The sequence below is a fragment of the Myxococcus sp. SDU36 genome (assembly GCF_030168875.1).
Taxonomy (GTDB): Bacteria; Myxococcota; Myxococcia; order Myxococcales; family Myxococcaceae; genus Myxococcus; species Myxococcus vastator.
The window spans coordinates 6,601,377-6,657,315 of sequence record NZ_CP077414.1 but is presented as its reverse complement, the minus strand read 5'-3'; the positions used below and the strand labels follow the sequence as shown (position 1 = coordinate 6,657,315).

General features: G+C 69.2%; 50 protein-coding genes and 1 pseudogene (2 of these 51 only partly in view). 24 read left to right on the top strand and 27 right to left on the bottom strand.

The genetic code is table 11. The annotated features are described in order from the left end of the window. Positions 1-323 carry the 5' portion of a glutathione S-transferase family protein gene (locus tag KGD87_RS27065; protein ID WP_284663699.1) on the bottom strand. Its footprint begins 322 nt before the window's first position, so 323 of the gene's 645 nt are visible here — the first part of the coding sequence; the start codon lies at positions 321-323; the stop codon falls past the left edge of the window. 87 nt (positions 324-410) lie between these two features. After that, positions 411-1,445 (bottom strand): isopenicillin N synthase family dioxygenase, encoded by a 1,035-nt coding sequence (locus KGD87_RS27060; RefSeq protein ID WP_284663697.1) that lies wholly within the window; start codon positions 1,443-1,445, stop codon positions 411-413. 62 nt (positions 1,446-1,507) lie between these two features. On the opposite strand from KGD87_RS27060, the gene KGD87_RS27055 reads away from it, so the two are divergent. Then, positions 1,508-2,719 (top strand): MFS transporter, encoded by a 1,212-nt coding sequence (locus tag KGD87_RS27055; RefSeq protein ID WP_284663695.1) that lies wholly within the window; start codon positions 1,508-1,510, stop codon positions 2,717-2,719. Positions 2,720-2,734: 15 nt separating this feature from the next. Here the strand turns inward: KGD87_RS27055 and KGD87_RS27050 are convergent, their stop codons facing one another. From KGD87_RS27050 to KGD87_RS27015, 8 genes are all read right to left on the bottom strand, one after another. After that, on the bottom strand, positions 2,735-3,472 hold the full coding sequence (locus tag KGD87_RS27050; protein ID WP_284663693.1) for an Imm49 family immunity protein: 738 nt from the start codon (positions 3,470-3,472) through the stop codon (positions 2,735-2,737). A gap of 14 nt (positions 3,473-3,486) precedes the next feature. Continuing rightward, complete coding sequence (locus KGD87_RS27045) at positions 3,487-4,068, bottom strand: imm11 family protein (RefSeq protein ID WP_284663691.1); 582 nt, start codon at positions 4,066-4,068, stop codon at positions 3,487-3,489. Positions 4,069-4,075: 7 nt separating this feature from the next. Further along, positions 4,076-4,663, bottom strand: coding sequence for an imm11 family protein (locus KGD87_RS27040; protein WP_284663690.1), 588 nt, complete (start codon positions 4,661-4,663; stop codon positions 4,076-4,078). A gap of 9 nt (positions 4,664-4,672) precedes the next feature. Next, positions 4,673-5,590 carry a hypothetical protein gene (locus KGD87_RS27035; RefSeq protein ID WP_284663689.1) on the bottom strand — a complete coding sequence of 306 codons (918 nt, stop codon included), beginning with the start codon at positions 5,588-5,590 and terminating at the stop codon, positions 4,673-4,675. Positions 5,591-5,602: 12 nt separating this feature from the next. After that, the gene (locus KGD87_RS27030; protein WP_284663688.1) at positions 5,603-6,655 is read right to left on the bottom strand and encodes a hypothetical protein; all 1,053 of its coding nucleotides are present in this window, start codon (positions 6,653-6,655) and stop codon (positions 5,603-5,605) included. A 120-nt stretch (positions 6,656-6,775) separates the two neighbouring features. Then, positions 6,776-8,770, bottom strand: coding sequence for an acetyl-CoA carboxylase biotin carboxylase subunit (locus KGD87_RS27025; protein WP_284663687.1), 1,995 nt, complete (start codon positions 8,768-8,770; stop codon positions 6,776-6,778). Between the two features lie 14 nt (positions 8,771-8,784). Then, positions 8,785-10,401: an acyl-CoA carboxylase subunit beta gene (locus KGD87_RS27020; RefSeq protein WP_284663686.1), complete on the bottom strand. Its 1,617-nt coding sequence runs from the start codon at positions 10,399-10,401 to the stop codon at positions 8,785-8,787. Positions 10,402-10,405: 4 nt separating this feature from the next. Then, positions 10,406-12,115, bottom strand: a complete 1,710-nt coding sequence (locus KGD87_RS27015) for an acyclic terpene utilization AtuA family protein (protein WP_284663685.1) — start codon at positions 12,113-12,115, stop codon at positions 10,406-10,408. A 65-nt stretch (positions 12,116-12,180) separates the two neighbouring features. On the opposite strand from KGD87_RS27015, the gene KGD87_RS27010 reads away from it, so the two are divergent. Then, positions 12,181-12,849, top strand: coding sequence for a TetR/AcrR family transcriptional regulator (locus KGD87_RS27010; protein ID WP_350099953.1), 669 nt, complete (start codon positions 12,181-12,183; stop codon positions 12,847-12,849). 43 nt (positions 12,850-12,892) lie between these two features. Then, positions 12,893-13,771 (top strand): SDR family oxidoreductase, encoded by an 879-nt coding sequence (locus tag KGD87_RS27005; protein ID WP_284663683.1) that lies wholly within the window; start codon positions 12,893-12,895, stop codon positions 13,769-13,771. A gap of 36 nt (positions 13,772-13,807) precedes the next feature. Here the strand turns inward: KGD87_RS27005 and KGD87_RS27000 are convergent, their stop codons facing one another. From KGD87_RS27000 to KGD87_RS26990, 3 genes are all read right to left on the bottom strand, one after another. After that, complete coding sequence (locus tag KGD87_RS27000) at positions 13,808-14,272, bottom strand: macro domain-containing protein (RefSeq protein ID WP_284663681.1); 465 nt, start codon at positions 14,270-14,272, stop codon at positions 13,808-13,810. A 176-nt stretch (positions 14,273-14,448) separates the two neighbouring features. Beyond that, positions 14,449-15,924, bottom strand: coding sequence for an ATP-binding protein (locus tag KGD87_RS26995; protein WP_284663680.1), 1,476 nt, complete (start codon positions 15,922-15,924; stop codon positions 14,449-14,451). A 159-nt stretch (positions 15,925-16,083) separates the two neighbouring features. Further along, positions 16,084-19,494: an amidohydrolase family protein gene (locus tag KGD87_RS26990; protein ID WP_284663678.1), complete on the bottom strand. Its 3,411-nt coding sequence runs from the start codon at positions 19,492-19,494 to the stop codon at positions 16,084-16,086. A 163-nt stretch (positions 19,495-19,657) separates the two neighbouring features. Between KGD87_RS26990 and KGD87_RS26985 the strand changes: the two genes are divergently transcribed. The 4 genes from KGD87_RS26985 (at position 19,658) to KGD87_RS26970 (ending at position 22,203) form a co-directional block, all read left to right on the top strand. Beyond that, entirely contained in the window at positions 19,658-20,659 is a 1,002-nt protein-coding gene (locus tag KGD87_RS26985) for a hypothetical protein (protein ID WP_284663676.1), read from the top strand. A 69-nt stretch (positions 20,660-20,728) separates the two neighbouring features. Beyond that, entirely contained in the window at positions 20,729-21,181 is a 453-nt protein-coding gene (locus KGD87_RS26980) for a PaaI family thioesterase (protein WP_284663674.1), read from the top strand. Beyond that, entirely contained in the window at positions 21,178-21,642 is a 465-nt protein-coding gene (locus KGD87_RS26975) for a PaaI family thioesterase (protein WP_350099947.1), read from the top strand. The genes KGD87_RS26980 and KGD87_RS26975 overlap by 4 nt, the downstream gene beginning before the upstream one ends. A gap of 225 nt (positions 21,643-21,867) precedes the next feature. Beyond that, positions 21,868-22,203, top strand: a complete 336-nt coding sequence (locus KGD87_RS26970; RefSeq protein ID WP_284663671.1) for a DUF4142 domain-containing protein — start codon at positions 21,868-21,870, stop codon at positions 22,201-22,203. Here KGD87_RS26970 and KGD87_RS26965 read toward each other — a convergent pair. Continuing rightward, positions 22,190-22,291, bottom strand: coding sequence for a hypothetical protein (locus tag KGD87_RS26965; RefSeq protein WP_284668696.1), 102 nt, complete (start codon positions 22,289-22,291; stop codon positions 22,190-22,192). The genes KGD87_RS26970 and KGD87_RS26965 overlap by 14 nt on opposite strands. Then, on the bottom strand, positions 22,279-22,764 hold the full coding sequence (locus tag KGD87_RS26960) for a protein kinase domain-containing protein (RefSeq protein WP_284663669.1): 486 nt from the start codon (positions 22,762-22,764) through the stop codon (positions 22,279-22,281). Before KGD87_RS26960 ends, KGD87_RS26965 begins: the two co-directional genes overlap by 13 nt. Positions 22,765-23,341: 577 nt before the next feature. Here KGD87_RS26960 and KGD87_RS26955 point away from each other — a divergent pair. Then, positions 23,342-23,500 (top strand): annotated as a pseudogene (locus KGD87_RS26955) (helix-turn-helix domain-containing protein); the annotation flags it as partial. A gap of 756 nt (positions 23,501-24,256) precedes the next feature. Here the strand turns inward: KGD87_RS26955 and KGD87_RS26950 are convergent. Further along, complete coding sequence (locus KGD87_RS26950; protein ID WP_284663667.1) at positions 24,257-24,580, bottom strand: pilus assembly protein N-terminal domain-containing protein; 324 nt, start codon at positions 24,578-24,580, stop codon at positions 24,257-24,259. Positions 24,581-24,837: 257 nt separating this feature from the next. After that, on the bottom strand, positions 24,838-25,734 hold the full coding sequence (locus KGD87_RS26945; RefSeq protein ID WP_284663666.1) for a LysR family transcriptional regulator: 897 nt from the start codon (positions 25,732-25,734) through the stop codon (positions 24,838-24,840). Between the two features lie 106 nt (positions 25,735-25,840). On the opposite strand from KGD87_RS26945, the gene KGD87_RS26940 reads away from it, so the two are divergent. Continuing rightward, positions 25,841-26,746 carry an alpha/beta fold hydrolase gene (locus tag KGD87_RS26940; RefSeq protein WP_284663665.1) on the top strand — a complete coding sequence of 302 codons (906 nt, stop codon included), beginning with the start codon at positions 25,841-25,843 and terminating at the stop codon, positions 26,744-26,746. Positions 26,747-26,762: 16 nt separating this feature from the next. On the opposite strand, the gene KGD87_RS26935 is transcribed toward KGD87_RS26940, so the two are convergent. Further along, a complete protein-coding gene (locus KGD87_RS26935) occupies positions 26,763-27,095 on the bottom strand; it encodes a hypothetical protein (protein WP_163780942.1) in 333 nt (110 codons plus the stop codon). Between the two features lie 277 nt (positions 27,096-27,372). Between KGD87_RS26935 and KGD87_RS26930 the strand changes: the two genes are divergently transcribed. From KGD87_RS26930 to KGD87_RS26915, 4 genes are all read left to right on the top strand, one after another. Continuing rightward, a complete protein-coding gene (locus KGD87_RS26930; RefSeq protein ID WP_284663661.1) occupies positions 27,373-28,725 on the top strand; it encodes an RtcB family protein in 1,353 nt (450 codons plus the stop codon). Between the two features lie 128 nt (positions 28,726-28,853). Further along, positions 28,854-29,783, top strand: a complete 930-nt coding sequence (locus KGD87_RS26925) for a TIGR02266 family protein (RefSeq protein WP_284663660.1) — start codon at positions 28,854-28,856, stop codon at positions 29,781-29,783. A gap of 183 nt (positions 29,784-29,966) precedes the next feature. Beyond that, complete coding sequence (locus KGD87_RS26920) at positions 29,967-30,470, top strand: cupin domain-containing protein (protein WP_284663657.1); 504 nt, start codon at positions 29,967-29,969, stop codon at positions 30,468-30,470. A gap of 139 nt (positions 30,471-30,609) precedes the next feature. After that, a complete protein-coding gene (locus KGD87_RS26915; protein ID WP_284663656.1) occupies positions 30,610-31,509 on the top strand; it encodes an MBL fold metallo-hydrolase in 900 nt (299 codons plus the stop codon). Positions 31,510-31,518: 9 nt separating this feature from the next. On the opposite strand, the gene KGD87_RS26910 is transcribed toward KGD87_RS26915, so the two are convergent. Continuing rightward, positions 31,519-33,795 (bottom strand): sensor histidine kinase, encoded by a 2,277-nt coding sequence (locus KGD87_RS26910; RefSeq protein WP_284663655.1) that lies wholly within the window; start codon positions 33,793-33,795, stop codon positions 31,519-31,521. Between the two features lie 243 nt (positions 33,796-34,038). Between KGD87_RS26910 and KGD87_RS26905 the strand changes: the two genes are divergently transcribed. Next, positions 34,039-36,243, top strand: a complete 2,205-nt coding sequence (locus KGD87_RS26905) for a tryptophan synthase alpha chain (RefSeq protein WP_284663654.1) — start codon at positions 34,039-34,041, stop codon at positions 36,241-36,243. A gap of 84 nt (positions 36,244-36,327) precedes the next feature. On the opposite strand, the gene KGD87_RS26900 is transcribed toward KGD87_RS26905, so the two are convergent. Further along, positions 36,328-36,825, bottom strand: coding sequence for a hypothetical protein (locus KGD87_RS26900; RefSeq protein ID WP_284663653.1), 498 nt, complete (start codon positions 36,823-36,825; stop codon positions 36,328-36,330). A 183-nt stretch (positions 36,826-37,008) separates the two neighbouring features. On the opposite strand from KGD87_RS26900, the gene ppk1 reads away from it, so the two are divergent. Next, on the top strand, positions 37,009-39,171 hold the full coding sequence (gene ppk1, locus KGD87_RS26895; protein WP_284663652.1) for a polyphosphate kinase 1: 2,163 nt from the start codon (positions 37,009-37,011) through the stop codon (positions 39,169-39,171). A gap of 18 nt (positions 39,172-39,189) precedes the next feature. Here ppk1 and KGD87_RS26890 read toward each other — a convergent pair whose 3' ends face one another. The 3 genes from KGD87_RS26890 to KGD87_RS26880 form a co-directional block, all read right to left on the bottom strand. Then, positions 39,190-40,452, bottom strand: a complete 1,263-nt coding sequence (locus KGD87_RS26890; protein ID WP_284663651.1) for a hypothetical protein — start codon at positions 40,450-40,452, stop codon at positions 39,190-39,192. An 86-nt stretch (positions 40,453-40,538) separates the two neighbouring features. Beyond that, positions 40,539-41,633 (bottom strand): hypothetical protein, encoded by a 1,095-nt coding sequence (locus tag KGD87_RS26885; protein WP_284663648.1) that lies wholly within the window; start codon positions 41,631-41,633, stop codon positions 40,539-40,541. A gap of 96 nt (positions 41,634-41,729) precedes the next feature. Continuing rightward, positions 41,730-42,851: an App1 family protein phosphatidate phosphatase gene (locus KGD87_RS26880; RefSeq protein ID WP_284663647.1), complete on the bottom strand. Its 1,122-nt coding sequence runs from the start codon at positions 42,849-42,851 to the stop codon at positions 41,730-41,732. A gap of 156 nt (positions 42,852-43,007) precedes the next feature. Here KGD87_RS26880 and KGD87_RS26875 point away from each other — a divergent pair, with 156 nt between their 5' ends. Both KGD87_RS26875 and KGD87_RS26870 read left to right on the top strand, forming a co-directional pair. Further along, entirely contained in the window at positions 43,008-43,448 is a 441-nt protein-coding gene (locus tag KGD87_RS26875) for a DUF6209 family protein (RefSeq protein WP_284663645.1), read from the top strand. 91 nt (positions 43,449-43,539) lie between these two features. Then, positions 43,540-44,583, top strand: coding sequence for a DUF2169 family type VI secretion system accessory protein (locus KGD87_RS26870; protein ID WP_284663644.1), 1,044 nt, complete (start codon positions 43,540-43,542; stop codon positions 44,581-44,583). Between the two features lie 6 nt (positions 44,584-44,589). Here the strand turns inward: KGD87_RS26870 and KGD87_RS26865 are convergent, their stop codons facing one another. Continuing rightward, entirely contained in the window at positions 44,590-45,375 is a 786-nt protein-coding gene (locus KGD87_RS26865; protein WP_284663642.1) for a hypothetical protein, read from the bottom strand. A gap of 74 nt (positions 45,376-45,449) precedes the next feature. Here KGD87_RS26865 and KGD87_RS26860 point away from each other — a divergent pair, with 74 nt between their 5' ends. The 4 genes from KGD87_RS26860 to KGD87_RS26845 are packed head-to-tail and all read left to right on the top strand — an operon-like array spanning position 45,450 to position 47,903. Beyond that, on the top strand, positions 45,450-46,322 hold the full coding sequence (locus tag KGD87_RS26860) for an MXAN_0050 family toxin nuclease (RefSeq protein ID WP_284663641.1): 873 nt from the start codon (positions 45,450-45,452) through the stop codon (positions 46,320-46,322). Positions 46,323-46,340: 18 nt separating this feature from the next. Beyond that, entirely contained in the window at positions 46,341-46,925 is a 585-nt protein-coding gene (locus KGD87_RS26855; RefSeq protein ID WP_284663640.1) for an imm11 family protein, read from the top strand. A 27-nt stretch (positions 46,926-46,952) separates the two neighbouring features. Then, the gene (locus tag KGD87_RS26850; protein WP_284663639.1) at positions 46,953-47,537 is read left to right on the top strand and encodes an MXAN_0049 family immunity protein; all 585 of its coding nucleotides are present in this window, start codon (positions 46,953-46,955) and stop codon (positions 47,535-47,537) included. 6 nt (positions 47,538-47,543) lie between these two features. Further along, a complete protein-coding gene (locus KGD87_RS26845) occupies positions 47,544-47,903 on the top strand; it encodes a hypothetical protein (RefSeq protein ID WP_284663638.1) in 360 nt (119 codons plus the stop codon). Between the two features lie 66 nt (positions 47,904-47,969). Here the strand turns inward: KGD87_RS26845 and KGD87_RS26840 are convergent, their stop codons facing one another. Continuing rightward, a complete protein-coding gene (locus KGD87_RS26840; protein WP_284663636.1) occupies positions 47,970-49,091 on the bottom strand; it encodes a hypothetical protein in 1,122 nt (373 codons plus the stop codon). Between the two features lie 121 nt (positions 49,092-49,212). On the opposite strand from KGD87_RS26840, the gene KGD87_RS26835 reads away from it, so the two are divergent. The 3 genes from KGD87_RS26835 to KGD87_RS26825 all read left to right on the top strand — a co-directional run bounded on the left by KGD87_RS26835 (position 49,213) and on the right by KGD87_RS26825 (position 53,800). Then, positions 49,213-49,677 (top strand): DUF4150 domain-containing protein, encoded by a 465-nt coding sequence (locus KGD87_RS26835; protein ID WP_284663635.1) that lies wholly within the window; start codon positions 49,213-49,215, stop codon positions 49,675-49,677. Next, positions 49,674-50,975 (top strand): TIGR02270 family protein, encoded by a 1,302-nt coding sequence (locus KGD87_RS26830; RefSeq protein ID WP_284663633.1) that lies wholly within the window; start codon positions 49,674-49,676, stop codon positions 50,973-50,975. Before KGD87_RS26835 ends, KGD87_RS26830 begins: the two co-directional genes overlap by 4 nt. Positions 50,976-51,085: 110 nt before the next feature. Continuing rightward, positions 51,086-53,800 carry a hypothetical protein gene (locus KGD87_RS26825; RefSeq protein ID WP_284663631.1) on the top strand — a complete coding sequence of 905 codons (2,715 nt, stop codon included), beginning with the start codon at positions 51,086-51,088 and terminating at the stop codon, positions 53,798-53,800. A gap of 25 nt (positions 53,801-53,825) precedes the next feature. On the opposite strand, the gene KGD87_RS26820 is transcribed toward KGD87_RS26825, so the two are convergent. After that, a complete protein-coding gene (locus KGD87_RS26820; RefSeq protein ID WP_284663630.1) occupies positions 53,826-55,691 on the bottom strand; it encodes a glycoside hydrolase family 15 protein in 1,866 nt (621 codons plus the stop codon). A gap of 21 nt (positions 55,692-55,712) precedes the next feature. After that, positions 55,713-55,939 carry the 3' end of a glucose 1-dehydrogenase gene (locus KGD87_RS26815; protein ID WP_284663628.1) on the bottom strand. The gene runs 859 nt beyond the window's last position, so 227 of the gene's 1,086 nt are visible here — the last part of the coding sequence; the start codon falls outside the window, past its right edge — the gene reads right to left on this strand; its stop codon occupies positions 55,713-55,715.

The window sequence follows — 55,939 nt, the reverse complement described above, 5'->3', positions numbered from 1 at the left end:
TCAATGGAGTTGAGCGCCGCGAAGAGCCAGGTCACCGCGCGAGCCCTGCCCGCCGCGTCTGTCGGCAGCAGCGCCTCGCTCTTGTGGGCGATGTGGAGCACGATGGCGCCCGACTCGAAGAGGACCAGGCCTTCCTCCTCCAGCACCGGCACCTGCCCGAAGGGCTGGAGCTTGCGGTAGTCGGGCGAGGCCTGGACCTTGTTGTCGATGAGCCGCACCTGGTACGGCAGCCCCGCCTCTTCGAGCGCCCACCGCACCCGGAGGTCCCGCACCAGGCCCTGTGCGAACGGCGGAACCCACTTGAACGCGCTGACGGTCATCATCGTGATGTCTCCTGGTCGGTGAGCGGCATGGACGCGCCGAAGCGCGTCCTCTGGCGCGGCGTTCTCAAGCACGCGACCTGGGCGCCGTCAACGCGACAACGGTCCGCGCGCGTCCCCCACCCGGCGCACCAGCTCCGGAAACACCTTGGACACCTTGCCCAGCAGGTAGTCGCCGTAGGTCCCCTGGAAGGCGTGGACGCTGGCGCCGTCCCAGCGGCGGGCGCGGTCCTCGTCCACGTCAGCGCCGCGTGGCAGGGGGTGGACCTCGGCGGCGAAGTCCGGGTCGAAGAAGAGCGGGAAGGACAGCCTGTCCTTGCCACTCACGTTCTTCACCCGGTGCGGCGTGGAGCGGTACCAGCCGCCTGTCATCCGGTCGAGCATGTCGCCGATGTTGCACACCAGCGTCCCGGGCAGCGGCGGCGCCTCCACCCAGCCGCGCGGCGTCTTCACCTGCAACCCGCCGCTGTCATCCTGGGCCAGCAACGTGAGCAGGCCGTAGTCGGTGTGCTCCCCCACACCCCAGCGCTCTTCCTGGTGCGGGGCCTCCGCGGGGTAATGGAAGATGCGGAAGAGCACCGTCGGGTCCGCCGTGTAGTGCTGGCGGAAGTAGCCCGCGTCCAGGCCCAGGCTCAGCGCCACGCCCTCCATCAGCGCATGCGCGGCGCGCGTGCAGGCATCCATGTAGTCGAGCACCGCCTCGCGAAGCCCTGGCACCTCCGTGGGCCAGAGGTTGGCGCCGTGCAGCGGCCAGCCGGCCTGCACGCGCGGGTGCTCGCCTCCGAGCTCCGTGCCCAGATAGAGCCCCTCCTTCTGGTCCGGGCGCCCCGAGGTCAGCTCGCCGCCGAGCGGGAACCAGCCGCGCCACGCGACGCCGCCCAGCGCCATGGCGATGGCCTCCTTCGCCGCCCGGGGCAGCGCGAAGAAGCGGTGGCTCTCCCGCTCCAGCCGCGCGAGCACCTCGCCGGACACGCCGTGGCCCGTCACGTAGAAGAAGCCGCTGTCGCGACAGGCCTGCTCGATTTCACGCGCGACGCGCGCTCGCTCGGTGACGCGGGAGGCGTCAAACAGTGACGCCATGTCGATGACGGGCAAGCCGCCCCGTGCGGAATCCGGACCAGTCATTCCCGGGAGCCTACACAGGTCTGGACCCTGGCCGGGCGCGGCGCGAGAGTCCGCCTGCCTCCATGACGACGCACTCCCCTCCGGCAACTCCCCACACCGTCCTGACCAGCGGGCTCGTGTGGCTCATGGCCGCCGCCGCGGGCGCGACCGTCGCGAACCTCTATTACAACCAGCCGCTGCTCGGAGACATCGGCGCGGACCTGGGAGTCTCAGGGAGCGCGCTGGGACTGGTGCCCATGCTGACGCAGGTGGGCTACGCGGTGGGCATGTTCTTCATCGTCCCGCTGGGCGACAGCCTGGAGCGGCGGCGGGTCATCGTCACCATGAACATGCTGGTGGCGCTCGCGCTGGTGGGCGTGGCGCTCGCGCCGACCTTGCGCTGGCTGGTGGCCACGAGCTTCCTCGTGGGCGTCACCACCATCACCCCCCAGCTCCTCGCCCCCTTCGCGGCGCACCTCGCCCCCGCGGCGCAGCGAGGCCGGGTGGTGGGCACCGTCATGAGCGGCGTGCTCATGGGCATCCTCCTGTCCCGGACGGCGGCGGGCTTTGTCGGGACACACCTGGGCTGGCGCACCATGTTCTGGATTGCGGCGGGGCTGATGCTCCTGCTGGCCGGCGTGCTGCGCTTCACCCTGCCGTCGCAGCCGCCCATGGCCGCCATGCCGTACCCGCGGCTCTTGCGCTCGCTCATCCACCTGGCGCGCACCGAGCCCGTGCTGCGGCTGCATGCGGTGCTGGGCGCGCTCAGCTTCGGCGCGTTCAGCGTCTTCTGGTCCACGCTGGCGCTGTACCTCCAGAGCCTGCCGCAACAGTACGACGCGCAGGTGGCGGGGCTCTTCGGCGTGGTGGGCGTGGTGGGCGCCGCCGCGGCACCGCTGGTGGGCCGCTACGCCGACAAGCGCGGGGACCGGCGCATCAACGCCGGGGCCATCGTCGTGCTGCTGCTGTCGTTCGTCGTGATGTGGCCCCTGGGACGCTGGCTGTGGGGCATGGCGCTGGGCGTGGTGCTGCTCGATTTGGGTGTCCAGGCGAACCAGATTTCCAACCAGACGCGGGTGTACTCGCTGCGTCCGGAGGCCCGCAGCCGGCTCAACACGCTCTACATGGTGACGTACTTCGCGGGCGGCGCCGCGGGCTCGTGGCTGGGGACCTTCGCCTGGACGCACTGGGGCTGGGCCGGTGTGTGCGCCTCGGGCGCGGCGCTGTGTGTCGTGGCGCTGCTGGCGCTCAAGCGGGGGCCGAGGGGCGGCGTGCCTGAAACAGCGGAGGCCTGACGGCGCTGGGGCGCCTCATGTCCGGGCCGGGCCTTCCAGGGCCGCGGCGGGGATGAGGCGGTAGCGCTCCTGGGTTGGCACACCCAGGCGGCGGGCCAGTTGGACCAACGCCACGCCTTCGATGAAGACGAAGGCCTCCGTCTTGTGGCGGTAGGGGTCGAAGAGGCCGGAGCGCTGCTGGCGCTCGACCCAGGCGGCCTGCTCCTCAATCATGCCGTGGAGGCCCGCGTCGAAAGCGTCGGCATCCGCCGTGGACAGGGCCTTCACCACGTCGAAGCGGTGGGAGCTTCCACCCTGGAGGGTTCGCTCGAACGCGGTGAGCCCCGCGTCCACGTGAGGCTGCGCCAGCACCAGGGCGATGAGGGCACCGAAGTAGTGGAAGTCCTCCTCGGACTCCATCCGCTGCATCCAGGTCGGCGTCATCACCGTGGCAATGGACCGGGCAATGTCCCAGTTGCCCGCGGCCAGGGCGTCGAAGAGCGGGTCGCCCTTGCTGCGGGCCAGGTAGTACTGGTCGAACTCGGAGCACGCGCTCCGGCGGCTGAGCAGGTTCAGATAGAGCGTCGCCGCCTGCTCCAGGCCGTCTCGGAAGCCTTGTTCGTCCAGTTCGGACAGCAGGAGGCCACAGCCGTACTGGCGCCAGAGCGCGGCGGTCTCCAACGTCAGCTTCGCGTCCGGCTTCGCCGATGACGACTGGAGCCGGGGCATCCGCTGGCCCACCAGGAAGAGGATGTTGTCGAGGACCGAGTCCATGGGGCGCCCGGGGTTCAGCCCGGAATCTCCGTGCCTGTGGGGTGAACCGCGAGCCCGGTGAGCCCGGCCTGCTGGAAGGCCTCCAGGAGGTCGGAGCGCAGGACCATCATCTCTGGGAACTCCGCCACCCGGAACAACTGCGCATCGTCTGGAATGCTGCCATCACGGACATGCAGCATCCGAATGTCGCCCATTTCATCTGGACCATCCAACCGGTACTTTGAACGCTCGCGGTCCACGCAGGGGACGCTGCGCAGCGGGTTCGCGATGAAGTAGGGCTCCCTCATTTTGCGCCCGCGCTTGTCGAGCAAGACAAATGGCAAGAGCTCCACCGCCTCACCTACGAGACCTCGAGCCGCCAGCACCTGCTGCGCTCGCTCTGAAATGTAGAGGACGCAGTCCGGGTTGCCGATGAAGTCCGTGAGCATGTCGCCTGCGCGCTCATAGAGGCTGAGTTCGGTGGTTGGCGGCAGGTAGGGGGCCACGGGGCGGCCCTTCGTGAGATAGAAATAACGCTCAACCTTGTCTGGCAGCTCGACAATCTGCGCCGCACGCGGGTCTAACAAAGGCTTCAGCGTGTAATAGACAAAAAACATGGGCAGCTCAACCCTGAATACCCACCCCAACAGGATGAACTGCCAACCCAGTAAGCCCTGCCTCCTGAAGCGCCGCCAGCAAATCGGACCGAACGACCATCAGCTTGGGCAACTCTGCCAACCGGAAGAGTTGCGCCTGCTCTGGGATCATGCCCTCTCGAACGTGCAGCAACTTGACCTCAACAATCTGTTCTGGCGCACCGGTGCGTCGGCGACATTTCGAGCGCTCATGGTCCATACACTCCACGCGCATCAACGGATTGGCGATAGCATATGGCTCTTGAACTCGACGGCCACGTTTATCCAGAAGAACAAATGGCAACAACTCAATTGCACTTCCGATCAGTCCCCTGCTCGCAAGTACATCCTGCGCCCGCGGCGACACATAGAGCACGCGATCTGGATTATCGATAAAGTCCGTGAGCATATCACCCGCGCCTTCATTAAAGCTGAGTTCAGTCGAAGGCGGCACATAGGCCGCTGACGGAACGCCATCGCGGAGGTAAAAGTAGCGTTCGACCTTGTCTGGCAGGTCGACAATTTCCACGGCGCGAGCATCGTGTGGATGCTTGAACGTGTAATATAAATATTTCATGCAGAGCCTCTAGACATCAACAGCACCAAGCTGAATGCCAGCCTTCATCAACTTGACGTATTCAAGCAACGATTCAGAGAGAGCATTCAGCTCATCGAGAATAGCTGCCTTGAGTTCCTTGGGGTGCTGTTTCTCGATCGCGGCACGGTCAATGACATCCCTCAGGTCCCGTAGCCGCTCCTTGAGCGACGCCTGATACGCCGCATGCGCGGGCACGCCCCACGGGCAGTGGGCCGGCAGGCCCACGATGAGCGCCTCGAACTCCTGCTGCGGCAGCAGGACCATGTTCTTCTCGTTGTGGATGTTCCACCGCGAGATGAGGATGAGCTTCACCACCAGGTCGGAGCGCGCCGGGCTGCCCGACTCTCCCTTGCCGATGACCCACTCCTCCACGGCGCCCACCGGGATGAGGTGGTGGTAGTTGTGCTCGTAGGGATAGAAGGCCCCATATCCACCCTGGGTCTGGTTCTGACGCGGCTGGAACTGAGGCCGGTTCCCCTTCTTCAGCGTCTGGTTGGGCACGGGGTCCAGGTGCTTCACCCCGATGTGCCAGCCCTCCGGCCCCCGACGCAGCCAGTAGAGCGACTGCCGCGCCCTGTCGAAGAAGTCCGACAGGGTCAGCTTCCGCTTCGAGTTATCACTGACGGGGAAGCGCTTCCAGATGCGCTTCTTCGCCTTGCCGCTCAGGCCGAAGTCCTCCTGGACGAGCTTCATCCGCCGGGCAATCGCCTGATGGTCCTTGTTGTAGAGCGCGCCGCGCTCGTTCACGGACACCTTGTAGCAGTTGGACATGTGGTTGCACGGATGGGAGCCCCACCCGCCGTTGTCCGTTATCGTGTGCCGCCAGAGGCACCCGAAGCCAGCGGGCTTGTCCGTGTGGTTGAGCGTCTTCGGATCCCACGCCAGATGCGTGTCGCTGGATGCCATGCGTGCTCGCTCCTATGGGCGGACAAGAAGCCCCGAGGCCACCGCGCCCTCATCAGACCTCGACCACACGAGAATCTCATCTCCTCGCGCGTACTTCCTCACGAACGACCGCGTGGCCACGGCCATGGACACGCCACCACTGGCCGCCCCGGTGTCCCCCAGCGACACCGCCGGCCAGTGACTCCGGACCTCGGCCAACACGGAGTCCGCGGGGAGCCGCGCCAGGAGCGTGCCCCACTCCATCGCCCGTGACTCCTCGCCATTGAGGTCCCCGTACACGTCCCCAATGCGCGTCGCCCGGGCCAGCGTCCCCTCCAGCACCTCCACCAGCCGCATCGAGGGCGCAGCGCCGTCTCCCCCTCCGACACGCAGCGCCTCGACGCGCGCCTCCACCCTGGCGCCGCGCCGTCGCGCCTGGGCGGGGTCCTCCACGAGCAACGCCGCGGCGGCCTCCCCCGGCATGAACCCCACGGCACGCTCCGGCGTCTTCAGCCGCCCCTTCATGGCCAGCCACTCGAGCGCCTCCAGGTCACTCGTGAGGCTGTCCACCCCGACGATGAGCGCCCGCTGGACCTGGCCAGAGGCGATGGCCTCGTCCGCCTCGGCCATGGCCGCGAGCACGGAGACATGCCCGCGCGCCAGGACCTTCTGAAGCCTTGGCGAAAAGCGCAGGCCGCTGCGGCGGCTGACCGCCGGAAGGAGCCGCTCCTGAAGCTGCTCCACCATCAGGTCCTGTTCCGGCGTTCGAGGGCCCGACAGGCCCAGGAAGAACGCGGTGTCCTGCCAGAAGCGGGAGTCCGCTCCCGTGAGCTCCGCATAGATGCACAGGTCCCGGATGGCCTCCTGGACGAGCAGCGCATGGAGGCCCAGCCCCACGAAGCCCTCCGTGAGTCCCTGGATGGGAAAGCCCACCACGGGCTCAACGCCGGGCTCGTCTCCGGAAGAGACCACCTGCAGCCCCAGTGGGACGGGCCGCGCCATGCCGCAGCGAATCGCCGCGCACCCGGAGACCACGTCGTGGCCCAGGGAGGACACCAACCCCAATCCGGTGATGGCCAGGGACATGCCCTGATTCTAGCCGCGCCGTGGACATTCTGAACGCTCGCGGGCGGGGCCCCCCCGCACACGCTCGCATCGTCCCCGATGGGTCGGCAGCCTTCTGTCCGGCTGCCAACCTCTCCGCGCTCAGGCCGTCTTCTCCCCCGCCAGCACCACCAGGAGCTGCTTCGCCTTCACCTGGCTGCCCACGGACACGTTGAGCTCCGCGACGGTGCCCGTGACGTCCGCCACCACCTGGAACTCCATCTTCATGGCCTCCAGCACCACCAGGACGTCCCCGGGCTTCACCGCCGCGCCCACCCGCGTGTCCACGCGCAGGATGCGCCCGTCCATGGGCGCCGCCAGCCGTCCGCTGCCCACGCCATCCGACTTCGACGGCGGACGGAACGTGACGTCCGTCACGGCGTGCGCGCCCGCGCCCGAATCCAACCACAGCGTGTCCCCGTCCCGCAGGTAGCGCGCGCGGCCCCGCGTCCCGGCGCTGGCGAAGTCGAGCACCCCCGCGGACAGCCCCAACACGGACACGTCGAACGACGCCTCCCCCACGCCCACCTCGTACCCCTCCGCGGACACGGGCTGGATGGTGATGGACTCCTCCGCGCCACGGCTCGCGAGCTTCATCCGCACGGGGTGGCGGTGGGACGTGTTCCAGTTCAGAAGGGACGCATCCAGTCCCGCCGTGTCCGCCAGCTTCAAGCCTTCATCGTGGAAGAGCAGCGCCGCCGCCAGCGCCCGCACCTTCGCGTCCGCCTGGTACAGCCCCTCCACCTCCGCCGCCGGCGCGTGCTTCGCGATGAACGCCGTGTCGTACTCCCCGGAACAGAACGCCGCGTGCTCCAGCACGTACAGCAGCAGGTTCTTGTTCGTGGTGACGCCGAACACCGTCAGCTCGCGCAGCGCCTCCACCAATCGCCGGCGCGCTGTCTCCCGGTCCGGGCCGTGCGCAATCACCTTCGCCTGCATGGAGTCATAGAAGGGCGGAATCTCCTGCCCCTCCCGCACGCCGTGGTCGATGCGCACGCCCTCGCGCACCGGCGGCGCCCACGCCAGCAGCCGCCCGGCCTGGGGCGCAAAACCCTTCGCCGGGTCCTCCGCGCAGAGGCGGACCTCGATGGCGTGCCCCGACGCGGAGAGCTGCTCCTGCGTCCGAGGCAGCGGCTCCCCCGCCGCCACGCGGAGCTGCCACTCCACCAGGTCCAGCCCGGTAATCAGCTCCGTCACCGGGTGCTCCACCTGGAGCCGCGTGTTCATCTCCATGAAGTAGAAGTCACCACTGGGCGCCAGCAGGAACTCGATGGTCCCCGCTCCCCGGTAGCCAATGGCCCGGGCCGCCGCCACCGCCACCTCGCCCATGCGCGCGCGCAGCGCGGGACTCACCGCCGGTGACGGGCTCTCCTCCACGATTTTCTGGTGGCGGCGCTGCACCGAGCAGTCCCGCTCGCCCAGGTGCACCACGTTGCCGTGTGTGTCCGCGAAGATTTGGACCTCCACGTGCCGCGCGTCGATGACGGCCTTCTCCAGGATGAGCTCGCCGCTCCCGAAGGCGTTCGTCGCCTCCGAGCGCGCCGCGCGCAGGGCCGCCCGGAGCTGCGACGCCTCATCCACCCGCCGCATGCCGCGCCCGCCGCCGCCCGCCGCCGCCTTGACCATCAGCGGGAAGCCGATGCGCTCGCCCTCCGCCGCCAGCGCCTCGTCATCCAAGTCGGACGCCTCGTAGCCGGGAATGCAGGGCACGCCCGCCGCGAGCATGCGCAGCTTCGCCTGACGCTTGTTGCCCATCAGGGTGATGGCCTCGGCCTCCGGGCCGATGAACACCCGGCCCGCGTCGTGGCAGGCGCGCGCGAAGTCCGCGTTCTCCGACAGGAAGCCGTAGCCCGGGTGGATGGCCTCCGCGCCGGACACCTTCGCCGCTTCCAGAATCTTCCCGATGACCAGGTAGGACTCCTTCGCCGGAGACGGACCAATGGCCACCGCCTCGTCCGCCGCCAGCACGTGCGGCGCGGCGCGGTCCGCCTCGGAGAACACCGCGACGGTGCGGTAGCCCAGCCGCTGGCACGTCCGAATCACCCGGACGGCAATCTCGCCACGGTTCGCGATGAGGACCTTCTTGAAACGCTCCATCGTGTCCGCTCCTCTCACAGCCGCGCGACGCCGAACGTGTTGGGATGGACCTGCCGCCGCTTCGCCTCACGGCACACCGACAGCGCGAACCCGAGCACCCGCCGCGTGTCCCGCGGGTCGATGAGCCCGTCGTCGAACATCCGCGCGCTGCAGTTGAACGGGTGCGACTCCTTGTCGAACTGGTCGATGATGGGCTGGCAGAACGCCCGGATTTGCGCCTCGTCCACCACCTGCCCCTGCCGGGCCAGCTTCTCCCCGAAGACGATGGACATCACCTTCGCCGCCTGCTCGCCGCCCATGACGGCGGTGCGCGAGTTGGGCCACCCGAAGATGAAGCGCGGATGGAACGGACGGCCGCACATGCCGTAGTTCCCCGCGCCGAACGCGCCGCCAATCAGCACCGTGAGCTGCGGCACCGTGGCGTTGGCCACCGCCTGAATCATCTTCGCGCCGTGCTTCACGATGCCGCCCTGCTCCGGCTGTGTGCCCACCAGGTAGCCCGTGGTGTTCTGCAGGTAGAGGATGGGCGTGTCCTTCTGGCAGCACAACTGGATGAACTGCGCCGCCTTCGTGGCGCCGTGAGGCGAAATGGGCCCGTTGTTGCCGATGATGCCCAGCGGATGGCCGTACAGGTTCGCCCAGCCGCAGACGGTGTGCGCGTCATACGCGTCCTTGAAGCCGGTGAACTCCGAGCCATCCACGATGCGCGCGATGACCTCGCGGCAGTCGTAGGGCTTGCGGTAGTCCACGGGCACGGCGCCGCAGAGCTCGTCGGGCGAGTACACGGGCTCGGCGTAGGTGGGGCGCCCGGTGGGCGGGAGCTGCGCGTTCCACCCCAGCTTCGCCACGATTTCGCGGGCCATGCGGATGGCGTCCGCGTCGTCCTCCGCCAGGTAGTCCGCGGTGCCCGCCACCGTGGCGTGCATTTCCGCCCCGCCCAGTTCCTCATCCGTGGCGACTTCCCCCGTGGCCGCCTTGAGCAACGGCGGACCCGCGAGGAACACCTTCGCCTTCTTCTTCACCATCACCACGTAGTCGGACAGGCCCGGCAGGTACGCGCCGCCCGCAGTGCTGGAGCCGTGCACCACCGTCACCTGGGGGATGCCCGCCGCCGACAGCCGCGCCTGGTTGTAGAAGGTCTCCCCGCCCGGGATGAAAATCTCCTGCTGGTACATCAGGTTGGCGCCGCCGCTCTCCACCAGCGACACCATGGGCAGCTTGTTCTCCAGCGCCAGGGCCTGCGCGCGCAGCGCCTTCTGCACGCCCCACGGCGACGCGGTGCCCCCCTTGATGGCGGAGTTGTTCACGAAGACGATGCACCGCACCCCCGACACGTAGCCGATGCCGATGATGCTGTTGCCGCCCGCCAGCGAGCCGTCACTGTCGTCGTGGTAACCAAAGCCACACAGCGTGGACAGCTCCAGGAAGGGCGAGCCCCGGTCGAGCAGCAGCATCAGCCGCTCCCGAGGCAAGAGCTGCCCGCGCTTGTGGAACTTCTCCTTCGCCTGGTTCTCCGTGTTGCGGACCTTCGCCTCGATGGCGCGCAGCTCCGAGACGCGGGCCAGCATGTCCGCGCGGTTCGCCTTGAACGCTTCGGAGCCCGGGTCGATTCGCGATGTAATGCGTGGCATCGGTCTACTCCTGTCCTTCGCGCAGCAACGCCTCGGGGATGTCCATGTGCCGCGAGCGCAGCCACTCGCCCAGCGCCTTGCCCTGCGGGTCGAAGCGGGTGGACGAGGACACGCCCTCACCCAGCAAGCCATCCACGACGAAGTTCAGCCCCCGCAGGTTGGGGAAGACGTGCCGCTCCATGGGCAGCGGCGCGGCCTCCGGGAGCAGCTCGCGCAGCTTCTCCACGGTGAGCGCGTGCGCCAGCCACCGCCACGCCGCGTCCGTGCGCGCCCAGACGCCGATGTTCGCCGTGCCGCCCTTGTCACCGCTGCGCGCGGCGACGATGCGCCCCAGGGGAGCCCGGCGCGTGGGGCCGCCCGGCACTGGCGGTGGCAGCGAAGGTGGCTCCACGGGCTCCAGCGCGCGCGTCTGGCCGGGAGGAGGGACGGCGGTGCGCGTACCATCCTCCAGGACGGCGACATGCTCCACGCGCCCCGCTTCGACATAGGCCGGCGTGTAGACGCCATACGGCGCGCCGTCGGACGGAGGCGCCGTCATCGTGAAGCCCGGATAGCTGCCCAGCGCCAGCTCCACCGCCGCGCCGCTGAAGGCCCGGCCCACCACCTTCGCGTCCGCGTCCTTCACCACCACGCGCAGGAAGGCGGCGGCCTGCTCCTCGGTGGCCGCGTCCTCGCGGTCCGTCCGCGTGAGCATCCACTGGAGCTCCTTCGGCTTGCGCGTCAGCGCCGCCTCCAGCTGCTCGCGCGCCAGCCGCGCCTTCTCCTCGATGTCCAACCCCACCAGGATGAACGTCGCCTCGTTCCGGTAGCCTCCCAGGTGGTTGAGGCACACCTTCACCGTGGGCGGTGGCGGCTCGCCGCGCACGCCCCAGACGCGGACGCGGTCCTCGCCGTGCGACGCCAGGGCGATGGTGTCGAAGCGCGCCGTGGCGTCCGGGCCCGCGTACCGCGCCCCGGTGATTTCATAGACGAGCTGCGCCAGCACCGTGTCCACCGTCACCGCGCCGCCCGTGCCCGCGTGCTTGGTGATGACGCTGCTGCCGTCCTCGTACAGCTCCGCCAGCGGGAAGCCGGGGCGCCGCGCGTCCAGCTCCGTGAAGAAGGAGAAGTTGCCGCCCGTGGCCTGCGTGCCGCACTCCAGGACGTGGCCGGCGACCATGGCCCCCGCCAGCCGGTCCCAGTCATCCCCCTTCCAGCCGAAGTGCGCCGCCGCCGGGCCCACCACCAACGACGCGTCCGTCACCCGCCCGGTGACGACGATGTCCGCCCCCGCGCGCAGGCACGCGGCGATGCCCCACCCGCCCAGGTACGCATTCGCGGTGAGCGGCGAGCCCAGGCCCAGCGCGTCCGCCCGCGCGGAGAGGTCATCTCCCTCCACGTGCGCCACATGCACCTTCACGCCCAGCTTCGCGGCGACCTCGCGCAGCGCGGCGGCCAGCCCCGCGGGGTTCAGCCCACCCGCGTTGGTGACGACCTTGACCTTCTTCTCCACCACCAACGCCAGGCACTGCTCCATCTGCTTCAGGAACGTCTTGGCATAGCCGGTGGACGGGTCCTTCATCCTGTCCCTGCCCAGAATCAGCATCGTCAGCTCGGCCAGATAGTCGCCAGTCAAAACGTCGAGCTGGCCGCCTTCGAGCATCTCCCGGACCGCCGAGAAGCGGTCTCCATAGAAACCCGAGGCATTGCCGACACGCAGGGGGGACGCGGACATGAGCTCTCCACTCGGCAGCAACGAAGGACGCGTGAGTCTGGGCAGGCGACTCTAAAAAAGCAAGCGTGCTTGCTTTTTTACCCCCTGGCTCACATCCTGGCCGGGTGAGTGAGGCATCCGGCACGCCCGGCAGGCAGGAGCAGGAGCGCAGCCGCGTCACGCGCCAGCGTCTGATGGAGGCGGCCATTGGCGCGCTCTCCGAGCTGGGGTGGGCGGGCGCGACCATGACGGTGATTGCCGAGCGCGCGGGGGTGTCCCGGGGCGCCTGTCAGCACCACTTCCCCACCCGCGCCGACCTGGTGGCCGCCGCCGTGGAGTACGTGGGGCACCAGCAGGTGGAGGCCGTGCTGCGCAAGGCCGCCCAGCTTCCGGCCGACGCGCGCCGCACGGAGGCCATCCTCCACATGCTGGCCGGCATCTACCTCAGCCCTGTCTTCACGGCGGCGGTGCAGCTGTGGGTGGCCGCCGTGGCGGACGCGGAGCTGCGCGCGCAGCTGGCCCCGCTGGAGGCCCGCGTGGGGCGGGAGTTCCACCGGCTGACGGTGCGGCTGCTCGGCGTGGATGACAGCGTCGCGGAGGTGCGCGAGCTGATTCAGGGCACGCTCGACCTCATCCGGGGGCTCGCGCTGGCCAACCTGTTGAGGGACGACAGCGCGCGCAGGAAGAAGGTCCTCCACCGCTGGGCGCTCACGCTGGACGAGGCCCTGAGCGCCCGGCGCACCCGCGGGGGCTGAGGACCGCAGGTTTCACGAACAAACTCCACATCAGGAGCTGACCATGGGCTACCGCTCTCTCTTCGCACCGGGTTGTTTCAGCAACCGCACCCTCGTCGTCACTGGCGGCGGCAGTGGCATTGGCCGCTGCACCGCGCACGAGCTGGCCGCGCTGGGCGCCAACGTCGTCCTGGTGGGCCGCAAGCCCGACAAGCTGGAGGCCGTCGCGCGGGAAGTCCAGGAGGACGGCGGCAAGGTGTCCTTCGAGGTGCTCGACATCCGCGACGAGGAGGGCGTGAAGGCCACCGTGGCGCGCATCATCGCCGCGCACGGCCCCATCCACGGTCTGGTCAACAACGCGGGCGGGCAGTTCCCTTCGCCGCTGTCGGCCATCTCCAAGAAGGGCTTTGACGCGGTGGTGTCCACCAACCTCACCGGCGGCTTCCTGATGGCGCGGGAAGTCTATCTCCAGTCCATGAGCAACCATGGGGGCGCCATCGTCAACATGCTCGCGGATTCGTGGGGCGGCATGCCGGGCATGGGGCACTCCGGCGCCGCGCGCATGGGCATGCTCAACCTGACGCAGACGGCCGCCGTGGAGTGGGCCGCGTCCGGCGTGCGCGTGAATGCCGTGGCGCCCGGCTGGGTCGCCTCCAGCGGCATGGACAGCTACAAGGACGAAGGCGTGCGGGCGATGATTCCCCTCCTCAAGAAGGAGGTGCCGCTCCAGCGGCTCGCCACCGAGTCCGAGGTGAGCGCCGCCATCGTCTTCCTGCTCACCGACGCCGCGGCCTTCATCACCGGAGAGGTCATCAAGATTGACGGGGGCGCTTCGTGCAACACGAAGATTTTCCCTCTGGAGGAGACCACCGCCTCCAAGCCCTACGAGGGCTTCCACCGCGCGGCGGCGCCGCGCATCCTTGGGGGTGAGTCGAAGGAGTAGGCCGGAAGCGGGGCGGCGTCGGTTCCTGGCGGTGGCCTACGGCCGGAAGCGCACGACGCGCACGTCGAGGGCGCCAGCTTCCGCGTCCAGAACCTCGCGCATCAATTCAAGCGCACGTGCTTCATCAAAGCTGCCAGAGCCCGCGCCAATCACAGGGAAGGCCACGGAGCGCAATCCCTGCTCGCGTGCCTTCACCAAGGCATTGCGGACGGAGTCCTGGATGGAGCGCGCCGAGGCCCGCCAGAGCATGTCGATGCCCGCGACATGGATGATGGCTTTGAATGGCAACCGCCCGGCGGAGGTCACCACGGCCGAGCCCAGGGGCATGGGGCCCGCCTTCGCAATCTCGCGAAAGGGCCCTACCCCACCCCGGCGCTTGATGGCGCCGGACACCCCCTGGGGCAGCAGCAGCCACCAGGGGATGATGTTCCGGTTCCAGGCATTGACGATGGCCTCCACCGACTGGTCCAACAAATCCCCTTCGACGGCCGAGACAGGCATGTGGGGAGTCTACCGTCAACTGAGTCACCAAGCGGAGCCTGAGCCCTCGCGAAGCGGGGCTGAACCACACAGGGGAAGCGGTCCGGAGCCATTGCAACGCAACATACTCGTTACTCCTGAACCGCCTCAGCCAGATGGCTCTCATGGCTCATGACCCGCGCGCTCGCGTGAGCGTCTCACGAGTTCGCGCTCGCCGAAGAAAGCCCCTTCGTGAGGTCGGCAAGGTCCTGAGGGATGTAACCCGCGTTCTGAATCGCTTGACGATGGTCGCCGGACAACAGAGGGGAAATAGCCACGCGCTCGACCTTCCAACTGCGATAACGCTGCTCCACGGAGAGGAAGCGCTGGATGTGCCCATCAAACCGTCCCAAGTCCTTGACGAGCTTTTCGGGAGATCGCTTGCAAGTTCCCAGGCGCAGGATGCGCTCATCATCATTCAGAGCGACCAGATCGAGTTCGGTGTCGTTTCGATCCCACCACCCCTTCACCCGCTGAGTCAGCGCAAAGTCACCCAGTTCCAGGCGACTGCGTTCCTCGTACAGCGTCGCAGCGAGACGCTCCAGCCCATGCCCTTCTGCGTCTACCAAACGCTCATCTACCTGCGTTACCAGGGACTCGAGTGGCCGAAAACTCACCGATGCGACTGGCACGGATAGCGCAGCCAACCACGCGCGCAGGAAGTTGTCCCGGATATAAAAGCGCCCACTCCTCGTCGTGGTTTTCGCGAAGATGGGCTGGAGCCGTTCGACCATACGGTAGCGCTCGTCGAGAATCTTCAAGTACCCACCTACCTGCTTCTCACTATCTGGCTCAACCGAGCGCACGTGAGCAACGATGTCCGCATTCGAGCAGCCCGGATGAGTGGCGATGAACTTCAAGACGAGGTCGTAGCGTCCCCTCAGTTCCTTCAAGAACCAGTTATCCGCCTCGGTGCGGAGCGGGGAACTACTAGAGAAGAACATCTGCCGCAGGAGTTCACGCCGTTCACCAGCAATGACCCCCTGCTCGAAGCAATCCCGATAGAACTTCGGCACGCCCTCGAACAGGTTCCATAGAAACAGGAGGCGCATGGGAGATGCGTCTGCATGCGCGGTCAACATCTCCAAGAGAGACGCGATATCGAGATGGCCCAAATCCAGGTCGTCGGTGATGCGGTTATAGAGGGGAGCATTCCGCTCCTCGAGCAGCGCCGCCATTTCCGTGTGCAACGACCCGAGGACGATGAGTCCGCCAGGCACCTGATCCGCCCTCGCTGCCAAGCGGTCGACTTCTGCCTGCAATTGTGAGGTGAACTCGAAGAGCACCTTACGGTTGAAGTATTGAAATTCATCAAGCGCGACAATCCAACCTGCTTCGGCCAGAGATCCAATCCGAGTAGCAAGTGACCGTAGATTCGATGGAAGTCCGTCGCTAATACCAAACATCTGCATAAAGTCGCGAGCGGTGCTCACGACTCCAGCAGGATCTGAGTCCGGAATCTGGATGTAGAGAACCTTCTCTCTCTGCGAGGGCTGAAGCGCCTGCTGAACTAAGCTGGTCTTCCCGATGCGCCGCCGCCCAGAAACCTTCAGGAAGAACCACCGCTTTCGAGCGAGGATCTCGCGGAGTCTTCCAAGCTCTTGGTGTCGACCATAAAAGCCCCATGATTTCATACGCTTATCCCCCATATCGAATTAAGGTAACATTTTTTATCTTAGCTCCCGACCAGATTCAAGGTGCTTGTTGGCCAGAGGCCGCGCGGAAGCTTCGAGGTGATGAGCGCTTGCCCGCCGGTCCGCAGGACCGACGGGCATCCACCGGGCCCCAAACGCTCAGTCGCACGCGTGCGTGTGCGCATGCTCCGTGGCCTTGGGGCTCCAGCCTTCGTTGCCGTCCTTCTCGAAGAAGAACTTCGCGCGCGGGCGCTGGCGCGTCCCCACCTCGTTGAGCGTGGCCGCGTCATACAGGCGCCCGTTCACCATGGTGTAGCGCACCGAGCGGCTGTGCTTCAGGTCCTGCAAGGGATTGCCATCCAGCACGATGAGGTCCGCCAGCTTGCCCGCTTCCAGCGAACCAATCTCCCCATCCAGGCCCAGGTAGCGCGCCCCGCTCAGCGTCGCCGAGCGCAGCGCCTGCAGCGGCTTCATGCCGCCATGGCCGAACATCCAGACCTCCCAGTGCGCCGCCAGTCCTTCACGCTGGCCGTGCGCGCCCAGTTGCACGCTCACGCCCGCGTCACTCAACTCGCGCGCCACGGTGGCGGCGGCGAAGTGGTTGAACTCGTCGTCCGGCACGTGCATGGAGGGCCGGCGGCTGCGCGAGTCCACCACCCGGCGAGGGACGAAGGACAACAGGCGCTCGTCCTCCCATACGTTCGTCTTCTGGTACCAGTAGTTCTCACCCCAGACGCCGCCGTAGGCCACGCCCAGCGTCGGCGTGTAGCCGGTGCCGCTCTTGCCCCACAGCTGCTTCACGTCCGCGTAGATGCGCGCCACCGGAATCGCGTGCTCCACGCCGGTGTGCCCGTCCACCACCATCGTCAGGTTGTGCTGGAGCAGCGAGCCGCCCTCCGGCACCACCAGCATGCCCAGCTCGCGCGCCGCCTGGAGCACCTTCTGCCGCTGGTCCCTTCGCGGCTGGTTGTAGCTCTTCACGCTGAAGGCCCCCATGGCCTTCATCCGCCGCAGGTGCGAGCGCGCGTCGTCCACCGTCTCGATGGGCGCGCGGTAGCCCGCACCGGACGCGCCGTAGAGGATGGTGCCCGTGGAGAAGATGCGCGGCGCCACCACGCCGCCCGCCCGCGCCAGCTCACCGGCCGCGAAGACCTCTTCCGAGGAGTTGGACGGGTCGTGCAGCGTCGTCACGCCGAAGGCCAGGGACGACGCGTGCACCCAGCTCTGCTCGGGCATCAGCCCGTCCATGCCCATGGGGCCGTGCCAGTGCACGTCGATGAGGCCGGGCATCAACGTCTTGCCCTTCACGTCCACCACCTTCGCCCCGGACGGCACCTGCACCTTGCCCACCGGGCCCACGGCGACGATGCGGTTGTTTCGCACCACCACCACGCCCTGCTCGATGACCTCGTCCCCCTTCATGGTGATGACGCGGCCCCCTACCAGGGCCAGCGTGCCTTCTGGCACGTCCGCCTTCACCGGGATGGAGAGGTCCACGCCCTTCTCCGGCGCCTCCGGCAGCTTCTCCGGCGCACCGTCGATGAAGGCGAAGCTCTCCTTCAGCGCGCGCGTGAAGAGCTCGGGCCCCAGCGCCCAGTGCAGGCGCTGGCTGTCACCGGACCAGTGCAGGTACTCACCCGCGTCCCGGCTCACCTTCGCCAACGGCAGCGCCTTCGCGCCAGGCCCCACCGTGGCCGACTTCGCGCCCAGCGCGAAGGGGACGATGAAGGCGTTGAAATTCTCCCGGAACGCCACCCACCGCTCGTCCGGGGACACGCGCAGCTCGGTGGCCTCGGCGCTCGTCAGGTGCGTGCGCTCCTCGCTCCCGTTCAGCCCGATGCTCTTCAGCGAGCGCACGTCCTCCTTCTCCTTACGCTCCACGTGCAGGAAGTAGACGCGGTCCGAGCGCGCGCCGAAGTGCGGCTGCTCGCCATCACGCGCCAGGCGCTTCGGCGTGCCGCCGCCCGCGGGCATGGCGAACAGGCCCGTGTTCCGGCTCCACAACCCGGGCATCAGGTAGCCGTCCCCGGACGCGCGGTACACCAGCGTCTTGCCGTCCGGGCTGAACGCGGGCTCCACGTAGTAGCCCGGCTGCTTCGTCAGCACCTTGCCCTCGCCTCCCGTGGCGGGCACCACGCGGAGGGTGCCCAGCTTCTCGTCGTCCCACGTCGTGTACACGATGGAGCGCCCGTCCCGGGAGAACGACGGGTAGAACTCCAGGTGGTCGTCCTGCTTCGTCAGGCGCCGCGGCGTGCCCGCCGGCAGCTGCTTCACGTACAGCTTTCCCAGCGCCTGGTACACCACGCGGTCCCCCTTGGGGGACACCTGCACCCAGCGCAGCATCTTCGTGGAGAAGCGCTCGGGGGCCACCGCCTGCGGGCTGCGCACGGCCTCGAAAATCGTGCGCGTCCCCCGCACGCGGAAGGCAATGGGCGTCACCTTCTTCGTGGTCACGTCGATGCGGTGCAGCTTGCCGCCCGCCCAGAAGACAATCGCCTTGTTGTCCGGCGTCCACGCCATGCCCGGATACACGCCGTGAATGGCCCACGTCTCCTGCATGTCCCGGTCGAGCCCGTCGTACAGCGGGCGCTCCGCGCCGGACGCCACGTCGGTGACGTAGAGCACGCTCCTGGCGCGCACCCGGCGGACGAAGGCCAGCTGCTTGCCGTCACGCGACGGCGTGGGGCGGATGGCGCCGCCCGGGCCCGTGATGAAGGGCTCGATTTCCTTCGTCTCCAAATCCAATCGCTGGATGGCGTAAATCTGGCCGTTGGGGTCCTTGTTGTATTCGAACGTCTTCCCCGGCGAGACGTCCTGGCTGAAGTAGACGTGGCGCCCGTCGGGTGAGAAGGCGGGCTCGCCCAAGTCCTTCTGGTCGTTGGTGCGCTCGGTGAGCTGCACGCCCTCGCCGCCGGCGCGGTGGTACATCCACACCTCGCCCGCGCCCAGCGAGCGTCGCGCGGTGAAGTGCTTGCGCGCCACGATGAACTGCCCGTCCGGGCTCCACGCGGGGCTGTTGAGCAGGCGGAACTTCTCCTCCGTCACCGCCCGCGCATTCGAGCCGTCCCGGTCCACCACCCAGAGGTTGTCGCCACCGCCCCGGTCACTGGTGAAGACGATGCGCTTGCCATCCGGGCTGAAGCGCGGCTGCATGTCCCACGCGACGCCGGACGTCAGCGCCTTCGCTTCGCCGCCGCCCATGGGCAGCACGTAGAGGTCCCCCAGCAGGTCGAAGACGATTTCGTCTCCGCGTGGGCTGACGTCCACGTTCATCCACGTTCCCTCGGTGACGTCGATGTTCACCTGACGGGCGGGGAAGCCCGGCGCGTCCACCTTCCAAGCGTCTCCCCCTTCCTTCTCCGCCTTCTGCGCGGCCTCACCGGACGGCGGACGCGGGGCGGCGTCTACCTCGGCGGCGCGGGCCGCGTCGCGCGCGGCGTCCTTCGTGTCGGGTGCCGGCCGTGGCGGGTCCTGCCGGACCACGGGAGGCTTCGCCGGAGCCTGCTGCGCGGCCATGGGCACGGCGGGCATCAGCAGGGCGGCGAGGAGGGAGGAGGTCAGTCGTTTCACCAGAAGTCCTCATTGAGGGAGAAGCCGTGTGTCGGGTGGCGGAGACTACCCGGCCCCGAGGGGCTGTTGGATGCCGCCCGAGAACAAGCGAACAGGCGAGCCTCTTCCGGGCCGTGTAAGCTCGCGCCCGTCGAGCAGCACTGATTCCGAGGGGGGAGTCTCCATGCAGACGCGTCAGAAGCTCGCCGTGCTCATCATCCACGGCATTGAAGTGGATGACCCGGGTCTCTACGACACCGCCGTGCGCCTGCTGCGCCAGCACTTCACGCAGCACGCGGGGGCCGGGCCGGACACACTCGCCGTCGAGACAGTGAACTGGGCCTCCGTGCTGGAGGGGGCGGAGAAGGACCTGCTCGCCCGCTACGCCCCGGCCGACGCGGACACGTACTGGAACTCCCTCTATGACAGCGTGCGCACGGTGAACCAGGGTCACGAGTCCGCGCTCGTGCCGATGATGCTCCGCCTGATGCGGCCGTCCCTGCGCGGCATGGACCTGCGCTACCCCGGCCTGCGGTGGATGCTGGTGCACTTCGTGGGCGACATCATCGCCTATCAGACGAACCCCGCCGACCCGGACGTCTACACGGGCATCCACCGAAAGGTCGCCGAGGCCCTGGGCCGCCTGCGCCAGCAGGCCGGTGACACTGCTCCGCTCTGCGTCATCGCGCACAGCCTGGGCAGCGTCATCGCCAGCAACTACTTCTATGACTTGCAGGCCCAGCGGCTGGCCGGGCGGGACATCATCGAGGAGACGGTGCGCGCGGCCCAGGGCAGCTCCCCCCTGGAGCGCGGCGAGACGCTCAGCCACTTCTACACGCTGGGCAGCCCCATGGCCCTGTGGAGCCTGCGCTATCCCCACGCGGAGCTCGACCAGCCCGTGCAGGTCCCCGCGCCGGAGCTGGCACGCCACCATCCGGGGGTTGGCGGACGGTGGCTCAACTTCCACGACGAGGACGACGTCTTCGCCTGGCCGCTCCAACCCCTCAGCGCCGCCTATCGCGCCTCGGTGGAGGACCGCGCCGTGCGCGTGGCGGGCCCGCTCTTCTCGTGGACGCCCCTGGTCCACCCCTTCTACTGGTCGGATGACGGGGTGATGCGGGATATCGGCACGTCGCTCGCCGGCGCGTGGAAGCAGCTCTCCAGCGCCTCGACCGTGGCCGCCTAGCGCGGCGTTCCGGACGCCCCGTCAAAACGCAGTGCGCCACGCGGCCCTGAATCTGGTATCGCGCCCCTCATGTCGGACGACTTCAGGCTTCCCGAGAACAAGGCCGGGCGGATGGAGCGCTGCGCGGTCTTCTACACCGACGTCGTGCCCCACAACCACGCGCTGGGGCTGCGGCTGGTGGACGTCGGCGCCGCCGAGGCCACCGTCGAGCTGCCCTACGCGGAGAACCTCGTCGGCAACCCGGAGACGGGCGTCATCGCCGGCGGCGCGGTAACGACGCTCATCGACGCCACGTGCGGCACCGCCGTGTTCCTCAAGCTGGGCCGCTTCGCTCCGCTCGTCACGCTGGACCTGCGCATCGACTACCTGCGCCCCGCGCGGCCCGGCATTGTCCTCACCTGCGTGGCCGAGTGCTACCGGCTCACCCGCCAGGTGGCCTTCGTCCGCGGGCTCGTCCACCAGGGCGACCCGGGCCACCCCGTGGCTTCCGCCCAGGGCACCTTCATGCGGACGGAGGAATGACGGCCATGTCCGAGTCCACGACGCCTCCACTCGCCGAGTTGGTGCGCCAGGTGCGCAAGACGCGCGAATACAAGCGCCTCACCGACGCCATCCCCTACACGCGCTTCATGGGCATCGGCGTGGAGAGCCTCGCCGGCGAAATGCTCTGCCGCATGGCCTTCAACCCGAGGAACATCGGCAACAGCCTGCTTCCCGCCCTGCACGGCGGCACGCTCGGCGCGCTGCTGGAATCCGCCGCTGTCTTCGAGCTGCTGCTGCAGACGAACACCGAGCGCGTGCCGAAAATCATCTCGCTCACGGTGGACTTCCTGCGTTCGGGCAAGCCGCAGGACACCTTCGCCAAGGCGTTCATCACCCGCCAGGGCCGACGCGTGGCCAACGTCCGGGTGGATGCGTGGCAGGACGACCGCACACGGCCCATCGCCAGCGCGCACGCGTTGTTCCTGCTGTCGGAGCCGTGAGCCTTCCGGCTGTGGCGCCGCTGACCACGCGATGCCGCGCGGCGCCCGGGAGGCGCTGGGACTGGAGCCCCTGCCCCGCGCCGTCTTCCACCTCCACCTTCGGCCCGATGTCTCGGGACACGGGAGGCAGCCGCTGAAGCGGCGGATGAGCGGGGTGGTGGCGGGCGCGCTCGCGCTGTGCGCTTCGCCCTGGCACAGCGGAACGACACGGAGCGCATGGTCCGCATGGGCCGTACGGAGGCCAGCGACCAGGGGCAGGCCCTGAAGCCGTTCGAGGAAGGCACGGGTGGCTCCGGCTCCCAGGGCACTCGACTCCTGGCCTACGCCCGGAAGCAGAACCTGACGCTGACCGAACCCCAGGTGGACACCGACTTCGCCAGGACGATGGAGCGCGCGGAAGAAGCATCGATGGCGAAGCTCCGGTCCCTCCCGGGCCCCACGTTCGACCGCGCCTTCCTGGCCGCCATGGTGGGTGACCATGCCGCGGACCTCGCCAGGGACAGGAAACGCCCCGCCAGGCACGCAGGGCTCCCGGCGGACGCGGTCGTCAGCGCGCGGTGACGTCCAGGACTCGGGACTTCATCTCCCCGTCGTGACTCCACGTAACCAGGTCCGTGCTGCCCTCCTCCTTCCCCCTCAGACGCACCACGTCCTGACGCGGCACGGTGATTTCGACGAGGCTCGGTTCGCCCACCGCGATGCGCTGGAGTCCAGGCACGACCAGCCGGCATCCGTCTCGAGGGAATTCCCCGCGCCGTGCCTCACCAGCCCGAAGTCCGTGACGCGCACCCGGCCGTCGCGCCCCACCAGCACGTTGGACGGCTTGAAGTCGCGGTGCACCCTCCCCGCGCGATGGGCCGCGGACAGCCCCGCTCCTGCGGCCAGGAAGACGTCCATCACGTCCCGCAATGGACGCTCGCGTTCCCGAAGCCAGTCCGCGAGCGTCGTGCCGTCCACCCACTCCATGGCCAGGAAGTCGCGCCCCTCCGCCGTCCCCAGTTCGAAGAGCGGCAACACGTTGGGATGCGACAGCCGCGCCATGGCCTGGGCCTCACGTAGCAGCCGCTCCCGGCCCTGGCCCGCCGCACCCGCGAGCAGCGGCCGCAACAGGTCGAGCGCCACCCGCCCCCCAGCCGCAGGTCATCCGCCGCGTACACCACGCCCATCCCGCCCATGCCCAGCACGCCCTGCAGCAGATAGGCCCCCAGCCGCGCCCCGGGCGGCAGGTCCGGCTCCTCCCGCGCGTCCGGCAATGTCGCCGCGCCCGTGTCCCACCGCGTGGGCGCCTCCGCAGCACTCTCAGTGGCGACTGCGCCTGGCGAGGAGGAAGTGGCCGCCACCGCCGCCTCCAACGCCCGGCAGTCCGCGCAACCGCCGAGGTGCGCTTCCACCACCGCCACCTTCCCCACGGGAGCCGAGCCACTGGCGAAGACCGCGAGCAGGTTCTCGTCCGGACATGCGGACCTCGGAGGACGGTGCAACGAGCTCACGGCGCGCCTCCAAGCATCGCAGCCCGGGTCCGCGCCGAACAGCCCACCGGCGGGGACGATGGCGCCGCCCGGGTAACCCCACCCTCGGAGGCAGCGCCGCTGGCGCCCGACCCGACCTCCCACCTCGTGTCAGACCCACCCTGTAGACAGGTCATCGTGGAAGGAACGTTCCTTCCACGCGACGGCCGCGAAGGCAGGGGGACGGGCGAATGTACACGTTGGCGGAGATGCGCGCTTTCAGGCTGCGTGACGCGGCGGAGCTGCTGGCGCAGCGGGGTTTCGACAACGTCCGGGCCGCGGAACTGGCCCGGGCCACGCGGCTCTCGGTGGGCTCGCTGTATCGTCACTACGGCAGCAAGCAGGGCATCGCGAGGGCGATACGGACCCTCACCGAGCGCGAGCTGTCCTACACCGGCTTCGTCGCCTACCAGATGGCGGATGGCGACCCGCTGCGGCAGGGCTTTCGCGACGTCTTCATCGCCTTCTGGCGCGAGTTCGCGACCTGGGCGCTGTTGCAGCCCCACCTCGTGGGCTTCACCTTCCTTCACAACCATCCGGACACGGACACACCGGGAGAGCATGACGGGCGGACGCGCGCGCAGGTGCTGGAGGTCCTCGAACATGGCGAGCGCGAGAAGGTGTTTCCCACGGGCCGCACCTGGCTTCATGAGTGCATGGTGTGGGGCGTGCTGTCGGAGCTCGTGCGCCGGGCGGGCCGGGGAGAGGTGGTGCGTGAAGAAGACGTCGAGGCTGCCGCGGAGGTCCTCTGGAAGGCGCTCTCTGTAGAGGAGTCCTCCAAACCTCGAAGCGGTGGCAATCCGCCTCCGGAAGGCGAACACCCGCGTCCAGTGCTCACGGCGGACACGTCAGCCCAGCCAGGCGTGGAGATGACCTCCGCCGCACCCGCTGAACCCTCTCCAGGCATGATGAGCCCCCATGAGCAAATGGTGCCCGAAGTCATGCCGGGCCCCGGCTTCGTCGTGGAATCACCTCCAGCCACGACACGCCCCTCTGAGAAGTCATGGGTTCCCGAGCTCGTGCCTGGCACGGCCCTCATCGCGGCGCGGAGGTGCGTGGACTCCATTCATGGCAAATCGCGGCACCGTGGCCGCCGATGCCCTGCATCAATCAATGACGACGAGGCGATAGCCGCTGCGCTTGTGCTCGGGCCCCGCCCACACGAGCAGCGCTGTCTCAACGGCCTGCTTGCCGGTGATTCGCAGCACGCCTTTGCCGGTCGCATTGATGCCTGCAATCTCCGGGTCGTCAATCGCGACCCGGGTCATGCCCGGGATTCGAAGCTCGTGATGGCTGCCCTTCTTCACGACCACCGTCTCCTCGGTGGTGGCCGAGGCCCCGGAAGCCGGGGCCGGCTTCGACCCCTCCGCCAGTGCAGGAGCTCCCACCGACGCCAGCGCAACCAGGGCAATGCCCATTCGGTGATGCATGGTGTGTCCTCCAACGGGGGGTGTTCCACCTTCCCCGAAATGACACCGGCCATGCCGGAGCGTTGCACGCGGCCAGCGTGTCCTCCAGCCCGGACAGGGCCTCGTAGCCCTCACGTGCCCCAGGGCCGAGTTGCTGGAGGAAGACGAGCGAGCGGCTCTGCTGCGTTCGCATGCGCACCTCGGCACCGCGCGTGCCTGGAGCGGCACGGCTCACCCTCCTTGTTACCCCGTTCCCTCCCCCCATTTCCACCCGGCGTTCACGACAGCTCGGCGAGCAACTGCGCCAGGAAATCGCCGAAGGCCTTCACCTTGGGCGGCGTGGGGCGCGCGGGCGGCCACACCAGCCACAAAGCCCCCCGCTCCACCATGTGCTCGCGCAGCACCGGGCGCAAGGTGCCGTCCCTCAGCTCGGGAAGCGCCATCAACTCCATCACCTGCGCCACACCGAGGCCGGCCTTCGCCGCCTGCACCACCGCCTCGCCATTGTTGAAGGTGAGTGTCTCCGGGATGCGGGGCGCTGGCGCGCCGGTTGCCTGGCGCAGGGCCCACGCTTCAATGCGTCCCGTGGAGGTGAAGCGGTACCGGATGCAGTCGTGCCGCGACAGGTCCTCCACCGAGCGGGGAACTCCGCGCGACTGGAGGTAGTCCGGTGACGCGCAGAGGATGAAGCGCTTGGGCTTGAAGCGGCGCCGCATCAGCGTGGAGTCCGCCAGCTCGCCGCAGCGCACGGCCGCGTCCAGCCCCTCTCCCACGACGTCGACGACGTGGTCATCCAGGTCCAACCGCAACTCCAGGCCCGGGTGGGCCTTGCGGAAGCGGGGCAGCGCTGGAATCAGCATCCGCAGGCCGACGAACTCCGGTACGGAGACACGCAGCTTCCCACGTGGGGAGCGAAGCTCCCGGGAGAGGTCTGTCTCCGCGTCGTTCAGCTCGTCGAGGATGCGCACACACCGCTCGTAGAAGCGCGTCCCAGGCTCCGTCAGGTGGATGCGGCGCGTGGTGCGCTGGAAGAGGCGGGCGCCCAGCCGCTCCTCCAGCCGCGCCACGCTCTTGCTCGCCGCCGACGGCGTGATTCCCAGGGCCCGTGCCGCCAGCGCGAAGCTGCGCGCCTCCGCGACGCGGACGAACACCCCAATGGCCGAAAGGCTCTCCATCCGCCCGCGCTCCCATTCATGACTTATGAGTCATGGATGAGATGTCAGGGAGCGGCGTTTCGCGCACGGCTTTTCCACCGCATGAAGAAGCCCGGAGGAATTGCCCATGACGCATCCCAGCCCGACTTCCGCGTTCTCGCGCCGGCTCATCCTGCAAGCAGGAGCCGCGCTTCCCGCCGTGGCCTGCATGTCCCGGGAGACACGGCCCGTCCCACCGCCGGCCACCTTCACGCAGCACCGGTTCACCTCCGCGGATGGCACCTCGCTGTCCTACTTCCGCCGAGGCAACGGCCCACCGCTGGTGTGGGTTCACGGCGCGCTCAGCCTGTGGAGCGACTGGCGGGACGTGGCCGAGCGCCTGTCACCGCACTTCACCCACTACGTCCTGGAGCGGCGCGGACGAGGCCACAGCGCGGACGGCGCAGGCTACGCCCTGGAGCGGGAAGTGGAGGACGTGCTCGCGCTGATGCGGACCGCCGGACCGGACGCGGCGCTGTTCGGCCATTCCTACGGCGCCGTGCTGGCCCTGGAGGCGGCACGCCAGACCGCGCCCGCGAAGCTGCTGCTCTACGAGCCACCTTTCCCCATCACCCAGCCCGTCTCCGGCCCGGCGCTGGCGGAGTTCGAGCGGGCCCTCGCACACGAAGGACCGGACGCGGCGCTCGTCGTGTTCAACCGGAAGGTGCTCCTCACGCCCGAACACGAGCTGGAGGCCTTCCGTCAGACGCCGCAGTGGTCACGGCAGGTGGAGATGACACCCCGCTTCGCCCGGGAGCTGCGCGCGCTGGAAGGGCTTCCCCGTGGCCTGGAGGCCTACCGCCAGGTGCACACGCCCACACTCATCCTGTTGGGAGCGCGCAGCCCGGAGGTGCTCCTGGCCCAGCCCTGCCGTGCGCTCGCGCGGACGCTGACCCACGCCCGCCTGGGCATCCTGCCCGGACAAGGCCATGTGGCCCACGTCACCGCGCCTGAATTGCTGGCGCGCGAGGTCTCCGCGTTCCTCCGCGAATAGCCCGCGCGCCTGGGTTCTACATGGACACGGACTTGCTCGGGTCGAGCTGCTTCTTCTCCGGCTCGCGCGTCCGGGCCTGCGTGTCGGCCTTCTTCGAGGCGTCCTGGCGCTTGCGCGGGGCTTCGACCTCCGCCTTCACCGGCGCCTCGCAGTGGTCACCCTTCCGGTTCGGGTGGCAGTGCCGGATGCCATACACATGGTGACACCCACAAGGGTCCACCCGCTTCTTCGCGCACGCGGAGGGATTGAACACCGGGGCTGCTACCGCCACCGGCTTCTGCGCCTGCTCCTTCTCCACGGGTCCCGCCTGCAACGCCACCGCCAGGAAAATCCCACCAAGGAAACCCATCGCCCACCCCCTACCTGGATGCTGCGGAATGGATGGGAATGGAATCCGGACGTGACAAGTCCCAAGGCGATCGGAACCTCGCCGTCCGCTCGCGGGCTGACTTTCGCCCGGCCGGGCACGTCCCGGCCGCGGCCGTGTGCGGCTCCGAATTCGCTCGCCTTCCCGCCTGTGCCCCCAGCATCCTCTGCTCCTGTTTTCGGGTTTCGGCTCCTGGCGTCAGCTTCCCTGGACGCTCCCGTCGCTGCCGCGTGTTCATCCCAGCTGGGGGATTCGAGTCATGAGTTGGAAGCAGCGGCTGGAGAAGGTCTCAGAGGGCCATTACGTCCTGGCGAAGACCAAGAGCATGAAGGTCGATGCGGACCTGTTCCTGTCCGACAAGTTGCTGTGGGGGGAGGGCCCCGAGCAACCTGGACTGGAGGACTCCGTCTTTGACCAGGTGGTGAATGCGGCATCCTTCCCCGGGGTCACCCGCGTGGCCGTCACGCCCGACTGTCACCTGGGCTACGGCGTGCCCATTGGCACGGTGGTGGAGACGGACGGCATCCTCCTGCCCACCGCCGCCGGCTACGACATTGGCTGCGGCATGGTGCAGTTGCAGACGACGCTCACCGCCGAGGACGTCGCCGACGCCACGAAGCGCCGACGCTGGATTGAAGAGGTGACCCGGCGCATCGCCGTGGGCGTGGGCGCCAGCCGCGTGCAGAAGCAGCGCAGGGTGACGGACCGCACCTTCGCGGACGTGGTGCGCCACGGCGCCAAGGCCCTGGGCCGGGGCTCGTCCGTCACCGAGCGCGACTACATCCCCGTCGAGGACGACCGGGTGGACATCCCCGAGCGCGCCTTCGGCAAGCGTGAGCAGTTGGGCAGCCTGGGCGGCGGCAACCACTTCACCGAGATGCAGGTGGACCAGGACGGCCGCGTGTGGGTGATGCTGCACACCGGCAGCCGCGGCTTCGGTTGGAACATCGCCAAGCACTTCTTCGTGGAGGGCGCCGCGCGGCTGGGCCTCAAGCGCCACAGCGAGGACCATGTCTGGCTGGACGCGGAGAGCCCGCTGGGCCGCGACTACTGGAACCTCCACAACATGGCGGCCAACTTCGCGGTGGCCAACCGGCTCATCATCGGTGAAGCGGTGTGCGCCGCCCTGGAGGACGTCTTCGGCGGCACGGCCAGCGTGTATTACGAAATCTCCCACAACCTCATCCAGAAGGAGGCGGGGAAGTTCGTCGCCCGAAAGGGCGCCACGCGCGCGTTCCCCGGAGGACACCCCGCGCTGAAGGGCACGCCCTGGGAGAAGACGGGCCACCCCATCCTCATCCCGGGCTCCATGGAGACGGGCAGCGCCATCCTCTTCGCCGAGCCGGGCGCGCAGAAGTCCATCTATTCGGTGAACCACGGCTCTGGCCGCCGCCTGTCGCGCGGCGAGGCGAGGCGCGTGCTGAAGCAGGACGCCACCGACAAGCGACTGGCCGAGGCGGGCATCCTCCTCAACACCCGCCAGACGCCGCTGGACGAGTCCGGCCCCTGCTACAAGAACCTGGACGACGTCCTGGCGACGGTGGAGATGGCGGGGCTCGCCCGGGTGGCGCACCGCCTCAAGCCGGTGGCCTGCATCAAGGGCGCGGACTGAGGCGGCCCGGGCGGGGCCTGGCCGCCTGTCTGCTGGCGGGCAGCCCCGGGTCATTTCCGGCTCGGCGCGTAGGGCTCGTGGGGCCGTCCGGGGGACGCTACAGTGGGTGGCCCTGGAGTCTTTCGCCCATGAGCTCGCCGTCCCCTGCTGCCCGCATGCCCCCGGCTGCCTCCCGTGAAGCGGAGCTGGCTCACGCCGAGAGCGAGCTGTTGACGCTGGAGGCCCGGATCCATGAACAACTCGCCCAGGCCACGGCGGAGGCGTCCGCGCTGGCCACCCGGCTGGAGCAGGCACGGCAGGCGCTGACGCGGGCCCACCAGGCCCCCGGCGCCGACCCCATGCTGGGGGAGCAGTCCTCCCGGCTTCAGTTGGCTGCGGCGCCCGCGCTGGACGTGGAGGCGCCGCGCACCCGGGCGCTGGAGGCCCGGCAGGTGGCGCTCCAGGCCCGGCGGCAGGCGGGTTCGGAGATGCAGTCACTGCTGCGGGCGCACCAGGAGCAGGCGGCGCAGGTGGCCCGCGCGGTGGCCGAGGCGGAAGCGGTGCTCAAGCGTCAGGCCGAGGCGGCCAAGGCCCGCCAGGAAGCCGCATCACGGGCACAGCACGAAGCAGCCAAGGCCCGGCAGGCCGAACTGGCTCGGGCGGCCGCCGCGGCGAGGGCCCAGGGGCACGCGCCCCTTCCAGCAGCCGCGGCACGGCCCGCCGCGGCGCCGGAGAACGACGCGCGGCGCAACGGACGGGTGCGGATGCACACCTCCATCGACATGCGCAGCGACTCCAACTTCTTCACGGGTTTCTCACTGGACATCAGCGAGGGCGGCGTCTTCATCGCCACGGTGGACGCGGTGCCGCGCGGCACGCAGGTGGAGCTGGACTTCACGCTGCCGGGCGGACGGCCCATGAAGGTGACGGGCGTGGTGCGCTGGGTGCGCGAGGCCAATTCCCGCACGCCGGAGCTGATGCCGGGCGTGGGTGTGCAATTCACCGGGCTGCCACCAGAGGTGGCCAGCGCCATCTCCTCGTTCGTCACCACGCGCGACCCGATGTTCTTCCCGGATTGAGCCTGAGACAGCTGCCTTCACGACACGCGGGCGCGATGTTTCACCCCATCCGTCGGGTAGCCGACCTCGCGGCACTCCCGCGCGCTGACAGGCGGGATTATCCTCCGCAGAAGACAGACACTCCGACGTCGAGTTCATGGCGCAAGCCAATGCAGCGGCGCCGCGGAAGGAGATGACACCCGCATGAGCGCGCCTCATCGCAGCCCCACGGTCCTCGCCGGACGTCGTCCGCGCTGGGACTCCCGCCGCCGCGACGGCACTGCCCGTGCCCTGGAGGACACTGGCACCCCGCCCGCACGTGCCGCCCTGGATGCGCCGGCGCCCGAGGTGGACAAGGTCAACCTCGCGCAGAAGCTGGCCCTCTTCTCCGAGCACTGGTCTCCGAAGGTGGTGGGCGAGCTCAACGGCCAACACGTCCGGCTGGCCCGGCTCCACGGCCCCTTCGTCTGGCACCAGCACGACGCCGAGGACGAGCTGTTCCTGGTGCTCCACGGCCAGCTGCGCATGGAGCTGCGCGAGCGCACGGTGGACGTGGGCCCAGGTGAGTTCATCATCATTCCCCGCGGCGTCGAGCACCGGCCCGTGGCGGAGGAGGAGGTCCACGTCCTGCTCTTCGAGCCCGCGACCACGCTCAACACCGGCAACGTCCGCGAGGAGCGGACGGCCGAGCACCTGCAGCAGCTCTGAGGCGGACGTCCAGGCACCCCGCCGGGCGGGCGAGCCTGCTGCCACAGCGCTCCCGCGGATTCCTCCGTGGCGCTACGCGGCGCACCTTTAGCTCCGGACCCGGGCCGCCCGAGCGGCTCCCTGCCGAGGAGCGGAAGCGATGCGCATCCACCACCTGAACTGCACCACCATGTGCCCACCGGGCGGACGGCTGGTGGACGGACGAAAGGGCTTCACGGGGCCCGCGGCGCTGACGTGTCACTGCCTCCTGGTGGAAGGCCGGCGGGGGCTCATCCTGGTGGACACCGGCTTCGGCCTGGAGGACGTGAGGCACCGGCGTCCCCGGCTGTCGCCCCTGTTCCTCGACCTGCTGACGCGGCCCCAGCTCAGCGAGGGCTCCACGGCCATCCGGCAGCTTGAGCGCATGGGCTTCCAGGCCAGGGACGTGCGCGACATCGTCCTCACGCACCTGGACTTCGACCATGCTGGAGGCCTGGACGACTTCCCGCACGCCCGGGTCCACCTGCTGTCGGACGAGTACCAGGGCGCCGTGGCCCAGGCGACGCCGCTGGACCGGCGCCGCTACCGGCCGTTGCAGTGGATGCACGAGACGCAGTGGGTGACGTACCCCTCCGGTGGAGACGGTGAGCGCTGGTTCGGCTTCGAGTGCGTGCGGGATTTGACGGGCCTGCCGCCGGAAATCCTGCTGGTGCCGTTGCCGGGCCACACCCTGGGCCACGCGGGCGTGGCCATCCAGAATGGCAGCGGGTGGCTGCTGCACGCCGGAGACGCGTACTTCTACCACGGGGAGATGGCCCCGGACCGGTACCGGTGCACGCCAGGGCTGCGCGCCTACCAGAAGCTGATGCAGAAGGACGGCTACCTGCGCTGGCACAACATGCGCCGGCTGCGCGAGCTGGTGCGGCGGCACGGACGGGACGTCACGGTGTTCTGCGCGCATGACTCGCTGGAGTTCGAGCTGCTGGAGGAGCAGGAGAAGGCGCCGGAGCTGTCGTCCCTGCGGGCCTTCGTGGACACCCAGCCGCCGCTGCACGCGTGACGCGCGGGCTCACGAATGAAGGGGCGCATCGGGTGGCTCGCGCAGCTCCGCGCCCAGCAGCATCAGCGGCAGCTCCACGATGAAGGCGGCGCCCTCGCTGGGGGCGCTCTCCACGCGGATGGTGCCGCCGTGCGCCTCCACCAACTGCCGGACGATGTAGAGCCCCAACCCGAAGCCCGCGTGCTGGCCACCGGAGGGCTCTCTTTCGAAGCGCTCGAAGATGCGCCGCTGCGCCTCCGGGGCAATGCCCACGCCGTGGTCCCTCACCACCAGCCGCGCTCGCGCCATGGCCGCGTGCTCCACCCGGACCTCCACCGGCCGTCCCCTGCCGAACTTCAGCGCATTGGACAAAAGGTTCGTCACCACCCGGTCCAACCGCAGCCGGTCCCACCGGCCCACCAGCCCCAGCTCCGCGCTGAACTCCAGCTTGCAGCCCGCCTCCGTCGCTTGCTCGGCGAAGCGCTCCATCGCCTCGTGCACCAGCTCCGGCAGGTCCACTGGCGCCACGTCCAGCATCCGCTTCCCCGACGACAGCCGCGACAAGTCCAGCAGGTTGTGCAGCAACTGCCCCAGCCGCTGCGTCTGCTTCAGCGCCGCGGCCAGCCCTTCGCGCGCCTTCTGCTCCCCCGCGAGCTCCGTCCGCTGAAGCTTCCGCAACAGCAACTGCAGCGTGTTCAACGGATTGCCCAGGTCGTGCGCCGCCACGCCGACGAGCTCCACCGCGTCCTGCGCCTCGCTCCAGAGCCGGGCGTTGTCCAGCGCGAGCGCGGCGCGGCCCACCACCTCCTCCACCAGGACCTGGTCCGTCATCGTCAGCCTGCGCTCCGGCGCGGACGTCAGCAGCACGAACACCCCGCGCGTCTGCTGCCCCACCCGCAGCGGCACGCCGAGGTAGGAACGCACGCCCACCTTCTCCATCAGCGACACGTGCTCGGGGCCCTCCAGCCCCTTTGACAGCGCCTCCGGGGACACGTCGCTCGTGAGCTCGGAGCGCCCCGTACGCAGCACCTGCCAGATGCCCCCCTGTGACTCGCGCGACGGGGGAAAGCGCCGCGCCGCGTCCCACAGCCAGGCCTCCTTCTCCGGCACCGCGTGCGCCACCGCGCGAGGCCAGAGGTCACCACTGGCCGTCATCAGGTAGAGCACACAGGCATCCGCCACCTCCGGCACCATGAGGCGCGTCAGCTCGGCCACCGTCTGGTCGGGGTCCTGGAACTGGTGGAAGAGGCCTCCCGCCTCCGCCAGCAGTTGCTGCGTGCGCTCGGCCTGGCGCCGCTCGGTGATGTCGCGCGTCACCTTGGCGAAGCCGCGCGGCTGCCCGCGCGCGTCCTGGAGCACGGTGATGTTGGTGTCCGCCAGGTAGCGCGAGCCGTCCTTGCGCACCCGCCAGCCCTCCGTGTGCAGCCGCCCGTCCCTCCGGGCTCGCGCCAGGTCCTTCTCCGGAATCCCCGCCGCCACCGCATCCGGCGGGTAGAAGACGCTGGAAGGCTGGCCCAGGATTTCCGCCTCGCGGTAGCCCATGATGCGCTCCGCGCCCGGGTTCCAGCTCTCCACCCGGCCCCGCGAGTCCAACAGGAACAAGGCGTAGTCGCGCACCCCCTCCACGAGGAGCTGGAAGCGCTCGGCGCTGGCCTCGGCCTCCTGTTGGATGGGCCGCAGCCTGCGCGTCAGCGTCCACGCCAGCATCGTCGCACCCGCGAGTCCCAGGCTCCCCGCGAGCAGGGACAGCCCGAGCGCGCCGCGGTCCGTGGCCAGGCTCTCATGGATGCCCTGGGACAGCCGGGCCTCCGTCTGCTGATGGAGCACCCGGAGGCTGTCCATGGCGCGGCGGCGCGTGTCCGCCGCGTGTCCGTCGAAAATCTGCTCCAGTCGCTGGCGGGGCACGCCGTCCTCGCGCTCCAGGATGAGCGCCTGCATGGCCTCCTCGTGCTCCAGCTCCGCGTGGGAGACGGCCTCCAACTGCGTGGCCAGGGGCTCCTGGGTGAGCCGGCGCTTCAGGGCTTCGTAGGTGGCGATGAAGCGCTCGCGCGCGACGGACATGTCCTGGGCGAAGAAAACGTCTCCCGTCAAGGCGAAGCCCCGGCCGCTGACGACCTTGTCGTTGAAGGCCCGCTCCAGTTGCTTGATGTCCAGCACGTCCCGGGACAGCTCCAGGATGCGCGCCTTGTGGTTGGCCCGCACGGAGAGCAGCGCCACCACGGACGTTCCCGCCAACACGAACGCCACCACCAACGAGATGATGAAGCCGGCGCCCGCGCGCTGCGCGAACGTCCACGGACGTGCCACCTCCCCTCCTCCTCGGACGGTCCACCGCCCTTGCCCTTGGGCAGGGTGAGCCGCTCCGCCCCCTGAATCCAGGGGCTCGCCGGGTGACGCGAACGTCGGAAACCGGGCGCTCGGGGGGACGGCGCCCGTGCCCGCCCGCCGCGGTGTGTGCACCGTCCAACCCCGCCTCACACCCTGGCTGGGCAGGCGCGAAGCCCGGCCCCACGTTGGGCGCGGGTGGTGGCCAGGGCGGGACGGGAGCGCATGCGCGGAGCGGGGCGACGGGGAGCGTGGTTCTGGGCGTGTGGGCTGGTGCTGTGGGTGGCGTGCAGCCAGACGCAGCCGGATGAGGACGCGGACAGCCGCCGGCCGGTGTCCGCCTGCGAGCCCATGACGTGCGCCTCCCAGGGCATGGACTGCGGCATCGCCATTGACGGCTGTGGCGGCACGCTCGACTGCGGTGCCTGTGGCCCCGGTGAGGTGTGCGGGGGCGGTGGCCGGCACAACGTCTGCGGCCCGGCCCCCTGTGCGCCCACCACCTGTGAGTCACTGGCGCGCGACTGTGGACCGGTGTCGGATGGCTGTGAAGGCGTGCTCGACTGCGGCACCTGCGAGGCCCCCGAGTCCTGCGGCGGCGGGGGCACACCCAACGTGTGCGGCGAGTCCACCTGCACGCCGGACACCTGCGAGTCGCTGGCGCGCGACTGCGGCGCCGTGCCGGACGGCTGTGGCGGCATCCTGGACTGTGGCGTCTGCGAGGACGGCCTGACGTGCGGGGGCGGCGGCGCGCCCAACGTGTGTGGCCGCGGCCTCTGCAAGCGGGCGACCTGCGACGCGCTGGGGAAGGACTGCGGGCAGGTGTCCGACGGCTGCGGCGGCATGCTCGACTGCGGCGTCTGCACGGGCGGCCTGACGTGCGGGGGCGGCGGCGTACCCAATGTCTGTGGCAACCCACCGTGCACCCCGGGGACGTGTGAGACGCTGGGGAAGAACTGCGGGCCGGTGGCGGACGGGTGCGGCGGCATGCTCGACTGCGGCGTCTGCGCGGACGACCTGACGTGCGGGGGCGGCGGCGCGCCCAACGTGTGCGGCGGCGGCGTGTGCACCCCGCTCACCTGCGAGTCCCAGGAGAAGAATTGCGGCGCCGTGCCGGATGGCTGCGGCGGGCTGCTGGACTGCGGCGTCTGCCCGGCGGGCGAGGCGTGCGACGGGGGCGGCGTCTGTGGCCGTCCCCGCTGCACACCGGCCACCTGCGAATCGCTGGGCAAGGACTGCGGCACCGTGCCGGATGGGTGCGGCGGCGAGCTCCAGTGTGGGACGTGCGCGAATGGCGAGACGTGCGGGGGCGGCGGCACGCCCAACGTGTGCGCGGCGCCTTCCTGCCGCCCGTACACCTGCGGCCTGCTGGGCAAGGACTGCGGCGCCGTGCCGGATGGGTGCGGCGGCGTGCTGGAGTGCGGCACCTGCACGGCGCCGGAGTCCTGCGGCGCAACGGGGGTCCCCAACGTCTGCGCGGCGAGCGCGTCCGTGTGCGTGGACCGGAACCTGGGCGGCGAGTCGCCGGTGATGGTGAAGGGCTCCACCGCGCACGCGGGGGATGACCACCCGTCCTCATGCGGCGGGAGCGGCGCGCCGGACCGGGGCTTCCTGTGGACGGCGCCCAGGAGCGCGCTCTTCACCTTCGACACGGCGAGGTCGGCCATCCGCTCGCTCATCTCCGTGCGCAGCGGCGGCTGCGGGGGCGCGGAGCTGGCATGCGCGAAGGACGGCATCAGCTACGGCGGCGGCGCGCGTGTCTCGGTGCCGCTGGTGCAGGGGCAGACGGTGCTGGTGGTGGTGGACGCGGCGAGCCCGGACCGATTCAGCGCGGGGTACTTCGAGCTGCACATCGATGAGCTGCGGGCCAGCGAGGCGGGCGCCTGCTTCGACGGCATGGACAATGACGGGGACCGCTGGGTGGACTGCGCGGACACGGACTGTCACGACGCGCCGGGCTGCGGCGGCCGTGGCTGCGCGCACCATGATTTGGGCAGCGCGCTGCCGGTGACGTTCCACGGCGAGACGGCGGGCTCCGGTGACGGCTTCCAGGGCACGTGCGGCGCGCTGCTCCAGCAAGACCGGGCCCACCTGTGGACGGCGCCCAAGGCGGGCACCTACGTCTTCGACACGGCCCCGAGCGAGTGGGGCAACGCGCTCTACGTGCTCACCGGTTGCCGGGGCACGGAGCTGGGCTGCGCGTCCAACCCGGGCGGGGGCCCCCAAGGCTCGCCCGCCGTGAAGGTGACGCTGACGCAGGGCCAGACAGTGCTGGTGGTGGTGGACGGCATGGCGAACCCCGACCAGGACACGCCCATCCGCTACACGCTCCACGTCAGTGAGTACGCCGAGACGGAAGCAGGCCGGTGCGCGGATGGCGCGGACAACGACGCGGATGGCGCCGCGGACGCGGAGGACTCCGACTGCCGGTAGCGGGGAGACGGCCCGGGCGGCGTGGGGCTCGTGTTAGCGGTGCGCCCGCCGGTTCGCCTTCCCGCCCCGGCACGACCGGCCGCCTCAACCTCCCTGCGCAGGCACGGGCGCCGCGGCCTCGGGCTCCTCGCCCGGCGCAGCGAACGTCCCCGAGACGGGGTCCACGTTCCAGGCGGAGTACTGGTGCGTCCGCACGTCCCGCAGCTTCCCGTCCTCGTAGCAGACCGAATAGATGAGGAACTGCGGATTGATGAAGTTGGGCTGCCCGTAGCGGTAGCACTCCGCCCCATTGGCCTCCCGCTCCAGGGTGATGGGCCGCCCGAGCACGGCGCTCACCTGCTCCGTGGTCATCCCCCCCCGCATGGACTTGAAGCCACTGGGCGTAACGATGCGGAACGTCCGCTCCTCGCCCTTGGCGATGACCCAGAGGCCCACGACCAGCACCACCGGCACCAGGGCCGCCAGCAGGGCGCCCGCCCACCGTCCTCGGGGGACCTTTCCTTCCTTCTGGAAGGCCGTGAAGAGGCCGCTGACCGCGTCCACCTGGGGGTTCGTCTCCGTCGCGCTCACGTCGCCTGACATGCAGTCCTCATATCGCGGATGCAACAAAGTCCCCGCCACTCGCCCTTTCTCCCTGCCCGCCCACCTGGGAGGGCCTACATCCCCTGGCGACTCCCTCTCCCTGGTAACAAGCGAGTTTACAACGAGCAGGAAGGTCGGTCTGCTACATCCCGTCCAAGGGAGTCAACGAGGAGTCAAGTCACCATGCCGAAACGCGGCGGCGGCGGTCGCAGCGCCCCCCAGAAGCCCGCCAACCGGGACGTGCTCCCGGCCGGCGCGGAGTCGAAGGACACCGAGCTCTTCTTCAACCGGGAGCTGTCCTGGATGGCCTTCAATGACCGCGTCCTCCAGCTGGCCGAGTCCGCGGAGATTCCGCTGCTGGAGCGGCTGAAGTTCATCTCCATCTACGCGCGCAACCTGGACGAGTTCTTCATGATTCGCGTCGCCCGTCTGCACGAGCAGATTCGCGACGGCGTGGCGCGCCTGGTTCCCGACGGAGCCTCCCCCAGCGACACCCTGGACAAGCTGCACGACGGCATCCTCAGGCAGACGCGGCGCCACGGCGACGCCTTCGAGAAGGTGCTCCGCCCCGCCCTGGCCGAGAAGGGCCTGCGCATCCTCTCCGCCAGGGAGCTGGACGCCGAGCAGCGCGCCCAGGTGGACCAGCGCTTCAAGGAGCAGATTTTCCCCGTCCTCACCCCGCTGGCCATCGGCCTGGGGCGGCACTTCCCCTACATCTCCAACCTGTCGCTCAGCCTGGCGGTGCTGCTGAGGGACCCGGACGCGGGCGAGGAGAGCGTGGCCCGGGTGAAGGTCCCCAAGGAGCTGCTGCCGCGCTTCTTGCCCCTCAAGGGCAACGTCTTCGTGCCCCTGGAGGAAGTCATCGCCCAGCACCTGGGGGACTTGTTCCCCGGAATGGAGGTGCTGAGCTGGGGCACCTTCCGCGTCACCCGCGACGCGGACTTCACCGTGTCCGAGGACGCGGAGGATTTGCTCAAGGCCGTGGAGACGGAGCTGCGCGAGCGCCGCTTCGGCGACGTCGTCCGCATGGAAGTCCAGGCCGGCATGAGCCCCAAGCTGCTCGAGCCGCTGGTGGAGGCCCTGGGCCTGGAGGCACGTCAAATCTACGAGGAGCACGGCCTGGTCGGCCTCAACGACTTGCAGTCCATCGCCTTCGCCCCGGGCTTCCCGGAGCTGAAGGACCCGTCGTGGGTCCCCGTCACCCAGGCCCGCCTGCGCACGGACACGGACGCGCCGGACGGCGGCACGGTGATGTCGTCCATGCGCCGGGGAGACTTGCTGGTCCACCACCCCTACGAGTCCTTCGCCACCTCCGTGGAGCGCTTCGTCACCGAGGCCGTGGCCGACCCGGACGTGCTGGCCATCAAGCAGACGGTGTACCGCACGTCGGACAGCTCGCCCCTGGTGCCCGCGCTGATTACCGCCACCGAGCGCGGCAAGCAGGCGGTGTGCATGGTGGAGCTGAAGGCCCGCTTCGACGAGCGCGCCAACATCCGCTGGGCCAACGCGCTGGAAGAGGCGGGCGTGCACGTCGTCTATGGGATTCCGTCCCTGAAGACGCACGCGAAGGCCATCCTCATCGTCCGGCGCGAGGGCGACAAGGTGCGGCACTACGTCCACATCGGCACGGGCAACTACAACCCGAAGACGGCGCGCCTCTACACGGACATGGGCCTGTTCACCACGGACCCGGACATTGGCGCGGACGTGGCGGACGTCTTCAACTACCTCACGGGCTTCGGCCGGCCAAAGAGCTTCCGCAAGCTGCTGGTGGCCCCGCTCACCATGCGCCAGGGGATGCTGGAGGAAATCAAGCGCACCGTCGCCGCGCACACCGCCGAGCGCCCCGCGCGCATCCAGATGAAGATGAACGCGCTGGTGGACCCCGGCATCATCCACGCCCTCTACGAGGCGTCCCGCGCGGGCGTGAAGGTGGAGCTGAACGTGCGCGGCATCTGCTGCCTGCGCCCAGGCGTCCCCGGCGTGTCGGAGAACATCCGCGTGGTGTCCGTGCTGGGCCGCTTCCTGGAGCACTCGCGCATCTACATCTTCGAGCGCGGCCCGGAGCTGCGCTGCTTCATCGGCTCGGCGGACCTGATGCCGCGCAACCTGGACCACCGCGTGGAAATCCTCGCGCCGGTGGAGGACGCCCCCCTGGCCGCCCAGGTGAAGGACTCGCTGGAGCGCTGCATGGCGGACACCACCTCCGCCTGGGAGCTGACGGCGGACGGGAGCTGGCGCCGCCGGCAGCCCCGCGCCGGTGAAGAGCAGCGCTGGGCCCAGGGCGAGATGATGGAGCGCGCCCAGCGCATCGCCCAGGTCCAGGGCGGCCGTCCGCTGTCCTGAACAGCGGCGGCGCGGCGCTCAGATTTCGTGCTGGACGAAGTGGAACGCCGCCACGCGGTACGACTGCGGGAAGAGCACCACGTAGACGTGGTGGTAGTCATTGGCACCCGGGGCCATCGGGATGCGGGTGTAGTAGTGGGCCACCCGCGGCGTCTCCGTGCCGTTGCCCAGCGCGGCGGGCAGCGCCGACACCAGCTCGGGGAACCAGTAGTCGTTGCTCGCGACGAGCTCCGCGTAGGTCAGGTCCGGCAACCGCTCGAACTGGTAGTACTGCACGTCCTGGCCCAGCAGCGTGTACAGCGCCAGGTCCGCCACCGGGTCCAGGCTCCACGGCACGGTCGCCACGCTTGGCACGGAGTACGTCTCGAGGACGCCGTCGCACCAGTTCTCCCCGGTGTTGCACCGCGTGTTGCCCACCGTCAGCGCCGCCTGCAAGCCGCTGCTCAGCGGCAGCTCGCCCAGCTCCAGCGGCCCCACGCCGTAGTAGGCCCGGTAGAAGGCCTGGCACACCGGCCACATCCGCTCCATGAAGGTCGACAGGCCGTCCGCGCACCAGGGCTTCGGGGCGGACGGTGAGCAGCCTTCCACATAGGCGTGGTAGGCGTCCGTCGCGTCGGTGCAGGCCGCGAAGGCCTCCGCCGCCGTGTGGGGCCGGCCCAGCACCGGGTCCACCTCCTCCACCAGCGCCTGCACGCAGACCTCGATGCGCGTGGCCACGTCCAAATCACACGCGGCGTACACCGCCGGGTCCACGCACTGGCCGTTGAGGCAGTTCAGTTGGAGCCGGAAGCGCTTGCCCACGCCCGTCCCGGTGGACACCACGGCCAGGTACTCACCGCCCTGGGGCAGGGACAGCGACGCGAGCTTGCTCAGCTGCCCGTAGCCCGCGTCGTCGTCCTGGGCCACCACCGTGGTGCCGTAGCTGCCGCTGGCGTCCTTGGGGCCGTACACGAACAGGCCCGTGTCCAGGTACATGCTGCTGCCCAGGTGCGTCACCTCGAGCTTCACCTGCGCGCCGGCGGCCACCGAGAAGGCGAAGGAGAGGTACTGCGGCTGCGTGGTGAACTGCGTCTGCACCGAGCCGCCCAATTCCAGCGGCCCCATGAAGGCCGTGGCGTCCAGGATGTTGCCGCTCGGCGGCGCCGGAGGGGGATACAGCACCCCCTGCTCGCGCGCCCCCAGCTCCGCGCCACCCTCGTCCGTCAGCTCCGTGGGACTGCACGCGCCCAGCAGCAGCGCGGAGAGCACCCAGCCCATCGACTTCGTCAGCGTGCCACGCATGAGTCACTTCCTTCCGAAGCGGGCTTGTGAGGCCCGGTTGACGAGCGCCTTGCCACGGACTCCGAGTGTGACTCAAGTCACAATTCCTACTCTTCGATGGGTGCCTCGTTCCATTGCTGGTGATTGAGCGAGGGGTCCCGGTTCGGGTCGTAGTTGGGATTGTTCGACGGGACGTATTGCCCGTTGCCGTTCATCCAGTACTGGTTGGCGCCCGAGCGCACCTGGTGGCGCTGACCGTCGGCGGGGGCGCGGACCGTCTCCTCGTCCTTGATGTAGTTGAGGAAGCGGTGGTGGTTGCGGTCCGACGCGGCGTTGCCCTGCGCGTAATTGGAGGCGATGGCCTGGTTGATGGCGTCGTTCTTCTCGTGGAAGGCCTTCTGCTGGGCCTCGAACGCGGCCTTGTTGGTCTGCATGCGCTGGTTGTGGGCGGCCCAGCTGTTGCGCTCCCGCGCCATCTCCGCCTGGTTGTAGGCCCGGACGTATTCGGGGTTGTAGCGGGTGTTGGCCAGGGCGTTGAGGAGGATGTCCTTGCTCTCCTCGTACCGCTCCTTCGGCGCCTCGAGCGCATGGCAGTAGTAGTTCCACGACACCATGTTCCCGAGGTTCGTCGCGCTCAGGTGGACGACAATCAGGTAGGGGGCGCCGTGTTTGTCCTCCCACTCCGTCACCCGCGCGAGGAAGCGCTGCTGCATGGGCCCCACCTTGTAGAGCAGGTCCGAGAAGCCCTTGTTGGCGGCCGCGATTTTCGGCGCGTCGTATTGCTTCACCAGCTTGCTGCCGTCCTTCTTCGCGGTCGGCACCAGGTCCTGCTGGATGACGTCCTGGATGGAGGTGAAGGCCCGCATCTTCCCGCCCGAGCGGCGGACCGCCTCCTGCATCATCGCGTCATTGGAGGACATGAACGTCCGCATCGGGAACATGTAGACATTCACGTTGCCCGGCCCGCTCATGGCGGCCTTGCCGTTATTGAGAATCCAGTTGTCCGGCAGCGGCATCGTCGCCATCTCCAGGAACTTGTCGTCGAGCAGCTTGTGCTCGACGAGCTTCCCGTTGGGCTCGGCGCGCGCCAGGGCATTGGACGGCGCCTGCTCCGGACTGTTCCCCCGGGGCTTCTCCCGGTTCTCGTTACAGGCCAGGAGCGTCAGGCATGACACCGTGAGGACAATCGCGTTCTGTCGCATGGGCGGGGTGGTCTCTTCTGGGAGTCAGACACCTGGAGTGTGTCTGTTTTCTCCTAGCGTATCACGCCCTCCGGTTCCGCCCGGAACCCGGGGGCCTCAGCGCTCGGCGTCCTCGCGGCGGTGGGCCTCCACCTCGCGGACCTCGCGCCACTGAATCCATCCCTCGCGCGCGGCGTGACGGGCGGCCTCGGTGGTGTCATCCACCGCGAGCATCTGGCTGCCCGCGGCGCGGATGTCCTCGGCGATGAGCGCCAGCTCCTCGGCCCGGCGCTGATGCCCGGGCACGTTGCGGATGTAGACGCAGTGGATGCGCCCGGGGAACTCGCGGACGATGGTGCGGTAGTGCTCCGCGTCCTCCTGGCCGCTGTCGCCAATGAGGATGAAGGGCAGGTGCGACAGCGTGCCCAGCACCGCGCGAATCTTCTCCAGCTTGTGCCCATGGCCCCCGCCGGGCGCGAAGCCCTGGCTGGACAGGCCCCAGTCACGCAGCAGCAGCGGACCGGTGGGGATTTTGTGCAGGGAGAGAAACTCGTCCAGGTGCTCGTAGAGGTTCCACGGGCTGCTGGACACGTAGAAGATGGGGTTGTCCGCGCTCGTGCCCCGGCCGTGCTGGAGCGCGGCGTAGAAGGCGTCCACGCCCGGGAAGGGCAGCCGCACGCGGTGCTCGGTGAGGAAGAGCGCCCAGGCCCGCTTCAGCACGTCGGTGACGCCGGTGACGATGACGGTGTCGTCGATGTCGCTGATGACGCCGAACTCCGCGCCGGGCCCGGCCATCCGCACCGGCGCGGCCACGCGGGACACGCCCTCCGCGTCCGGCGACAGCAGCTCCAATTCCACCATGTGCCAGCCCGAGCGCACCCCGTCCGGCGGAGGCACCCACAGCTCCAGGAAGCCCTCTTCGTCGGTGGTGCCCTCCCAGCGCTTGTCGCCCCAACGCACCGCGACGTGCGCGCCCGGGACTTCCCGCGTCATGTAGCGCTTGTAGGAGGCCACCGCGCTGCCCACCAGCGTGTAGCGCTCCTGCGGCGGGCGCACGTTCCGGTCCTCCAGCACGCGGGCCTTGATGACGGCGCGCTCAGGGGTGCCATAGCCCCGGTAGGGGAGGATGCGCAGCGGCGGCGCGATTCCCAGCTTCTGGCGAAGCTTGCGGCTCAGCGCGTCATAGTGGGCGTCCACGCGGACGGCGAGTCGATAGAAGCGAGGAAGAAAGTCGGCCATGGCGCGGGGCGTAACGGTGTGTGGAGCCTGACTCTAGAGGAGTCCAGCGATTGAGCGGCACAAACCGGTGAGGGTCCACTGGCGGACCGTCGCAGCCCATGCCTGCCGCGGCGTGCGTATCCGCCATGCAGTCCCCTCTCAACCTGGAGCCTTGCCTTGCCGCGTCAATCCCCCCGCTGGTGCCTCGCCGCCGCCGCCGTCGTGTTGCTCGCCGGAACGGCCGCTTTCTCACAGTCCTCCTCCAGCATCACCTTCCAGTCGCCCGCACAGGGCTGGAACGTGCTCGCCTCCTCCAACCCGCTGCCCTTCGGCTCCACCGCGGCCATCCACTTCAGCGCGGACCGGCTGACGCAGTGCCGCGGCAACATCAACGGCACCACGCCCGGGTGGACGCTCACGGGCTACTACCAGTTCAACAACGGCCCGGTTCAGCGCTTCTGGGTGGCGGGCTTCTCGTCCACGCCCAACCCGCCCGCGCCGTCCATTCCGCTCCACACGCTGGGCACGCTGGCCGTCTGGTTCGAGAACACCAGCCGCTGGGGCTGCCAGGCCTGGGATTCGAACTTCGGCAACAACTACCTCTTCACCGTGCAGTGACGGCGAGCCCGTGGGCGCGGGTTGCGTCGCCGCGCCCACGGGGCCCCGGCTGCCTTTGTCCCGGATGCGTGAGGACTGGTAGACGTGTTCCATGGGGCACCCCTCCACCGAGAACCTCACGCCCTTCACCTTCGAGCCCCTGTTCCTCACCGACGAGGCGCTGCGGCCCCTGTTCGTGCCCGTGCTGAAGGCCACGTTCGACCTGCGGCCTCGGGGCGCGCCGGTGCTGTCCTCGGAGCAGGCGCCGCTGTTGACCGCGGGCGAGCGCTGGGAAGGCGGGGACGCGGCCAGCCTCCGGCTGGAGCCCGAGGGCGCCTTCTTCAAGGCCGCCACGGACGTGGTGCTGGTGGGACATGCCCATGCGCCCGCGCCGGGGACTCGCGAGCTGGTGGCGGAGCTGCATGTCGGGCCGGTGCACAAGCAGGTCCGCGTGGTGGGGGACCGCGCGTGGTTCAAGAGCATGGGCGGCATCGGGATGACGCAGCCCTTGCCCTTCGAGCGCATCCCGTTGCGCTATGAGCGCGCCTTCGGCGGGAAGGACGGCGGCACCTTCGAGCCGCGCAACCCGCTGGGCACGGGCTTCCGTGAGAAGGGCAGCCGCTTTGAGGAGGGCCTGCGGCTGCCGAACCTGGAGTCTCCCACCGAGCCGCTGAGGTCCTGGGGCCAGCGTCCACCGCCCATGGGCTTCGGGTTCATTGAGCCGCACTGGCAGCCCCGCGCCGCCTACGCGGGCACCTATGATGACGCGTGGAAGAAGTCGCGCGGCCCGCTGCTGCCCAAGGACTTCGACCGGCGCTTCCTCAATGGCGCACCTCAGGACCAGCTCGTCCCGGGCTACCTGCGAGGGGGAGAACCCGTGCTGCTGAAGCACGTCGCGCCGGGCGCGCCGCTGACGTTCAGGTTGCCCGCGATGCCGGCTCCGGAGGTCCTCGCGCCCAGGGCCCGGGGCCTCGATGACTTGGAAGGGGCGCTGCGGCTGGACACGGTGGTCATGGACACGGACGCGATGAAGCTGTTCCTCGTGTGGCGTGGCACCTTCGCGCTGCGGCGCGAGCCCACGGAGCTGCGCGCCATCCAGGTGACGTGTGAAGGCACGGAGAAGCTGGAGCCGGGGCAGCCCGTGGGGAAGGACTGACGGGGGCTATCTCGCCGGCGCCGTGTCGATGGCCCAGTCGCCCGTGTACGTCGCCGTCATCGGGACGCGGGCCAGCGGCGGGCAGTAGCGGAAGCCGGTGTCCTCTGGAGCGATGCCGGCGCGCTCGGCGAGGCGCAGGAGCGCCAGCCCTTCGAGCCAGAGGAAGCGGTGCGGCGCGAAGGACGTCACGGGCGTGGCCAGCGAGCGGGCGCGCTTCTCCGTGACGAGGCCGTAGTCCAGGCAGGCCGCGGAGAAGGACTCGGCGAAGGCGGCGGCGTCCCTGGCCACCAGGGCCCGGGCCAGGGCCACACGGCTGGCGGAGGGCTCCTGGCCGGCCTTCTCCAGCGGGACGAGGACGTGCTCCAGCGGGGCGAACGGCGTGCGGGCGAGGTGCTGGAGCGCGGAGGCCCAGAGGAACTCGTCCTCGTATTCGGCGCCCTGCTGCCACTGGGTGGCGGAGCCCTCGGCCACGGCCTCCGCGAGGGAGAAGTGGCCCGCGGCGAGCGCGCCCAGCAGGGGCGTGTTGCGCCGCGCGGGCGGAGGTGGAAGGCCCCGGTCCGCGAGGAGGCGCTGCACCCGGCGGCCGTTCTCCGCCATCCGGCAGAGGTTGAGGAAGAAGCCCTGCGGGTTGCCGTCCACCAAGAGCGTGGCCACGGCGATGAGGTGCAGGTCGAGCGTGATGGCGTCCAACCGCGCGAGGAGGCTGGAGCGGTCCGCGCCAGGGTCGAACCGGCGCAGCCGCTCCCCCAGGGCGTCAGCGGCGTCTGCACGGAGGGAAATGAGACGGGCCATGAGGGAAGGAGCGGGAGAGCGTAGCCTGGAACCCGTCGTTCAGGCACCCTACGACGTAGGAGGTGGGTGCGCGCGTGAGCAACCTCAATGCGAGCGAGATGAACACGGAGCTGGCGCAGCGGCTCCTGTCCATCTTCGAGCGGAGCCGGGACCGGAAGTACGCGGCGGCCAAGGCGGCGAAGAAGAAGAAGCCGAAGCCCGCGGACAGCGCTGCGGACGACGCCGACCACGTGGATGACAGCGCGGCGCCCCGGGGGGTGCTCGGCAAGGACAGCGACTACGCGCAGAACGGCTCTGACTACATCGCGTCCCTGGACGGTCGCGACGTGTACCGCGTCTTCGACCACGCCTACCTGGATGAAATCCGGGACCTCGTGAAGCAGACCGCCGAGTTCCCCGGAGGACCACCGGAGAACTTCAACCCGAGGGCCAAGGACAAGGACAAGAAGCCCGCGCTCCAGAAGTATCCCTACGCGTGGGAGGCCCACCACATCCTGCCGGGCTCGGCGTTCTACTACGAGCTGAAGGACGGGCCTGCCTTCACCTACCGGCAGCTCCGCCTCATCCTCCAGTCCGACTACAACCTGAACCACGGCCACAACATCATCATGCTGCCGGACCAGGCCTGGGCCGTGCCCGTCCATGCGCTCCTGCAGCACCCGGGCGACCATCCCATCTATACGCAACAGGTGATTCGGGACATGAAGGGCATCGCCTCGGAGATCCAGGAGAAGATTGACGAAAGCAAAGACCATAATATGTTATCATTTGATATTTTCACGAGACTCAAAGAACTCGAAGAAGACTATTGGGATCTCCTCGTCGGCTTGAGCCGGGCTGTCGTTGCAGCAGTTACTAATGGAAAAGAGTACAAGCACGATTTTGTACGCTACGTGCCGAAGGGTAAGAAGGCTACAAGCCGATATGAGTGGGGCTCTCTGTACTAGATAAAGGCAGAATTCTTCATGAACTACTTCGTTCTCAAGGTCAGAGGAGCCGACGCTGGATTCATTGACGCATACCCTCGCGGTAGTCCAGCGGACTGGAAGTTCGATAAGGGTATCAGCCTTGCAAAGGAGTTCCCCACAGGAGGAGTGGTCTCCTTCTCGGACAATTATCCTGATGCTCGCGAATTGAGAGATTTCCAACCCAATCTCATGAGCGCTCTGCTGGTTTCGGGACGGACACGCAAGCTTCTTGAGTCCTTTGATGTTGATAACACCGAATGGCTCCCGGTCGTCGTCAAGGATCACAAAAACAACGTCGTCGGCCCCGATTATGCCTTCCTCAATCTACAAGGCGCCGAAGATGCCATCGACATGGAGCGTTCGGTCTATCGGATGAACGCAATCGCCAAGGATCAAATCGGTCGAATCAAGAAGCTCGTAGTCAAACACGAGACGATTCGTCCCCAAGCGAAGATATTCCGTTGCACCAATGAGCGTCGCCTCATCCTCATCCGAGAGGACGTGCATGCTGCCTTCGTTCAGGCAGGGCTGACCGGATTCAAAGTCTACGAGACCGAAGGATGGAACGGCCTGGAACTTTGACGCGCCAGGCAGCAGACCCGCACTCTCATGCAATATTTTGTCTTCAAGATCATGGCAGAAGAGGCTGGCTTCATTGATTCGTATCCACGCGGCAGTCCAGCCGAATGGAAATTCCATGAAGGCATCACTCTTGCCAAAGAGTTCCCCATAGAGGGAGAGGTTTCGTTCTCCAAAAGTTACCCTGACGACCAAAACCTCTACGACTTCCAACCCAACTTGATGAGCGACCTTCTCGTCTCTGGACGGGCGCGCAAACTCATTGAGTCGCTTGGGGTCTCCAATGCGGAATGGCTTCCGGTCACCGTCAAGGATCACAAGGGAAATGTCGTCGGGCCTGACTACGCCTTCCTCAATCTCCTCGGCGCAGAAGATGCCATTGACATGGAGCGCTCGGACTACGAGATGGACTCGCTTGAAAAGGACCAAATCGGTGTCATTGACAGGCTGGCCCTCAACACCAGCGCTATTAGCCCCGACGCAAAGATGTTCCGCTGTACCAAGGAACGCCGTCTCATCCTCATCCGTGACGACGTCCACGCTGCCTTCGAGCAAGCGGGCCTGACCGGCTTCAAGGTCTACGAAGCCGAAGGCTGGGACGGACTGGAGCTCTGACGCATCATGTTCGAAGCCAATTGCATGGAAGAGCAGCCCGCCGACATCGTCGCTCGGGTCCTGGAGGAACAGTCGCCGTGCTTCGTCACCGCACGCGAGGGCGTCCGGGGAGTGCTGGTCCCCCTGGACGAGGTCTACACAGAGGTGATGGAGGCGCATCCACGCATCATCAGCGCCCTGATGAAGGATCTGGTCCGTCCCGGCAAGGACATGGCCATGTACTGCGTCCAGGTCAGCCTGTCTGATGAACAGGACGCCATCCGCTTCCTGGACGAGGAAGGAGAGCCGGTGCTCGCCCTGGTCGGTGCCATGCGCTTCCTGCGCTGGATGGAAGAGGAGGACGGCGAGGCCGACGAGGAATCATGAAGCACCGCCACCAGGAGGTGAGGGTCCAGTGACTCATTGAAGTACGACGCCATCCCTCCGCGGGCTTCAAGGTCTACGAAGCCGAGGGCTGGAACGGCCTGACGCTGTGAGGTGGACCACGGCGCGCTCCCCTGCTTCGGCGGAGGAGAGCACCAACACCGAAGGCGTGGGCGCGTAACCCCGCGCCAGCGCCCGGAAGACCATCGCCGTGGCCACCGCTCCCGAGGCCACCCCCGTGTGCCCGAAGCTCCTGGCCGGCATCCACACCGCGCCTCGCTCGAAGCGGGCGTCCGCCTCCCTCAGCCGGACCTGCAGCATCCCCCACTCGAAGGCGCGCGCGTATTGCCCGTCGTGGTCCGACACCAGCAGCGGCGCGGGCGCGTCCTGCCCCAAGGGCCCCAACGCCGCGAGCACCTGCCGCGCCAGCTCCTGCCCATCCGGTGGCTGCTCCCCGTCCAGCGGCGCCGCGTCGCGCCCCTGCGCCACCCGCACCACTGCCATGGAGGGCTCCGCGGGCTCCTCGCGCGTGAGCAGCAAGGCCACCGCCGCCTCACCCGCCATCAACCCCGTGGGCCGGCCCGGCGTCTTCAGGCGCTGCTGCTGGTGCAGCGACGTCAGCGTCTCCGAAGAGATGAAGCTGTCCACCGCGCAGAAGAGCGCCCGCTCCACCTTCGAGGCCCGCAGGTCCTCGCCCGCCGCCGCCAGCGCCTGGGCGAAGGCCACGTTCCCCGTGGGAAACACCCGCACCGGCCCCTTCCACGCGGGCCAGCCCAGCGCCTGCCACGTCCCCTTCACCACCCGGTCCACCAGCCGCGCGACGCGCTCGCGGGCGTCGTCCGGGTCCTCCTCGGAGGGCTCCTTCCCCGTCGTGAAGCCCCGGGCCTCCGGGTCGGGCAACGCCAGGTAGAGCCCCACGCCGGGCCCCAGCGCCGCGACGTCCACCCGCGTCCCCAAGTCCACCAGCGCCTCCGCCAGCAGCGCCACCAGCCGCCCCACGCCCGAAAAGCCCAGCGTGGCCTCTCCCGCCGCATGCACGGTGACGGGGCTCGGCTCCTCGTCGCCCTTCAGGAAGACTTCGAAGTCCGGCGCCGCCGAGGGCCAGGACATCCCCGCACGGAACGCCGCCGCGGCGGGCACCAGCGGCCCCAGCGACGACGCCATTCCCACCGCCTGGACCCACCCCAACATGCGCGCCAAGACCTCCTGCACCGACGGGCCAGTCTTCCACGGCGCCATGTGACGGGCCACCACCCTGGCTCGTCCCACGAACCCGGGAGCGGTACATTGCCGGGACGAGGAGCCACCCGTCATGAGCGCGACCGTCGGCGTCAACAAGCTGTCCGTCGTCCACAAGGACACCGGAGGAACCAGCATCGCCTTCCCGGACGTCTGCAAGACGCCCAGCCCCGCGGGCCCCGTGCCCATCCCCTACCCCAACGTCGCCATGTCCTCGGACACGGCGAAGGGCACGACGAAAGTGTTCGTGGATGGCAAGCCGGTGTGCGTCGAGGACTCGAACTTCAGCACCAGCACCGGCGACGAAGCGGGCAGCGCGGGCGGAGGCGTCGTCTCTGGCAAGACGAAGGGCAAGGCCGAGTTCGTCAACTCCTCCTTCGACGTGAAGTTCGAGGGCAAGGGCGTGGCCCGGACCTTCGACCTCATGCTCCACAACGACAAGAACACCCCACCCGCGCCGCTGCTCCAGGGGCCCGTCATCGCGCTCGGCAAGGACGACACGAAGGCCCGGTGCCTCGTCTGTGAAAAGGAGCTGTGAGCCCCTTGCCGCCGCGCCGTCCCACCGTCCGCTGGGAGCTCCTGGAGCGCCACCTCGAGGAAGCCGAGTTCCTGTGGACGCAGTGGGAGCACGCCCTGTGGAGCCCGGAGCACACCCTGTCCTCGGTGGCCCAGGGTGATGAAGGGCGCCTGCGGGCGCACCTGGATGCGCTCGTGCTCGGGGGCCGCGCCGTCGCCACCCGCCTGCTGCTGCCCGCGCTGGCCTCCGAGGAGCCTTCGTGCGGGGCCTCCGCGACGTGGGCCCTGCTCTCCGCCGAGGACCCCGACTGGCGCGAGCCCGTGCTGCGACACCTGGAGGAAGGCCCCGAGGAGACTCAGCCGGGCATCCTCCGGGCGCTGGAGCTGCTCGACCGGGCGGACCTCCACGCCCTGCTCCTGACGAAGCTGCCGACGCTGACACCCGCGCTTCAGGCCGGGCTGCTTCGGGTCGCGCGAACCCGGCACCTCGACGCGAGCGACGCGCTGGAGCAGCTCGACTGGGAAGCCGACCCGGCGCCGCATGCCGAGGCCCTTCGCGCCCTCCCCTTCCTGCCCCGGACCCAGGAAGGCGACGCACGGCTGTCACGCGCCTTGAGCCATCCTCACCCCACCGTGAGCACCGCCGCCCTGGAAACCGGGTTGCTGCTGGGCTCGCGTGAGGCCTGGGAGCGCGCGCGGGGTTCCAGCTCGCGCGCCGCGCTGCTGACGCTCGCCGTGGCGGGTGAAGCCAAGGACCTCGCGGCGCTCACGGCGCGGCTGAAGGACCCCGCGGCGGACAGGGAGGTCCTCTGGGCACTGGGCTTCAGCGGCAGGATGGCCGCGGCGGACGCGCTGCTGCCCCTCACGCGGGATGAAGCCCAGGGCGCCCTGGCCCTGGCCTCCTTCGCCGCCATCACCGGCCTGCCCCTGGCGCCCCCGTTCCTCGTGGACGCGTCCGCTGACGATGAGTCCACGCCCGAAGACCTCCATGAAGCGCTCCCCCGCCCCGAGGTGCCGCCCGCCACGGTGGACGCCCAGGCCGTGGAGACCTGGTGGGCACGGCGGCGCGGCGGCTTCACCGCGGAGCAGCGTTACCTGCGTGGCGCGCCCCTCACCGCGCAGACCCTGTCCCGCGCCCTGGAGACCGAGCCCATGCGCCGGCGCCCCTCGCTCGCCTGGGAAATCGCCCTGCGCAGCGGCGGTGCCCTGCTCGTAGAGCCCCGGCAGTGGAGCCAGGTCCAGCGCGCGCAGGCCCGGCCCCTGGGCGGTCAGGGGCTGGAGTGGCTCACGCGGACAGGGAGTCAGCTCCAGGGGCGCTGAGCCGGCGTGTCTCCACCCACCGGCGTCCTTCCTGTGAGCCATTCATCGGATTGATGGCGCGACGTCATGACGAGGTAGAGGCATCCCCTCTCAATGAATAGGGTGCCTCCATGGCAACCTGGAGCCCCACCGCCTTCCACCGCGGCCTCGCCTCGCTGCGGGCCTTCTCCGACGCCGAGCCCGCGCTGTCCGCCAGCGCGCGCGCCGACTTTCCGAAGTCCTGGGATGACCGGCACTACCCCTGGATGAACGCCGCCCTGATGGCGTGGACCCTCCATGGAAAGGAAGACGCCCAGGGCCGCACCGCGGCGGACCGCCGCCTCCTGAAGGAGGGCAAGTCCCTGTCACGCGCCGAGCGCGGCCTCCTGTCGGCCCTGGCCGCGTCCTGGTGCTCGGTGTTCGAGGTGGAGGAGGTGCGGCTCGGAGAAGGCCTGCGACTGCGGGACCTCCTGCTCGACGAGGTGCTGGAGGTGCGGGAGCGCAGCCTCACCACGCAGGTGGTCCGCCATGACTTGATTGCGAGCGCGGTGCTGCCCGCCGAGGACCACCTGGAGCTCGTGGGAGGCGTCGTCCTGATTCCCCGCATGCTGCGCGAGCACGTCATCGTGGCCGCGCGCCAGCAGCTCGCCGCCCAGACGCCCCTCGCGGCGGACGCGCCCGGCCGCCACAGGCAGGTCCGGCGGCTGGCGCCCTTCCTCTACCAGCGGGTGCTGGAGCTCTTCACCACCGAGCGGCCCGTGCTCAACACCGAAGGCGAGCCGCTGCGGCACTGCACCGCGCGCTTCCGCATCCGCCACCCCGCGAAGGTGGAGGAGCGCCTGCGCCAGCATGATGGCCTCACCCGAGAGAGCAAGGGGCACTACACCTGGCAGGGCTCCCGGCCCGTGGCGCCCACGAACAACCCGGCGGTGTATGGCACCCTCAGGATGGAGGGCCAGTCGCTGGTCCTCGACACCCAGTCCGCGCAGCGCCTGGAGAAGGGCAAGGCCCTGCTGGCGGAGCTGCTGGGCGCGGAGGCCGTCCACGAGGAGGACACCCTGGGGCCCGAGGAGGTCATCCGCGGAGCGCCCAACCCCTCCCTGCCCGACGACCTCCCCCCCGAGCTGGCGGACTCGCTCGCGCGGGTGCTCGTGCAGCGCATCCGGGAGGAGCTCACGCGCGGCATCCCCGCCTGGGGTGGGAAGAGCGCCCGGGTGATGGCGCGGTCCACCGAAGGCCGCGCCCAGGTGCTCGAATGGTTGAAGGACCAGGAGTCGCAGCTGTCCCACGTCACCGCCACGGCGGGCCCGCTCTGGGATGACCTGTACGCGGAGCTGGGCCTGTCGCGCGACGAGCGCATCCCGCTGACCCAGGTGTACACCGCCAAGGAGGCGCCTCCGCTGGAGCCCCTCCGCGCGGAGCTCACCACCACCGATTTCCCCCCCACCGAGCTCCCCCCGGACCTCTCCTTCGAACCACCTCCGCTCCGCCGCCGGGCCTTCCAGGACGCCGCCCAGCGCAAGCCCCGGCGGAAGGCGCCCGTGGCCGAGCTGGAGCCCGGGGTCCTCTATGCCTTCAAGCTGGGGCCCATCGACATGGGCGTGGACGGCCGCGCCTCCATCTACGTCGCGCTGACGTCCGACGGTGAGGCGCTGCCGCCCGTCTTCGGGCGCCGGGACGCGGAGGGGCTGGAGTCCCTGGCGCGGGACCGGCCGGGGCTCAAGCGCTACTGCGAGGGACGGCTGGCGCGCGCCGGCGCGGCCCACGGCTTCGCGTCGCGGCCCATGCCGGACTCCGTCGCCCGCTTCCGGGCGGCGCTCGCCCTCCAGTTGCACTGGGCCCCGGCGGCGCCAGGCTTGAAGGTGATGCCCGAGGTGACAGCGGCGCTCCTCGAGGCCACGGCGGCGGTCATCCGCGCGGCGCCCTGGGAGACGTGGACGAACGACGAGGTCTTCACCGTGCACCTGGAGGGCGCCGTGCGAGGCACCCGGGAGCTGTCCGTCATGGGGGAGGGGGGCAGCGAGTTCGGCTTCGTGCTCTTCGACCGGGCCGGCTCCGTGGAGCGGATGAGCATGTCCGGCCTGCCGGAAGGAAACGTCGACGTGCTCATCCCGGACTCGCTGGGCGTGACGCTGGAGGACGCGCCGGAGTGGGTGACGAAGGTGGTGAAGGACGTCACCGGCCTGCCCTTCGCCCCCGCCGTCATGCGCGTCCAGCGGAACGTGCCGCGCCTGGGCAACTCCGAGGAGCTGGCGCTGGCGGTGGCGGTGGGCCTGGCGCTCGCCCGGGCGCGTCCCGAGGAGCGCGAGGTGAACCTGGAGCTGGAGGTGAGAGACCTCCAGGTCCGGGTCCGGCTGGAAATCCCCCTGCCGCTGCTGACGGGCAGGTACGTCGGAAAGCTCGACCTGCTGGCGCTGACCACCCAGCGGAACCCGGTGACCCGCGTCCCCACGCGCAAGGTGCCCCCGGGGAAGGTCTCCGAGGCCTTGGTCGAGTTCGCCAGACCCATCCTCGACGGCGTGGACGAGTCGGAGGACCCACGGGCCGAGCTCTTCACCGGCCTGGCGCTGGCCATGAGCGCGTGGAACGCGGTGGTGCAGGACACCTGGGAGCCAGAGAAGGGCTGGGTGGAGCGGGCGCGCGCCACGATGAGGCGGCTGCCCCGGGACGTCCGGGAGGCGATGCTCCACGACTTCGAGCTGCTGGTGGAGCGCAAGCGCCGCCACTTCGCGGACGACCCCCGGCTGCTCGACGCGCTGGACGTCTCCCGCCGCCCCGGGGACCTCGGCATCCGCGTGCTCGGCGTGGTGACCCCCGGCGCCTGGCGCGAGTTCCTGGGCGTGTAGGGCGCCGGGGTGCTGCCGCGCCCCGTCAGTCCCGCCGGCCCAGCGTGCGGTCCAGGTTGTACGCGGAGCTGATGAGCGCCAGGTGCGTCAGCGCCTGCGGGAAGTTGCCCAGGGCCTCGCCGGACATGCCCGTCTGCTCCGCGTACAGGCCCACGTGGTTGGCATAGCCCAGCATCCGCTCGAAGATGAGCCGCGCCTCCTCCAGCAAGTCAGGCCGGGCCACGCTCGCGCGCGTCATCGCCTCCACCAGCCAGAAGCTGCAGAGGTTGAAGGTGCCCTCGCTGCCGGCAATCCCATCCAGCGTGGCCTCCACGTCGTAGCGGAACACCAGCCCGTCCGACGCCAGGCCGCCCTGGGACGGCGGCTTGCGCATGACGTCCAGCGTCTGGAGCATGCGCGGGTCCACCGGGGACAGGAAGAACACCAGCGGCATCAGCAGGTTCGCCGCGTCCAGCGCGTGGCCGCCATAGGACTGGACGAAGGCGCCCCGCTCCGGGTTCCACCCCTTCTCCATGATGTCCTCGAAGATGGTGTCCCGCACCTTGTGCCAGCGGGCCCGGTCCGCCGGGAGGCTGCGCTTGTCCGCCAGCCGGATGGCCCGGTCCACCGCCACCCAGCACATCAGCTTCGAGTACACGAACTGCTGCTGACCGCCCCTCACCTCCCAGATGCCCTCGTCCGGCAGCTCCCAGTTGTCACACACCCAGTCCACCAGCCGCCGCAGGTGCCGCCAGAAGTCATAGGAGATAGGCGCCGCGTACTTGTTGGACAGGTACACGGAGTCCATCAGCTCGCCGTAGATGTCGAGCTGCAGCTGGTCCGCCGCCCCGTTGCCGATGCGCACCGGACGCGCCCCGCCATAACCCGCCAGGTGCAAGAGCTCCTGCTCCTCCGGCACGCGATTGCCCTCGATGCCGAACATCAAGGGCAGCGGCCCGGTGTCATACTCCGCGCAGCGCGCCTCCACCCAGCGCATGAAGGCCGCGGCCTCATCCTTGAAGCCGATGCGGATGAACGCGTACACGGTGAAGGCCGCGTCGCGCAGCCAGCAGAAGCGGTAGTCCCAGTTGCGCGTGCCGCCGGGTGACTCCGGCAGGCTGCACGTGGGCGCCGCGACGATGGCCCCCGTGGGCGCGAAGGTCATCAGCTTGAGCGCCAGCGCCGAGCGCTGCACCGTCTCCCGCCACCGGCCCCTGTACTGACAGCCCGACAGCCAGTGGCGCCAGTACTCCACCGTCTCCCGGAAGAGGTCCTCGGAGGACTCGTGGTTGTGCACCACCGCCTCGCAGGACGCGCGCGCGCCCGGGTGCATGGAGAAGACGGCGGACTGGTTCTCATGCAAGGTGAAGGACGCGGTGACGCCCCGCTCCGCCTTCCGCAGCGGCACCGACGAGGACACCGTGAGCTGGAGCGTCTGGGAGGAGAAAGTCGCCCCGCTGCGGATGAGCTTCGTCTCGTGGGGGTCCCTGGCGTAGTTGAAGGCCGGGAAGCACTCCATGCGGAAGGTCATCTCCCCGCGCACCACGCGCACGCGCCGGAGGAGTTCCCGCTCCTCCTTCACGCCCTTCTTGCCCGCCATGGGCATGAAGTCCACCAGCTCGCCCACGCCGTCCGGCGTGTAGAAGCGCGTCACCAGCACGTTGGTGTCCGGCCAGTAGAACTGCCGCTTCATCACCCCGTCGGGCTTTGGCGCGACGCTCCAGTGGCCTCCCTTCTCAGGGTCCAACAGCGCGGCGAAGACGCTGGGACTGTCGAAGTGCGGAAAACAGAACCAGTCAATGGTGCCCTCGTTGGCCACCAGCGCCACCGTCCGCAGGTCGCCGATGACGCCGTGGTCCTCGATGGCCACCGGCTGTCCCGTCACCGAAGCGCCGCCGCTTCCCGTTGCCATGAGTCGCTCCTCGTCGAAGGGTCAGCTGAAGCGGATGACGTCCTTGATGCCACCAGCCTTCTTGCCAGTGACGACGTCACGGTAGTCCTCGGGCGAGTGCCGGGCGCAGATGAGCCGCTCCAGCCCCCCGGGCCAGCGGGCCTGGAAGTGCCGCAGGTCCTCCAGCGCCATGTCGAAGTCGACATCCGCCGCGTTCACCGTGCCCAGCAGCACCTGGTTGCCCAGCACCATGTCCTTGAGCACCGGGG

Excerpts from the sequence above, each read along its gene's own strand:
- KGD87_RS26840 (WP_284663636.1), bottom strand. The coding sequence starts at position 49,091 with ATGTTGGGGTGGGTCCAGGCGGTGGGAATGGCGTCGTCGCTGGGGCCG.
- KGD87_RS26920 (WP_284663657.1), top strand. The coding sequence starts at position 29,967 with ATGAGCGCGCCTCATCGCAGCCCCACGGTCCTCGCCGGACGTCGTCCG.
- KGD87_RS26915 (WP_284663656.1), top strand. The coding sequence starts at position 30,610 with ATGCGCATCCACCACCTGAACTGCACCACCATGTGCCCACCGGGCGGA.
- KGD87_RS26865 (WP_284663642.1), bottom strand. The coding sequence starts at position 45,375 with ATGGCCCGTCTCATTTCCCTCCGTGCAGACGCCGCTGACGCCCTGGGG.
- KGD87_RS26890 (WP_284663651.1), bottom strand. The coding sequence starts at position 40,452 with ATGCGTGGCACGCTGACGAAGTCGATGGGCTGGGTGCTCTCCGCGCTG.
- KGD87_RS27035 (WP_284663689.1), bottom strand. The coding sequence starts at position 5,590 with ATGGCATCCAGCGACACGCATCTGGCGTGGGATCCGAAGACGCTCAAC.
- KGD87_RS26995 (WP_284663680.1), bottom strand. The coding sequence starts at position 15,924 with ATGAAATCATGGGGCTTTTATGGTCGACACCAAGAGCTTGGAAGACTC.
- KGD87_RS26940 (WP_284663665.1), top strand. The coding sequence starts at position 25,841 with ATGACGCATCCCAGCCCGACTTCCGCGTTCTCGCGCCGGCTCATCCTG.
- KGD87_RS26845 (WP_284663638.1), top strand. The coding sequence starts at position 47,544 with ATGTTCGAAGCCAATTGCATGGAAGAGCAGCCCGCCGACATCGTCGCT.
- KGD87_RS26880 (WP_284663647.1), bottom strand. The coding sequence starts at position 42,851 with ATGGCCGACTTTCTTCCTCGCTTCTATCGACTCGCCGTCCGCGTGGAC.
- KGD87_RS27045 (WP_284663691.1), bottom strand. The coding sequence starts at position 4,068 with ATGTTTTTTGTCTATTACACGCTGAAGCCTTTGTTAGACCCGCGTGCG.
- KGD87_RS27040 (WP_284663690.1), bottom strand. The coding sequence starts at position 4,663 with ATGAAATATTTATATTACACGTTCAAGCATCCACACGATGCTCGCGCC.
- KGD87_RS26985 (WP_284663676.1), top strand. The coding sequence starts at position 19,658 with ATGCAGACGCGTCAGAAGCTCGCCGTGCTCATCATCCACGGCATTGAA.
- KGD87_RS26855 (WP_284663640.1), top strand. The coding sequence starts at position 46,341 with ATGAACTACTTCGTTCTCAAGGTCAGAGGAGCCGACGCTGGATTCATT.
- KGD87_RS26870 (WP_284663644.1), top strand. The coding sequence starts at position 43,540 with ATGGGGCACCCCTCCACCGAGAACCTCACGCCCTTCACCTTCGAGCCC.
- KGD87_RS26885 (WP_284663648.1), bottom strand. The coding sequence starts at position 41,633 with ATGCGACAGAACGCGATTGTCCTCACGGTGTCATGCCTGACGCTCCTG.
- KGD87_RS27060 (WP_284663697.1), bottom strand. The coding sequence starts at position 1,445 with ATGACTGGTCCGGATTCCGCACGGGGCGGCTTGCCCGTCATCGACATG.
- KGD87_RS27030 (WP_284663688.1), bottom strand. The coding sequence starts at position 6,655 with ATGTCCCTGGCCATCACCGGATTGGGGTTGGTGTCCTCCCTGGGCCAC.
- KGD87_RS26925 (WP_284663660.1), top strand. The coding sequence starts at position 28,854 with ATGAGCTCGCCGTCCCCTGCTGCCCGCATGCCCCCGGCTGCCTCCCGT.
- KGD87_RS27005 (WP_284663683.1), top strand. The coding sequence starts at position 12,893 with ATGGGCTACCGCTCTCTCTTCGCACCGGGTTGTTTCAGCAACCGCACC.
- ppk1 (WP_284663652.1), top strand. The coding sequence starts at position 37,009 with ATGCCGAAACGCGGCGGCGGCGGTCGCAGCGCCCCCCAGAAGCCCGCC.
- KGD87_RS27055 (WP_284663695.1), top strand. The coding sequence starts at position 1,508 with ATGACGACGCACTCCCCTCCGGCAACTCCCCACACCGTCCTGACCAGC.
- KGD87_RS26975 (WP_350099947.1), top strand. The coding sequence starts at position 21,178 with ATGACGGCCATGTCCGAGTCCACGACGCCTCCACTCGCCGAGTTGGTG.
- KGD87_RS26900 (WP_284663653.1), bottom strand. The coding sequence starts at position 36,825 with ATGTCAGGCGACGTGAGCGCGACGGAGACGAACCCCCAGGTGGACGCG.
- KGD87_RS27050 (WP_284663693.1), bottom strand. The coding sequence starts at position 3,472 with ATGGACTCGGTCCTCGACAACATCCTCTTCCTGGTGGGCCAGCGGATG.
- KGD87_RS26970 (WP_284663671.1), top strand. The coding sequence starts at position 21,868 with ATGGGCCGTACGGAGGCCAGCGACCAGGGGCAGGCCCTGAAGCCGTTC.
- KGD87_RS26835 (WP_284663635.1), top strand. The coding sequence starts at position 49,213 with ATGAGCGCGACCGTCGGCGTCAACAAGCTGTCCGTCGTCCACAAGGAC.
- KGD87_RS27000 (WP_284663681.1), bottom strand. The coding sequence starts at position 14,272 with ATGCCTGTCTCGGCCGTCGAAGGGGATTTGTTGGACCAGTCGGTGGAG.
- KGD87_RS27025 (WP_284663687.1), bottom strand. The coding sequence starts at position 8,770 with ATGGAGCGTTTCAAGAAGGTCCTCATCGCGAACCGTGGCGAGATTGCC.
- KGD87_RS26825 (WP_284663631.1), top strand. The coding sequence starts at position 51,086 with ATGGCAACCTGGAGCCCCACCGCCTTCCACCGCGGCCTCGCCTCGCTG.
- KGD87_RS26980 (WP_284663674.1), top strand. The coding sequence starts at position 20,729 with ATGTCGGACGACTTCAGGCTTCCCGAGAACAAGGCCGGGCGGATGGAG.
- KGD87_RS26820 (WP_284663630.1), bottom strand. The coding sequence starts at position 55,691 with ATGGCAACGGGAAGCGGCGGCGCTTCGGTGACGGGACAGCCGGTGGCC.
- KGD87_RS27015 (WP_284663685.1), bottom strand. The coding sequence starts at position 12,115 with ATGTCCGCGTCCCCCCTGCGTGTCGGCAATGCCTCGGGTTTCTATGGA.
- KGD87_RS26930 (WP_284663661.1), top strand. The coding sequence starts at position 27,373 with ATGAGTTGGAAGCAGCGGCTGGAGAAGGTCTCAGAGGGCCATTACGTC.
- KGD87_RS26935 (WP_163780942.1), bottom strand. The coding sequence starts at position 27,095 with ATGGGTTTCCTTGGTGGGATTTTCCTGGCGGTGGCGTTGCAGGCGGGA.
- KGD87_RS26905 (WP_284663654.1), top strand. The coding sequence starts at position 34,039 with ATGCGCGGAGCGGGGCGACGGGGAGCGTGGTTCTGGGCGTGTGGGCTG.
- KGD87_RS26850 (WP_284663639.1), top strand. The coding sequence starts at position 46,953 with ATGCAATATTTTGTCTTCAAGATCATGGCAGAAGAGGCTGGCTTCATT.
- KGD87_RS27020 (WP_284663686.1), bottom strand. The coding sequence starts at position 10,401 with ATGCCACGCATTACATCGCGAATCGACCCGGGCTCCGAAGCGTTCAAG.
- KGD87_RS26950 (WP_284663667.1), bottom strand. The coding sequence starts at position 24,580 with ATGCATCACCGAATGGGCATTGCCCTGGTTGCGCTGGCGTCGGTGGGA.
- KGD87_RS26945 (WP_284663666.1), bottom strand. The coding sequence starts at position 25,734 with ATGGAGAGCCTTTCGGCCATTGGGGTGTTCGTCCGCGTCGCGGAGGCG.